Raw genomic sequence first — 56,473 nt, forward strand, 5'->3', positions numbered from 1 at the left:
CAGCGGGGCTGATGTCAGCGGTTCATCGGCGAAGGCCGTTTGAACAGTTCTGAAACCGTGACGGAGTCGCTGTGATGGGTCATCGCTGCGAACTCATGCGTCGGTCTTCATCGGGGATCCATCTCTCTGAACCCGCTTTCTGGTCTCCCCCGCTGATCCGTCGCATTGCTGCGGCGGAGGCGGCGTCAGCCGTCGGTGCCAATAATGTCGTGCAGCTCGAGCGTCCTCGGGTCCACGGTCCGGCGGAAGGCCCGGTTGAAGGCCTTGCGCTTGAGGGCGGTCTCGAGGCACTCGCGCTGCCGGTGCAGCCAGGCGCCTCGTCCGGGCAGGGCCCGGTCGGTGTCCCACACCACCAGCGGCGGTGCAGGCTCGGCGTTCTGGGCTGCGGTGAGTGCGAGCCTTATTGCCTTGTCCTGAGCGACCTCACGGCGACAGCCGATACAGGTACGCACTGGAACCATGACAGTCTACCCCTTCCGGCGGCGTCGAGCAGAAACGTGGGAGTCGGTGCCGGCTCAGGATGCGGCGAGGGTCGCGTCGGAGACGATGTCGATCCGCCAGCCGGTGAGCTTCGCGGCGAGCCGGGCGTTCTGACCCTCCTTGCCGATGGCCAGCGAGAGCTGGTAGTCCGGCACGACCACGCGGGCGCTGCGGGTGGCCTCATCCAGGATGGTCACCGACTTCACCTTCGAGGGTGAGAGCGCGTGGCCGATGAACTCGGCGGCGTCGTCGGAGTGATCGATGATGTCGATCTTCTCGTCGTTGAGCTCGTTCATGACCGCCCGGACGCGGGAGCCCATGGAGCCGATGCAGGCACCCTTGGCGTTGATCCCGGACTGGTGGGCGCGCACCGCGATCTTGGTGCGGTGTCCGGCTTCGCGGGCGATGGCGGTGATCTCCACCGAGCCGTCGGCGATCTCGGGGACCTCGTGTTCGAAGAGCTTCTTCACCAGGCCCGGGTGCGAGCGCGAGAGCGTGATGGAGGGTCCGCGCATGCCACGGTGGACGTCGACGACGAAGGCGCGGATCCGGTGGCCGTGGACGTATTCCTCGCCGGGGACGTGCTCCTGCGGGGGCAGCAGCGCCTCGACGCTGCCCAGGTCGACCTGGACCATGTTGGGGTTGCGCCCCTGCTGGATGGTGCCGGAGATCAGTTCTCCCTCGCGGCCCTTGAACTGTCCCAGGACCTGATCGTCCTCGGCGTCGCGGATCCGCTGCATGATCACCTGGCGCGCCGTGGAGGCGGCCACTCGCCCGAAGTCCCGGGGGGTGTCGTCGAACTCACCGATGAAGGTGCCGTCCTCGTCCTGCTCCTTGGCCCACACCGTGACATGACCCGTGGACTGATCGATCTCAGCCCGGGCGTGCTGCAGTGCGCCGGGCGATTTGTGGTAAGCCAGCACCAGCGCCTGTTCGATGGCGGGGATCAGCCGCTGCAGCGGGATCTCGCGCTCTTTGACAAGCATGCGCAGTGCGCTCATATCGATATCCACTTGTGCCTCCGGTTAAGCCAGTATCTACTGCGTGTGGGAAAACTCTACCTGCACTCGTGCGTGGGTGATCGCCGCGAAAGCGATCTCCGCCGGTTCACCGTACTTCACCGGCATCCCCTTCTTGGGGGCAGGCTTCTGCTCGACCACCGAGATCGCGTGCTCGCTGACGCCCTGCAGCCGGGCCAGGATCGGGCTGTGACCGGCCTGGGTGATCTCCAGCAGCCGGCCCAGATTCCGCTCGAAATGCCGCGGCTCGGTGAGCGGGCGGGTGGCCCCGGGAGTGGAGACCTCCAGGTCGTAGGTGTCGAGCTCGGGAAGGACGTCGTCCTCGTCGAAGCGGGCCGAGATGGCCTGGGAGAGCTCGGCGATGGTGTCCAGGTCCACCTGTTCGGTGCCGCTGAGCAGGTCCACCGAGACCTTCAGGGTGGTGCTGGGCCCGTTGGCGGCAAGCTCGATCTCTTCGAGGTGGAGCCCCTGCGCGGTGATCGCAGGCGTGATCAGCTCGGCGATCTTCGCGGCGCGGGCGTCCTTGAAGCGCGGATCTCCGGTGGGGCGTGGGGCGGTGGCCATGACGGTCCTATCGGTGGTGGTCTTCGATGCGTCTCCATTGTGCCTGAACCTGCCCCTCCCGTTTTACCGGGGCTTGCGTGATCGACCGGCCCGACGGTTGTCCCGGTAAAACACGTCAGCGCCGGTAGAGCGCCCCGACAGGGGGATTCCTGTGGCGCTGAGCAGGCGTTGGAGGCGGATGGGGTCCGTCAGATCGGCCCAGGTGAAACGCACCACCTTGAGCCCGAGCGCGCGCAGCCCGTCCTCGCGATGCTTCTCCGCGACCACGACCTGCCCGGGGCTGGATCCAGACAGCATCCCCGACCTGAGGTACTTCTTCAGCCCATCGAACTCCCCCACGACGCCTGGACCTTCCCAGTAGAAGTCAGTCCTACAGGTGGAACCATCGGGAAGCAGGATGCTTCGCTGCAGCTCCGGCGCCGCGAACCCAAGTTCGGCGATGCGCACCCGGGCCCAGGACTCCCCCACAGACTCAGCGCCCGCGTCGGCGAACTCCCAGGCCGCCGCCCAGCGGGTCCGACCCCTCGCCGACGCGACCAGGCGGAGCCAGGGTTCGACGGCGGGGAGCGTGCCGCCGGGCTCAGCCGGAGCGCCGAAACGGCCGGCGCGGCAGGCATCAAGCACCGCGACTGCTTCGGCGAAGCTCATCCGCGGCACGGTATCGGCGAGCACGAGTCCCAGCGGCTCCAACCGAATCCGCATCCCAGCAGTGATGGATGGATCGAAGCCTTCCGGGACGGGAAACTCCTGGTGAATCAGGGCTGATTCGTAAGCCTGCGTCCATCTCTGCCCGAGGCCTCCGCGCAGTTGGTCCCGGAAGGCGCGCGGGTATTGGTGGTGGCGAGTCCCGATCGAGCTCAGCGCTGCGCGACTTCGAGGGCCTCCGTCGTGCGCTTCGGACTGCGCCCTAAGCAGCCGTTCCACTGCAGCGGCGGAGGCCCGGCCGGTCAATGGTGGTGCCGGATGGAGGCCGGTGGCGTCGTTGCGCGCCGTGCGCACTGTGACCGCGTCCGGAGGCCGCAGCAGATTGAAGCCATGCATGGCCAGTGCAGTGGTCCTGCAGAAATGGGTGTGCGGCACCGGCAGGGCCACCGCGGCGGCTGCGATCAGATGGCGATCCCAGGGAGCCGTCTGCAGCCAGCTTGCGGGATTGATGTAGATACCTCGGCGGAGGCGCAGCAGCGCTCCGGCGTCCACCAGGGCACTGAGTCTGCGACCGATGTCATCGACCTCAAGCCACTGACCCGCACCGAGGATCGTTGTAGATCCGGAAGAGTCCCAGAGGTCCTTGGCGCGCAGGAGCCTTGGGGGGGATGACTGGGTTGGGCACGGCCGCGGGGTCTGTCGCGAAGTCCTCTGATTCGTCATGACAGAACCCTGACCCGCACGCTCGGCGAGCAGGACCAGATCCGCCCGGCTGTGGACAACCCCTCCACCCCACCTTTTACCGGGGCTTGCGTGAGAAACCGAGGGGACCGTCTCGCAGGTGATCCACGCAAGGGGAGGTAAAATGCCTAGGGGGTGAGCGCCCCTTAGACTTGGGCCGGTAGAAGATCCCTCACCGGAAACGAGTTCACCTGTGCCGCTCCGCCTGTCTCACCTGTTCCTCCGCACGCTGCGCGACAACCCGGCCGACGCCGAGGTCGCCAGCCACCAGCTGCTGGTCCGCGCCGGCTACATCCGCCGCGCCGCGCCGGGCGTCTACACCTGGCTGCCGCTGGGCCTGAGCGTGCTGCGGAAGATCGAGGCGATCGTCCGCGAGGAGATGGACCGGATCGGGGCCCAGGAGGTGCACTTCCCGGCCCTGCTGCCCAAGGAGCCCTACGAGGCGACCGGCCGATGGGACGACTACGGCGACGGGATCTTCCGGCTCAAGGACCGCAAGGACGCGGACTACCTGCTCGCCCCCACCCACGAGGAGGTCTTCACCCTGCTGGTGAAGGACCTCTACAGCTCCTATAAGGACCTGCCGCTCTCGATCTACCAGATCCAGAACAAGTACCGCGACGAGGCGCGGCCCCGGGCCGGGCTGCTCCGCGGCCGCGAATTCATCATGAAGGACTCCTACTCCTTCGCGCTGACCGAGGAGGACCAGGCCGCGGCCTACGCCGCCCACCGCGAGGCGTACCTGCGCATCTTCGACCGGCTCGGCCTGCCCGTGGTCCCGGTCAACGCGCAGTCCGGTGCGATGGGCGGCTCGGCCTCCGAGGAGTTCCTGTTCCCCTGTGACATCGGCGAGGACACCTTCGTGGAGTCCGACGGCGGGTTCCGCGCCAACGTCGAGGCCGTCACGACACCGGCTCCCGAACCGCTGGACCACTCCGAGCTTCCGGCAGCTGAGGTCCACCACACCCCCGGCACCGACACCATCGCCACCCTGGTCGACGCCGCGAACACCCACCAGCCCCGGGCTGACCGCGCATGGACCGCAGCCGACACGCTCAAAAACGTCGTCGTCGCCGCGGTGCTGCCCGACGGCACCCGCCGGATCGTGGTGCTCGGCGTGCCCGGCAACCGCGAGGTCGACCTCAAGCGCGCCGAGGCCACCATCGGCAGCCTGATCGGTGTCGGCGGCGAGGTCGCCCTGGAGGCTGCGAACGAGGCGGACCTGAAGAAGAACCCCGGACTCGTGCGCGGCTATATCGGCCCCGGCAACTCGCTGGACGCCCCGGTGCTCGGGGAAGCCGGCAGCACCGGCATCAGCTACCTGGTGGATCCCCGCGTGGTGTCCGGCACCAGCTGGATCACCGGCGCCAACGAGACCGATCAGCACGTGTTCGGCCTCGTGGCCGGGCGTGACTTCGGCTGGGACGGCGTCATCGAGTCCGTGGTCGTCGAGGCCGGCGACCCGGCCCCGGACGGCTCCGGACCGCTGCGCACCCGTCGCGGCATCGAGATGGGCCACATCTTCCACCTGGGCACCCGCTACGCCGAGGCGCTGGGCCTGCAGGTCCTCGACGTCAACGGCAAGCTCGCCACCGTGACCATGGGCTCCTACGGCTTCGGCGTCACCCGCGCGCTGGCCGCGATCGCCGAGGCCACCCACGATGACAAGGGCCTGATCTGGCCGCGAGCCATAGCCCCGGCCGACGTGCACCTGGTCGCGACGGGCAAGGGCGACGAGGTCTACGCCGCGGCCGAGGCGCTGATCAGCGAGCTCGAAGCCGCTGGCCTGACCGCGATCTACGATGACCGCCCCAAGGTCTCCCCCGGTGTGAAGTTCGGCGACGCCGAGCTGCTCGGGGTCCCGATGCTGGTGACCGTGGGCCGCGGCCTGAAGAACGGCACCATCGAGCTCAAGGATCGCCGCTCCGGCGAGTCCTCTGAGGTCCCGGTGGCCGACGCCGCAGCGGCGGTGCTCGAACACGTCAAGGGACTCCGCTGAACGAGGCCCTCGAGGCGGTCACCGATGTGATCATCGGCGGCGGCCTCGAGATCACCTGGGTGACCCTGCTGCTGCTGATCGCGGCGGGCTTCGCCGCAGGGTGGGTGGACGCCGTCGTCGGCGGCGGCGGGCTGCTCCAGCTGCCGGCGCTGCTCATGGTCCCGGGGATCACCCCGGTCCAGGCGCTGGCCACCAATAAGCTCGGATCGATCTTCGGCACGACGACGTCGGCGATCACCTACGCGCGACGGGTCAAGCCCTCGATGACCACGGCGCTGCCGATGGCGGCGGCAGCCCTGCTGGCCAGCTACGGCGGTGCGGTGGTCGCCGCCTCGCTCCCGGAGCGGATCATCCTGCCGCTGATCCTGCTCGCACTGATCGGCGTGGGTGTGTTCACCGCCGTGAAACCGCAGGTCGGTCAGCTGGAGAAGCTGCGCTACGCAGGAATGGGGCACCTGGCCCGCGCGGTGACGATCGGACTGATCATCGGCTTCTACGACGGCGTGCTCGGCCCGGGCACCGGCACCTTCCTGGTCATCGCCCTGGTCACCGTGCTGGGCTACAACTTCTTGAACTCCTCGGCGCAGGCCAAGGTGGTCAACGTCGCCACCAACCTGGGGGCGCTGCTCTACTTCTTCCCCTCCGGACATGTGCTCCTCGGCCTCGGGCTGGTGCTCGGTGCGGCGAACATGGCCGGCGGCTATCTCGGTGCCCGGATGGCCATCGCGAAGGGCTCGAAGTTCATCCGGATGGTGTTCCTGGCGGTGGTCTTCGCCCTGGTCCTCAAGCTCGGCTATGACGTGACGGTCGACTTCTTCGGCTGATCCTCAGGCGTCGGCCTCAGTCAAGGCTTTCGATGAGGTCGGCCGCCTCGGTCTGGAGCTCTTCGGCGGCGACCTCCGCCTCGTCCCCGTCGAGGGCCTCGCTCAACGGGGCAGTCACCGTGACGATGTGCGAGCCGCTGCGCAGGGTGACCGCGACGGCGTCCTCCCGGTCGCCGTCGGACGTGATCCGCGATGAGGTGCCGAGCGCGTCGTCGGCGGTGGAGGAGACGTCGATGAGGTCCACCGAGGTGGAGGTCTCCACCGAGTCCTCCCCGCCGCGGCTGGCGGTGTAGGAGTCACAGGACTCGAGTCCGTCCTGCTCCGCCGCAAGATGGGCATCGGCGGCGCGCCAGTCCCGGAAGCTCAGGATCAGAGCCTGGCGCTGCGACGGCAGGTCGACGGTGACCGGCTCCGGCTCCTCATCGTCGCTGCCTTCAGAGTCGCCGCCGTCGGCGTCGCTGTTCTGGGAGTCGCCGTTCCCGGAGTCGCCACCCTCGGCGTCGCTGTTCTCGGCATCGCTGCCTTCGGAGTCCTCTTCCTCGGTGCTGGCCAGCTGGACATGCGCCTGGCCGTCGAGGGCTCCGGCTTCCGGATCGCCCTCGGGCGCCTCGGCAGAACCCTCAGCGCCGTCGTCAGAACCACCCCCCGAACTACCCTCGGCATCCTCCGCCCCGCCCTCTGAGAGCCCGTCCGCGTAGGCGACAAGCGCTCCCGCCGGCACCGGCACGGCCGAGCGCACCACGAACTGCTTGCACTCCGGCGGGTCGACCACCAGTCGCTGCAGCTCGGTCTCGATGTCGCGCAGTCCCGCCCAGTAGTCGGTGGTGTCGCTCAGCGCGGCGTCCGGGTACCGGGAGGCGAGCTGCTCGCGCATCTCATCGTGGGTCAGCTGGTTGCCGGAGGGCTCCGGGACCTGCTGCTGGACACCCTGGTTGCTGGTGCCGGGCTCGGCCGCCGGGGTCCCCGCCTGATCTGCCGTAGAGGTCTCACAGCCGGTGAGCACCAGCATCCCGAGAAGCCCGAGCGCGGCCCCGGCGGTGGAGCGGCGGCGCAGCCGTGCAGCAGAAATGGAGGGGAAGGAAGTCATCTAGAACAGTATGGTCGCGAAGGTCCCCACCTGGGTGAATCCAACACGCTCGTAGGTCCGAATCGCCGCCGTGTTGTAGCTGTTCACGTAGAGGCTCACCGTGGGTGCCAGCTTGAGTCCGTGCTCGACGACGGCGGCCATCCCAGGCCCGGCGAGACCGAGTCCGCGGTGGCTGGGCCGCACCCAGACGCCCTGGACCTGGACCACCTCGGGACTGACCGCCCCGAACTCGGCCTTGAACACGATCTCAGAGGACTCCGGGTCCACCGCGATGATCGAATGGCCGGCATTGATGAGGCCGCGCACGCGCTCTCGGTACTGGCTCGCACCCTGGGCGTAGGGCGAGAATCCCAGCTCTTCGGTGAACATGGCCGCACTGGCCTGCTCCACCCGAGGGAAGTCCCCGGACGTCGAGAGCCGAGCCCCGGGCAGCGGCTCCACCGTTGAGGGCTCGGTGATCGACATCAGCGGCTGATCGGGCCGGACATCTCGGGCCCCGGTCCAGCCGGTGGCGTCGAAGAGCTCCAGCGACGCCTCGGCGCCGCCGTAGATCGAGGCCACCCTGCGGCGCATCGCGCCGACCACCAGCCCGAAGAGCTCACCCTGGGCCGCGCTGGCGGCCACAGGGATGATGTTGCTTCCGGTCCAGCAGGCGGCGAGCAGACCGTTCTCGCCGTCGATCCCGAGCACCACGGCGCCGTTGCGGCCCTTGCCGGGCCCGGCGGACCGGCGCGCCCGCACGGTCGCCGTGACCGAGACGTTCGCCACCGGGTCGGTGGCGAGCAGCTTCTCGAGCGCGGGGGTGTCCCCGTGTCCGAGCACACGGACCTCTCCACGGGTGGCGCGGTGCACGCGGGCGGCTGCGGCGTCAGCTGACGGAGACCACAGGGGCACTCGCTGCCTGAGCATCTCCATCGGATTCGCGTTCCATTTCTTCGGCCAGCCGGTTGGCTTCTTCGATCAGGGTCTCGACGATCTGGTCCTCGGGCACGGTCTTGATGACCTCGCCCTTGACGAAGATCTGTCCCTTGCCGTTGCCGGAGGCCACGCCGAGGTCCGCGTCGCGGGCCTCGCCGGGTCCGTTGACCACGCAGCCCATGACGGCCACGCGCAGCGGCACCGTCATGCCTTCGAGTCCGGCAGTGACATCGTCGGCGAGGGTGTAGACGTCGACCTGGGCGCGTCCGCAGGAGGGGCAGGAGACGATCTCGAGCTTGCGCGGGCGCAGGTTCAGCGACTCCAGCAGCTGGTTGCCCACCTTGACCTCTTCGGCCGGCGGGGCGGAGAGCGAGACGCGGATGGTGTCGCCGATGCCCTGGGCGAGCAGCGCACCGAAGGCCACGGAGGACTTGATCGTGCCCTGGAAGGCGGGTCCGGCCTCGGTGACGCCCAGGTGCAGGGGCCAGTCGCCGCGCTCGGCGAGCATCTGGTAGGCCTGGACCATGATCACCGGGTCATTGTGCTTGACCGAGATCTTGAAGTCGTGGAAGCCGTGTTCTTCGAACAGCGAGGCCTCCCAGACGGCGGACTCGACCAGCGCCTCGGGCGTGGCCTTGCCGTATTTGTCCATGACCCGCTTGTCCAGCGATCCGGCGTTGACGCCGATGCGGATCGAGACGCCGGCGTCGCTGGCGGCCTTGGCGATCTCGCCGACCTTGTCGTCGAACTGGCGGATGTTGCCGGGGTTCACACGCACGGCGCCGCAGCCGGCCTCGATGGCCGCGAACACATACTTCGGCTGGAAGTGGATGTCGGCGATGACCGGGATCTGCGACTTCATCGCGATGATCTTCAGCGCCTCGGCGTCCTTGTCCGTGGGGCAGGCCACGCGGACGATGTCACAGCCGGAGGCGGTCAGCTCCGCGATCTGCTGCAGAGTGCCGTTGATGTCGTGGGTCTTGGTGGTCGTCATCGACTGGACCGAGACCCGATGATCACTGCCCACGCCAACGGAACCGACATGGAAGTTGCGCGTCTTCCGGCGCGGCGCCAGCACTGGCGGCGGAGCGGAGGGCATTCCGAGGTTGATCGCGGGCACAGACTCTCCTGGTGGATCTTGGCGTTGACGTCGATCAGACGTCAGTTTCTGGTACGTCCTCTTCGGACATCGGCGGGGGTTCCCCCCCCCTCCCATGGTACCGCTCGGCGCGGAGCCAGCTACTCGAAGAGACGGATCGGGTTCACGATGTCCGCATAGATCAACAACACGCCCATGACCAACAACATTCCGGCGACCACGTAGGTCAGCGGCAGCAGCTTGGAGATGTCGAAGGGCCCTGGATCCGGACGCCCCAGCAGCTTGGCGAGTCGACGGCGCAGACTCTCGTACAGCGCACCGGCGACGTGGCCGCCGTCGAGCGGCAGCAGCGGGATCAGGTTGAAGACCATCAGCGCCACGTTGACCCCTGCGACCAGGGAGATCAGTGAGGCGAAGCGGGACTCCAGCGGGATCTCCTCCTGCGCGGAGAGCTCCCCGGCGATCCGGCCCACACCGACCACGGAGAGCGGCCCGTCCGGGTCCCGCTCGGCGGAGGTGAAGGTGGACACCGCGACGTCGTAGAGCCGCACCGGCAGGTTCGCGACGACGGCGCCCACCGCCTTGGACTGCTCCCACACCACCGGCCCGGCCTCCCAGAAGGGCTCCTGGACCATCTCCTGGTCGGCGCCCATTCCGATGAAGCCCACCGGTTCGGTGATGAGCGCGCCGTCGTCGTCGCGCTGGGCCCGGCCCAGCCCGTCGGAGATCGGGCGCTCGGTGAGGATCGGGGTCAGCGTGGTGGTGGTCTCGGTGCCGGCGCGGACGTAGGTGACCTCGCTGGATTCATCGGCCGATTCCCTGATCAGCGCGGTCAGCTCGTCCCAGGTGTCCACCGACTCTCCGTTGAAGGCGAGGATCTGATCTCCGGGGCGCAGGCCGGCCTCGTAGGCGGGGCCGGCGGGGTCGGCGTCGGTGCACTCGCTCTGCCCGGCGTCGGCCGCGTCGGCGGAGACCACGCATTCGAAGACCTCGGCCACGGTGGTGTTGGGCTGCGCGGTGCCGTGGAAGGAGATGATCCCGGCGGTCAGCGCCAGGGCGATCAGCCCGTTCATGGCGGGGCCGCCGAGCATGATGATGATCCGCTTCCAGGTGGGCAGCCGGTAGAACATCCGCTCCTCGTCCCCGGGCCGCAGGTCCTCCGCCGCGACCTCGCGGGCCTCGGTGGAGAGCTGCTGGAAGATCCCGGTGGACTGCGAGCGCACGGTCTTGGTCGGGACCGAGCCCGGCGCCGAGACCGACGCGGCGGCGGGCGCGCCGTACTGCGCACCGACCTCGCGCAGGTAGGGATCCTGACGCGCCGCATCCTCGCGGGCCGCATCCTCGGCCGTGCGGTCCTCGCCGGGGTGGTTCTGCTCAGATGGGTGGTTCAGGGTCCCGGTCTCATCCGGGGGCGGATACATCCCGATCATCGCGACATAGCCGCCCAGCGGGATCGCCTTGACCCCGTACTCGGTCTCGCCGCGGCGGCGCGACCACAGGGTGGGGCCGAAGCCGACCATGTACTGGGTGACGCGGACCTTGAAGAGCTTGGCGGGCAGCAGGTGCCCGATCTCGTGCAGCGCGATGGACAGCGCGATGCCCAGCGCGACGATCGCGATGCCGGCGATCATCAGCAGCGCGATCATGCGCGCACCTGGACCTTCGCCGCGGCGATCCGCTCATCGGCGGCGGCCCGGGCCCAGCGTTCTGCGCCGAGCACCTCCTCCAGCGAAGGCGCGGTGGGACTGCTGGCGGGGTGGTAGCGCTCCAGCACCGCCTCGACCGTGGCCACGATGCCCGGGAAGCCGAGCCGCCCCTGATGGAAGGCTTCCACGGCTTGTTCGTTGGCGGCGTTGTAGACCGCCATGTGTGTCGGCGAGGCGGCGCAGGCCTGCTTGGCCAGGGCCACCGCAGGGAACGCGTGCTCATCCAGGGGCTCGAAGTCCCACTGCATCGCCTTGCTCCAGTCGATGGGCGCGTCGATCTGCTCGAGACGCTCGGGCCAGGAGAGTCCCAGGGCGATCGGGATGAGCATCCGCGGGTGACCGGCCTGCGCGATGGTGGAGCCGTCCTGGAACTGGACCATGGAATGGATCCACTGCTGCGGGTGCACCACGGTCTGGATGTCCGCCAGCTCGATGTCGAAGAGCAGATGCGCCTCGATCACCTCCAGCGCCTTGTTCACCATGGTGGCGGAGTTGGTGGTGACCACCCGGCCCATCGCGTAGTTCGGGTGCTTCAGCGCCTGGGCGGGGGTGACCTCGGCGAGCGCGGCGGCGTCCCAGCCGCGGAAGGGTCCGCCGGAGGCGGTGACCACCAAGCTGGAGACCTCGGATGCGCCGCTGAGCTGGGAGTTCCCATCCACCGGCACGGAGCAGAGTCCGCGTTGGTGCCGTCCGGAGCTCAGCGCCTGGGCCAGTGCCGAGTGCTCCGAGTCGACCGGGACCAGCTGTCCCGGGCGCTGCAGCGCTTCGGCCACGAGCGCGCCGCCGACCACCAGGGATTCCTTGTTCGCCAGCGCCAGGGTGGCGCCGGAGCGCAGCGCGGCGAGGGTCGGGCGCAGACCGATGGACCCGGTCATCCCGTTGAGCACGACGTCGGCCCCGGACTCTGCGGCGATCTGCTCGGCGGCCTGATCCCCGGTCAGGATCTCGGGGCGGGGATGAGCGCCGGAGGCGCCGGACGTGCCGGGGGCCTCGGAGGAGCCTGATCCGCCGGCGGAGAGCGCGGCGCGCAGCTCGCTGGCCGCGGCGTCGTCGGCGATTCCGACCAGGCGCGCGCCGGTGGCGTTGGCCTGCTCCGCCAGCAGGGCCGCGTTGGACCCGGCCGCCAGGCCGACGACCTCGAACCGGTCCGGATGCGCGGCGATGACCCGCAGCGCCTGGGTTCCGATGGAACCGGTGGAACCGAGAATCGCCACGCGGCGCTGAGGGGAAGCCATAGCCACCATTATGGCGCACCGAGGTCGCCCGTGATGGGCGTGCACAGTACGCTGGGTGCACAGCAGTTGCAGACCCATGCGGCCACAAGCCGATGAAGGAGCCTCACCGATGATCACACTGCGCGCAGTGGAGACCGAGGACCTGGACCAGTTCTTCGTGTTCCAGCAGGATGCCGACGCCGCCCATATGGCCGCATTCGCCTCGACCAACCCGAAAGACCGCAGCGTCTTCGACCATCATTGGGGCGAGCTGCTGAACTCCGATGACATCATCGTGCGCACCATCGAGAGCGACGGTCAGGCCGTGGGCTCGATCGCGGCCTTCGAGGACGAGAAGAGCCGGGAGATCACCTTCTGGATCGAGAAGCGCTTCTGGGGCCAGGGCATCACCACCGAGGCCGTGCAGAAGTTCCTCACCGAGTTCCCTGAGCGCCCGGTCACCGCCCGCGTGGTCGTGGACAACCTCGGCACGCTCAAGATCCTGGAGTCCCTGGGCTTCACCGAGACCGGTGAAGAGTCCAGCTTCTCCAACGTCCGCGCCAAGGTGGTCCAGGAGAAGATCCTGCAGCTGGGCTGAACCGCCCCAGCCCCCTGTCCTCCCCCAGGACGCTCGCGCCGGCCGCTCGGCGCGCTGCCGAGGAGAGCGCCGGTGCGCAATCGTCACGAATACGACACCTCCACTGCCGCGCCGACTGACCTGCGCCTATGATGTGTGCACCGCCGTCCACGATGGAGCATCGACGTCACGAGGGGTCCCAGCGTATGCAGGCCACACCTGCTCACACAGCCATTGGTCGAGACCGGCAGCGCGCCAAGATCTTCAGCGCGATCTATGGCGCCTCGGTGGGCCGGAGCGTGGTCTGTCTGCTCGAGGGCACCATCGGCTCCGGCAAATCCACCCTCGCAGCGGAAGCACGTGCCCGAGCCGCGGCCGCCGGACTGACAATGATCTCAGTCGATGACCTCTCCCTGGGCGGCGGAGTCTTCGTCGCGTTCAAGGAGCATGGCCCCGGACCGTTCTGCCTCGTCGTCGACGACCTCCACCGCGCGAAGAGTGCAGACCGTGCCGCCCTCGAACAGCTCATCGACCGAGGGCCGCTGTCGATGAACGCCGGCCCGGCCGTGCTGATCTTGGCCGCTGCTTCGCCCTCCTCGGACGCCTTGACTCGAAGGCTGGCGCGGATGGCTGGACGCTCAGGCACTCGAATCACCTTGGACGGACTGAAACGAGCCGACCTGGCGAAGCTCCTGGAGGTGCACGGATTCAGCCCCTCGGATGAGCTGCTGACAGACATCCAGTCCCGTTCCTCCGGCAACCCGGGCATCGCGCTGCTCCTGGCCCGGAAGGGCCTCACGTCCACCGTCACCGACCGCTCCTCCGCGTCGCGGGAGTTCCTTCGACCAGAGATCGAGCAGATGGCTCCGAGCCTTCGCACCTTCCTCGAGGTCCTGGCGCTCGATCCAGGACAGGCTTGTGCAGAGCAGGCCGCCGCGGTCGCGGTGGAAGCGCTCGCGGAGACAGACCCCACGATTGAGCCTCTCCCCACAGAGGTGCTCATCGACGCGCTGAATCCGATCCTCACCGGCAACGGCCACGAGGTCCGACTCGATGATCGTGCCTGGAGGGATACCGCAGTGGCGCTGATCGAGCCGGCTCGACGGCGAAGGCTCCACCGGCTACTGGCGGAGCGCACCACGGGTCTCGCGCGCGCCGGGCATCTCAGCGCGGCGTCTCTCGAGGGTGATCCCGACTTGGCAGAGGAGCTCGAGCGGCAGAGCCATGAGGCCCTTGAAGCGGGTGACTACTCCTCCAGCGCCTCCTATATGGCGCTCGCCATGAAGCTCAGCCGCGGAGAAGACCGCCGCAGACGCCTGATCTCAGCAGGGCTGATCATCGGAGTCTCCGAGAACCCGCCGGGAATACTGGAGCTGTCGGCGGAGATCGGACTGATCGGAAGCGTCCCGCTGACGGCATTCTTCCAGGCCGGCGTAGCGTTCTTCACCGGCAGGCTCGGAGAGGCCCGCAGCCTGCTCCATGAACAGCTGCGCAGCCCGCGAGGTGACCAGGAACTCGATGACCTGACTCGGTGGCGCATGCTGATAGTGCTCGCCAGCGTAGAGATCGCCGCTGGCGACGAGCACGCGGCCAAGGATGCCGTGGATGAGGCGCACAGCCTCGAGGTGGAACTGTCCACCGAGATCGATGCGGTCATGAGTCGCGTGCTGACCATGCATGAGATCTACGCATTGTGGAACACCGGATCCGTCGACGAAGCCATCAGCAAGCTCGACGTCTTCCTGATCGAAGCGGCTGGCACGGCTGAGTACACCGACGCGTTGTATCTCCGTGGACGGGTGCATTTCTACGCCGGCCACACCACAGCCGCGCTGGATGACCTCCAGCGCGCGGAGACGCATCGCCACAAGAAGGTAGTTCCCGCAGCCGCGCAGCGCGGGATGGCGGACCAGGCCATGATCGAATTCCACCTCGGCAGGTGGTCGGATGCGATTCTGCGCGCCGAGCGCGTGATCGAGATGGCCCGGACCACCCACGACTGGCGAGGCCTGGCCAGTTCCCACTCAGTGCTCGCGATGGTCGCCGTCGCCCACGCCGACGAGACTGCCGCCGCTGAGCACCTCGACTGGCTGGCTCACCACGTCACCACATCCAGCGCGTTTGCCCTCTACGACGTGATGACCGCGCGGGTCTGGACCGCCCGGATGGCGGGGGACCATGAACGTGCCCTCGAGCTGGTGTCCGCCTTCCGCCGCACCCGGCTCAGGTCATGGTCGGACGAGGTCGGGCTGATCGGTTGGCGGGCGCTGGAGATCGGCGCGCTGCTTGATCTCAAGAACCCAGGACCCGGCGCTGTCGCCGAGGCGGAGCGTCTGCTGGCGACCTTCTCGCAGAAGGTGGCCCTGCGGCCGGGACTCCCGCTCCCCTTCGGCCACCCGCAGGCGCTGCAGGGAAAGCTGGCGGCGCGGCGGGGTGAGCTCGACGCCGCCGTGGATCGCTACCGCGCAGCGATCTGGCTGGCAGCCGAGTTCCCACATATGCGGGCTCGAGTCCACCACGCCGTGGGCATGGTCCATCGCGAACGCGGCGATCACACTCGAGCAGACGAGCAGTTCGAGGCGGCGCGGAACATCTTCGCGCAGCTCGGTGCGGCACCAGAGCTCACCGAGGTCAAGAGCCGACTCCTCTCGGTCGCCGGTCGCTATGCCTCGCTGACCCCGCGCGAACGAGACATGGCATATCTCGTCTCGCAGGGGCGCACCAATCGTGAGATCGCCGAGACGCTGTTCGTCTCGGTGAAGACCGTGGAATACCACGTCTCCAATCTCCTGCCGAAGCTCGGCATGTCCTCACGCAGGGAGCTCTGGACGGCCGCGGCCTTGGCATCTCAGCGGATGAGCCCTCCGGAACGCTCACCCGGGTTCGCCCCCGGCGTTCACCTCTGATCTCGAGACGTCCGAGGTGTCGCCCGTCGTCGCGCTCGGCCCGCCGCTTCGCCTGCAGGGAGTCTCGCCGGGAAGAGACGGGCCGCGGGTCCGCGCGGTGCCGAGAGAAGGACCGCCGCGTAACCACCCCGAATACTGGCAGCTTTCGCCCCCGTCATGACTGACCTGCCCCTATGATGTGTGCAACGCCGTTCACGGTGGAGTATCGAACGTGACGAGGGGTCCCAGCGTATGCGCGCCACACCGGCTGACACAGTGATCGGGCGCGACCCCGAGCGCGCCCAGGTCCTGCGCGCGATCTACAGCACCCTTGCCGGCCGCAGCGCCGTGTGCCTGCTCGAAGGCACCATCGGGTCCGGGAAGTCGACCCTGGCCGCCGAGGCCCGTGCGCGGGCGACCTCCGCGGGCCTCACCGCGGTCCCGATCGCCGAGCTCGACACGGTCCGCGGGGTCTGCGACGCGCTGCAGCGGCATGGCCCGGGCCCCTACTGTGTGATGGCCGATGACGTCCCCCACGCCGACGTCGAGGCCCAGTGTGCCCTGGAGCATCTGATCTCTCACGGTTCGCTCACCGGCGATGCCGGTCCAGCGGTGCTGATCATGGCGACCACCTCCCCCACCACGGATCCGCTGACCCGTCGGCTCGCGAAGCTGGCCGGCCAGACCGGGACCCGGATCACTCTGCGTGGACTCTCCCTGGCCGAGCTCGACACGCTGCTGCGCATGAAAGGCCACGCCCTGGACGAGGAGATGCTCGCCGCGACTCATTCACACGCTGCGGGGAACCCCGGAATCGCGCTGCGCCTGGCCGACGCCGAACTCGACTCCTCGGCGATGCACCACAGCAGGCTCCCTCTGGACTATCTGCGTCCCGAACTCGAGCTGATGGCGCCGTCCCTGCGGACCTTTCTGGAGGTCCTCGCCCTGGACGGCGGCGATTCGCGGCCGGATAAGGCCGCTGAAGTGGCCGCGCGGGCACTCGCGCCCGAGACCTCCGAAGGGGCTGAACCGATCGACGCAGCTGCGCTGGTCGACGCGCTCAGCGCGATGATCACCGGCAACGGCAGGGAGGTGCGGCTGACCGATGAGGCGTGGCGCCTGGCGACCACGGCTCTGATCGAACCGGCGCGTCAACGGCGGCTGCATGAGCTCTTCGCCGAACGCACCAGCGGCCTCCCGCAGGCCAGACATCTGGTCGCGGCCTGTCCGGACGGGAATCCCGAGCTCGGCGAGCGCTTCGAGGCCGCGGGCCTGGAGGCGTTGGAGCTGGGCGACTATCGGAGAAGTGCGGAGTATCTGGCGCTGTCCATGCGGGTCAGCCGCGGCCCCGAGCAGAGCCGTCGGATGGTCTCGGCCTGCCTCGCCATGGGGATCTCGGAGAGCCCGACCGGGGTCATCGAGCTCTTCGCGGACATCGACCTGCTCGAGGACCCGGCCATGATGTTCTTCTTCCACGCCGGACTGGCCTTCTTCACCGGCCAGCTCACTGAAGCACGGCGACTGCTGCTGAGCCTGCTGCGTGACCCCCAGCCAGAGCTGAGCTTCGACGACCTCTCTCGCTGGCGGATGCTGATCCTGCTCTGCACGGTGGAGATCGCTTCGGCCGATGAGCAGGCCGCCCAGGCTGCGGTCGCCGAGCTCCGGGCCCTGGACGTCGAACCAGCGACCCCCATCGACCGAGTGCTGAGCCGAGTGCTGAACATGCACGAGATCTACGCGCTGTGGAACTCCGGAGCGATCGAGGAGTCCATCGATCGCCTCGATGCCTTCCTGATCGCGGCCGCCGGCACCGCGGAGCACACCGACGCGCTCTACTTCCGCGCCCGGGGGCACTATTACGCGGGGCACCCCGCCTCGGCGCTCGATGATCTCGAGCGCGCAGAGCATGACCGGCACCACCGGGTGGTGCCGGCCGCGGCGCAGCGTGGAATGGCCGAACAGGCGATGATCGAGTTCCAGCTGGGCCGGTGGACCGACGCGATCCTGCGCGCGGAGCGGGTGATCGCGATGGCGAGCACCAGTCACGACTGGCGCGGACTGGCAACTTCCCATGCGGTGCTGGCCATGGTCGCCGTCGCCCACGCCGATGAGACCGCCGCCGCCGAACATACCGATTGGCTCAGTCACCACGTCACGACCTCCAGCGCCCTGCCGCTCTATAACGTCATGATCGCCATGGCCTGGACCGCACGGATGTCCGGGGACCAGGAACGGGCCCTGGACGTGATCGCCGAGTATCGACGCGGCCGGCTGAGCACGTGGTCGGAGAACGTGGGCCTGATCGGCTGGCGCGCCCTGGAGATCGAGGCGCTGCTGGACCTGCCGAATCCCGGACGAGCCCGGTTGGCGGAGGCGGAGCGGCTGCTGGAGGCGTTCTCGGGAAAGGTCGCGATGCGGCCCGCCCTCCCGCTGCCCTTCGGTCACCCGCAGGCGCTGCGGGCCAAGCTGGCCGCCCTGCGCGGGGACCTCACGAGCGCCGCGGCGGACTACCAGGCGGCGATCTGGCTCGCCGTCGAGTTCCCGCACACCAGGGCCCGTCTGCACCACAGCCTCGGCGTGATCCTTCGCGAACGCGGCGAGCATCTCGACGCCGACGAACACCTCGAGGCGGCGCGGAACATCTTCGCACAGCTCGGCGCGGCGCCGGAGCTCACCGAGGTCAAGAGCCGGCTGCTCTCGGTGGCAGGGCGCTACGCCTCGCTGACCCCGCGGGAACGCGACATCGCCCATATGATCTCCCAGGGTCGGACCAACAACGAGATCTCTGCGAGCCTGTTCGTCTCGAAGAAGACCGTGGAGTACCACGTGTCGAACCTGCTGTCGAAGCTGGGGCTGGGCTCTCGGCGTGAACTCTGGACCGCCGCGGCGGTGGCCTCCCAGCGCGTCAGCCCGCCGACGCAGACCCCGGGATTCGCGCCAGGCGTCCGCGCCGTCTAGACCCGTCTACCGGAGCACCGTGGGATCTGGGTCCTCCTCCGCGGGATCCTCCAAGGCCGAGCGCAGTGCTTTCATCCCGTAGTACATCCGCGTCCGCAGGGTCGCGACCGGGACTCCGGTCTGCGCGGCGAGCTCCTGGTATCCCAGACCGTCGAGCTTCACCGCCGCGATCACCTCGCGGTGCTCGAGCGTGAGGGTGGCCAGGGCGGCGTAGACGGTCAGCCGCTCCGCGATGAGCAGGTCCTCGGTCATCGGCTCGCTCGCCGACTCGATCTTCTGCGCGTCCGAGGGCACGGGGCGTCGGGCCCGGGCGCGCAGGGAATCGATGATGATGTTTCGCTCGATGGCGAACAGCCAGGTCCGCACGGAGCCGCGCGAGCTGCTGTACCGCTCCCGACTGCGCCAGGCGCGGATGAAGACCTCCTGGACACAGTCCTCTGCTTCGCTCCGGTCCCCCAACCCGTTGCGCGCGAACCAGAAGAGCGCGGCTCCATGGTCGGTGAATGCTCCCTGGACGTCGAACGGTGTCTCTTCATCTGGCTGCACGAGTCTCGTACCCTCTCGGAGTGGTGCCGACGTGGAATCACGTGCGGGTCGAGCACCGGCCCTGGGCGGGACGGGAGAAGCCGTCGAGAGTGAAGCAGCTGACGGTACGAGCGAGGTGACAGACATGGCATACATCCCGAGGCTCAGGCAGGTGGACCTGCAGAGGGACTGGTCCGCCGGTGAACGGCCCGGCGGACCCTGGTGCTGTATAGAGACTAAAGTCGACACCTTGCTGGACGCCCTAGGGCATGACCCTAGGCTCCGGCCGGCTCAGCGGCAGCGGTGGATCAGTCGAGGTCCTCCGCCACATCCTCTGCGGTCAGCGGCACCCAGGGCGAGCTGTCCGGGTTTCCCTGAGCGGCGTCCGGGCTGTCACCCTCGGTCCACCACTTCGCCTCATAGGGAGTCCCCTCCGAGAGCACCCGGTCGCCCTTCTCATAGGAGGTCGAGCCCTTCCACGTCGGGTAGGTGCCCTTCTCCACGGTGAAGACCGGCATCGGGGTCTCCCCGGGGAGGACCGGGCCGATCAGTTCCCACGGGGTGTCCCACGCCTCGAGAACCGGGTTGTCCGGGAGATCCCCGCGGGTCCACCACTTCGCCTCGTAGACGTTGCGATGCCAGACGATCTTGGTTCCCTCCAGGTACGACGCCTCTTCGTCCCAGATCGGATAGGGGCTGGTCTCGGGATCGTCGTCCTGCGGGGCCGCCGCCGCCGCCGCGTCGGGCTCCGTGGTGGCCGATGCCGCCTGTGCGGCATGACCGATGTAGCTCTGGCTGAGCACCTCGGAGAAGCGCACATCGCCTTGGTCGACCCCGCTGCAGGCGTCGGACACCCGGGAGGTGTCCGGGTAGTTCGACCCACAGGTCGCGTCCCGGTTCAGCGACCACATCGACATGCGACCGATCCCGTTCTCCACGGCGAACTCGTTGAAGCGCTGCGCATCATCGACGGTGAAGACCTCGTCCACCACGTCGTTCTGTCCGATCATCGGGGTCGCGCCGAGCTTGCCCCAGAGCACCGAGCTGCGCAGCGGAATTCCGGCCTGTTCGTAGATGATGCCGAGCTGGCGGTGGGTCGAGCGCATCGCAGCCGCGGAGGCGTCGAACATCGACCGCGACTCGCGAGCCTGACCGTAGTTCATCGTCATCAGGTTCACTCCGGCGAGGTCGGCGCCGGACTCCAGCATCGCGCTGACCACCTCCCGTCCGTCGACCGTGAGCCCGCTGGGGATCACCGGCAGCGTGAGCCACACCGCGAGCGGCCTGCCTTCGGCACCGAGCTGCTGCTGCAGCAGCGCCACCGCCTCTGCCCGCAGCGCGTTGCTCTTGGCATCCTCGAGCGCAGGGCCTTCGATGTCCAGATCGATGGTGTCGAGGTCGTAGCGCTCGATCACCTGCAGGTACGCCTCGGCGAGCTCCTCCGCTGAGTCGCAGACCGTCGCGAGCTCCTGGTTGATCGCCCCGCCGAAGGACACGACGACGCCGGCGCCCTGTTCACGCAGCCGCTGGATACGCCGGTCCAGATCGAGCTGCGCGCCGGCCTCGTCGAGGCCGTAGTAGGTCCCCCAACTGGGTGTGCAGCTGCCGTCCTCATCGGCCACGATGAAAGAGAGCACGACGTCGGGCACGTGCCCCTCGGCGTCGGCCGAGCCTTCCTCGAAGGCGTAGCTCGGGGTCGCGGTGACGTCGACATATCCGGCGAACCAATGAGGTGCCGGTTCCTGGGTGGCGCGAGCCTCATACATGCGTGCTCCTAGGACTCCGGCCACTGCGGTGGCCAGCACGATGAGGACGGCGAGGGTGACCCGCCATCGGGACAGTCTTACCGTGGTGCTCATGCCGCGGCCTCCTGGGCGTTGTGCGATTCGACCGCCGGGGGCATCCTCAATGACAGGGGCTGATAGGTGAGCTTGTGACTCATCAAGGGGTGCAGCACCGCCAGGGAAGCTGATCCTCCGGAGCTGCGCGTGGTCTGCGTCCCGTCGATCCGCGGCCCGCGATGGGCCGACCAGGTGCCCAGGGTCCCTTCATCGAGCACCAGTCGCCAGTCCAGCTGAGGGGTCTGGGATACGTCGGGGGCGGTCTTCTTCACACGTCGTCGGGGTCGCTTGGCGGGTGTGGTCTGCTCCACGTAGAACCAGCCACGGACCGCCACGGCGACATCCATCAGCGCGTTCCAGGGACCGATGTAGGCGATGAACGCCCAGGCGCCCCAGAAGGCGTTGAAGGCCGCGAAGGCCGCGTTGCCCCAGTTCTGCTGGGCGAGATCACGCCAGAGGGTCAGCAGCGAGAACGCCACGATCAGCACCGGCGCCAGCGCGTAGAGCCACGGGGCCGCAGTGCGGTTCCGGACCTTCGGGGTGCGGGCGAACGGGATCTTCTCCCCGGTCAGCGCCTGCTGCAGGGATTTGATCACGCCCGCCAGGTTGACCGGCAGCAGGATCAGGTTGAAGCCGTAGATCCGGAAGATGTCGGAGAACCGGTAGCCGCATTCGCGGAGGTCTGCCCCCATGGTCAGGAAGTACGGGACCGCGGCGAGAAGGATCAGCGGGCTGAGCAGCCGGGAGTCATAGGGGTAGGCGAGCAGGAAGATCAGCCCGAGCGAGGCCCAGGCGATCGAGGCCATGTAGTTCAGCCGCAGCAGCACTTCGCCCAGCTGGATCTGCTCCCCGCGGCGGCGCCTGGCGCGCAGCTCACGCACCAGCTTCGGCAGGATCAGCAGCCCACCGTTGGCCCAGCGGCGACGCTGGACCACCAGCGATCCGAAGTCTGGCGGTGTGGCGCTGTAGGAGAGCCGCTCCGGATAGTTCAGCAGCGTCCAGCCGTGAGCGCCGAGGTCGATGCTGGACTCCGTGTCCTCGATGACGGTGCGGTCCTGCACGAAACGCTTGACCAGGACCCCGTTCTCCCAGCTGGTCTCCGCGATGTCTTGGAGCGCCGCAGTGCGGATCACGGCATTGGCTCCCACCCAGAAGGTCGCTCCGGCGTAGCTCATCCCCTGGTGCAGCAGATGCTGGATGTCGGTGGTCGCCCCGGCGAGACGCTCGATCCGGGTGCTGGCCCCGCGGAAGGAGGAGTAAGGGGTCTGGGTGACCGCGATCCGCTCGTTGCCCGGCTGCTCCAGCAGGTGGACCAGACGCAGGCAGTACTCCGGCAGCAGCAGCGAATCAGCGTCGAGGGTGAGCACGAACTCGGCGGCGGGAACACTGAGGTCGGGGACCTCCCCGGGGTTGACCGGACGCAGCGCGGTCCCGGCGAAGCTCAGCTCCGCCTTGTAGTCGCCGCCGAGGAGCCCGAGGTAGGCGTTGAGGTTCATCGCCTTGTTCGCCTCATGGGAGAGGTTCGTATAGGTCTTGCGCTCGAAGCTGCTGAGCCGGGCGTTGAAGATCCAGGCGAGTCGGCGATGCATCTGCAGCATGCGCTCGGCACTCGGGAGCTCCTGGGACGTCGCGGCCATGACCAGAGCGTCGGCGGTGGCATCGAGCTCGGTGGCGAGACTCCCGAGCACCTCGGTGCAGAAGAAGTCGTCCACGTGATCCGCACGAGCCTCCCCCGCCACCATCTTGCGCAGCCAGCTTCCACCCGAGGAGTAGTGCCCGGCCAGGGTCAGCACCTGCAACGAGTTCACCTTCCGGCCCTGCGCAAGACCCATCTCGTAGGTCACCAGCGCATCAGACATCCTGGTCCCGGGGCGTTTCAGCGCGGCCTCGATCTCAGCCGCCAGGGCTCGGGTCTGCTCCAGTGCGGGACTCTGCGAGCCGGGGGCGTCGTCGATGAGCAGCACCACGTGAATCTCCGGATACTCCTGCAGGGCGGCCGACCAGAGGGTCTGACGCACCACACCGGGCTCCTCGGCGTAGGAGGGCACCAGCACGACCATCGGGGAGTCGTCCGCAGACCGCTGCGAGACGGCGCTCTGCCGGCTGAAGTGGGCGTCGAGCTCGACCCGGGAGGCGCGCCGGTGGGACCGGAAGCGCAGCAGCGCGCCGTGGCGGGCCACCAGGTACATCAGGGCGGAGAAGGTCAGCATCGTCACCACCAGCAGGTACCCCACGGTCTCCATGGTGAAGCGGAAGTTCTGCGAGCCGTACTCCAGGAACTGCCAGAGCACGGTGCTGATGACGTAGCCGACCCAGGCCAGCACGGTGGCGAGGATCGCCAGCCGGCTGAGCACGATCCGGCGCAGGCTCGGTCGGGGATGCACCACCGGCAGCGGTTCGGTGCGGCGTTCGGCACCGAGCTGACGTCGTCGTCGGGGGGTCGAGTCGGCGGGGGGAAGGACGGCGGTCAGCGCGGAGCTGGGTGAGACTGGCATGGTGTGGCATCCCGGTGATCGGGCAGGTGGTCCTGCTAGGGGGCAGGTCCGCCGGTGAACGGGCCGGCGGACCCTGGTGCGAGATAGAGACTATTGTCTATACCCCCGGGGGCACCCTGGGGTGGCACCCTAGGCTTTCGTCGCGGAGCGGACAGCCGTCCGAATTGGTTGCCTGAGGAAAACTCCTGCTCGGTGTATCCTCAGGCCCATGACTGTGAGCCATGCAACACCTGCCTTCCCAGAAGACGCCTCCACCGACTCCACCCGCTCCGCCGAGCCGCATCACGCCTCCGCCCGTCCCAGCGGACTGCGCTGGGGCATCCTCGCCACCGGGTTCATCGCCGGACAGTTCACCTCCGATGCCCTGCTCGCTGGGCTCGACGTGCGTGCCGTGGGCTCCCGCTCAGCGGAGTCCGCGCAGCGCTTCGCCGCGACCTACGGCATCCCCCGCGCCCACGGCTCCTACGAGGCGCTCGTGGCGGACCCCGAGGTCGACATCGTCTACGTGGCCACCCCGCACCCGATGCACCGCGAGACCGCGGGCATGGCCCTGCAGGCGGGCAAGCATGTGCTGGTGGAGAAGCCGTTCACGCTCAACCGGGCAGAGGCCGTGGAGCTGCGCGACATCGCCGCCCGTCACGGCCTGCTGGTCATGGAGGCCATGTGGACCCGCTACCTGCCGCATATGCGCCGGATCCGCGAGATCATCGCGGCCGGCGGCATCGGCGAGGTGCGCACCGTCTTCGCCGACCACACCCAGTCCATGCCCACCGATCCCGAGCACCGGATCAATTCACTGAGCCTCGGCGGCGGCGCACTGCTGGACCTGGGCGTCTACCCGATCTCCTTCGCCTGGGACATCCTCGGAGAACCGATCAGCATCCAGGCCGCCGCGCACTTCGGTGCCACCGGAGCAGACACCGAGGTCGCCACCGTGATGACCCACCTCTCCGGCGCTCTCTCGACGACGACGACCTCATCGCGCGCCAAGGGTCCCAACATCGCCCATATCGTGGGCACCGAGGGCCGGATCGACATCGACGGAGTCTGGTACACCTCCGCGGACTTCGATCACCGCGCCACGGACGGCACGCTGCTGGAGCGCTACGAGTCGCCCCGGGAGGGCGTGGGCATGCAGCATCAGGCGCTCGCAGCCGAGGACTACGTGACGCGAGGGGTGCTCACGGGTGAGCGGCTGAGCGTGGACGATTCGGTGCGGATCATGGGCACCCTGGATGAGATCCGCGCCCAGATCGGGCTGCGCTATCCCGGAGAACCCCGGCTGCGCTGAGGTCCGGGGTGCTGGCGTGCGGCCTCAGCGGCCAGGCCGCAGCGCCGCGACCTCGGGGGTGTGCAGCCGCTCCATGACCGCATCGGCGTGGCTCGGCGGCTGCTCGGACCCGAACCGGCTCACCAGCACGGTCACGGCGAACGCCAGCGGGACGCACCACAGCGCCGGGGAGACCAGCAGCTGCAGCGGGCCGTCCTGCACCGGACCCTCCCCCAGAACCAGGCCCAGCACCTGCGCGGCCAGCGAGCTCACCGCGCCCACCGCCATGCCCCAGAACGCGCCCTGGGCGGTGAGCCCGCGCCACCAGACTCCCAGCAGCATCACCGGTGCCAGCGCGGCGGCGGTGAAGGTGAAGACCATCGCCACCGCCCCGGCGAGCGCCAGCTCCGAGGTCGCAGATCCGACCACCAGCGGGACCGCGATCGCCAGCAGCGCGCCGAGCCGGAACCCGCGCACCGTTCCGGAGAAGAACTCCTGGGAGAGCACCCCGGAGACCGAGACCACCAGCCCCGAGGTGGTCGAGAGGAACGCCGCAAAGGCTCCCCCGGCGATCAGCGCGGTGAGCACGTCGCTGGCGAGACCGTCGAAGACCGCGGAGGGCAGCCGCAGGATCGCGGTGTCGTGGCTGAGTCCGCCGGTGCCCGCCAGCGCACCGGCCGCCGTCGTCGTGCCCCAGACCATCCTCGCGACGACCCCGAGCACCACCGGCAGCAGGTAGAACAGCATCAGCAGGCCCAGCAGGAAGGTGATCGTGCGGCGGGCGGCGACGCCGTCCGGGTTGGTGTAGAACCGGACCAGCACGTGTGGCAGCCCGAGGGTGCCCATCATCAGCGCCACGAGCACCGAGAGGCTGCGGGAGAACTCACCCCACTGATCTCCGGAACCGTCCAGTGCGGCCAGACCCGCGGACCAGGCGCCGTTGAACTCGGGCAGCTCCAGCCGATCCCAGAACCCGACCTGGAGCAGGATGAACACGGTGGGCACCAGCAGCGCGGTGAGCTTGATCCAGTATTGGACCGCCTGGGCCAGGGTCACCGAGCGCATTCCACCGGTGAGCACCACGAAGAGCACCACCAGGGCGACCAGCATCGGACCCACCCAGCCGGGCGCACCCCCGGTGGCGGAGAGCGCGATCGACGCGCCGTGCAGCTGCGGGACGATGTAGAGCCAGCCCGCGGCGACCACGACGATCACCGTCATGCGGCGCATCGTCGCGGAGCGGAAGCGCAGCACCACGAAGTCCGGGATCGTGTAGGCCCCGGAGCGGCGAAGCGGGGCGGCCATGAAGAGCAGCACGATCAGGAACCCGGCGGTGTAGCCGACGGGGAACCACAGCCCGTAGGTCCCGTGGGCGAGGATCAGGCCTGCGACGCCCAGGAAGCTGGCGGCGGAGAGGAACTCCCCGGCGATGGCGGAGGCGTTCATCCACGGCGGGACGCGCCGTGAGGCCACGAAGAAGTCCCCGGTGCTGCGCGAGAACCCCGGGCTGCCCAGCAGCAGGGTGACTGCGCACACCAGCGCGACGGCGGCCAGGACGGTGAGCTGCTCGCCGGTCATCGTGGAGCCTGCGGGGCGGGGCTGCGCAGGTCGAGTCCGAGGACCTCGGCCCAGAGCCGTTCGTTGGCCTCGGCGCGACGGCGGTAGTACCAGGCCAGGCCGAGCAGCACGGGGAAGAACCCGACGCCAGGCACGGCCCAGGACAGCGGCACGCCCCAGAGCGTGATCGCGCCGAGACCGGTGGTGACCAGCAGCAGGCTGGTCAGCACCACAGCGGTGAAGAAGCCGACGCCGAGGAGCAGCGCGAGCCGCAGCTGGGCGCGGATCAGGCTGCGCACCGCCTGGGCCCGCTGATCGGAGTCGGCTCCGGCGCTGCGGGCATGATCGGCGGCCTGTCCCCGGGTCAGCAGCGCCTCGGCGACCGTGGGGATCGCCTGCGGTCCGCGCACTGCGGTCCACGGCGTCGTCCCCGGCCCAGGCGCCGAGCCGGCCGTCCCTCGAGGTGTCACTGCGTCGGGGTCTGGTGCGGGGTGAGCACCGGGGTCGCGCATCAGCGACCCAGCTCCAGGCGTTCGCGCACCTGAGGCATCAGACGTCGGCTGACCTCGAGCTCGGCGCCGGGGACCTCGATGAGCATGCGACCCTGCCGGCGGGTCACCCGCTGCACGTGGAGCACGTTGACCAGGGAAGACCGGTGGGTGCGGATGAAACCGTGCTCCTGCCACGCCTCCGCGAGCTCGGCCAGCGGGCTGCGCAGCAGGTAGGTTCCGGCCTGGGTGTGGAGCCGGGCGTAGTCCCCGTGCGCCTGGACCCAGCGGATGTCGTGCAGATTCACCAGCACCGTGGAGTCGCCTTGGAGCACCGAGACCCGGACCGCTTCGGGTCGATCCTGGGTGGCGGCGTCCCGCGCGGCCGACGCTCGGCGCAGCGCCTCCGCCAGCCGTTCCGCGCGCACCGGTTTGAGCAGGTAGTCCCGTGCTTCGAGCTCGAAGGCCTCCACGGCGGGATGAGCATCGGCGGTCACGAAGATCACCTGCGGCCCAGACTCGTCCTGGGGTTCGGCGGCCGGGAGATCCCGCAGCCGGCGCGCCAGGGCAAGGCCGCTCATCCCAGGCATATGGATGTCGAGCAGCACCACATCGATGCGTCGCCGTTGGAGCACCTGTTCGGCGCTGCGCGCGTCGGGCGCGGTGAAGACCTCGCCTGCCTGAGGCTCGGAGCCCAGCAGCCACGTCATCTGGGACAGCGCCAGCGGCTCGTCGTCGACCACCAGGATGCTCAGACCCTGCGGATTCACGGTCGCGTCCATCACGATTCCTCCTGGTGCTGGTGTGGCTGATCGGGCTGGTGTGGCTGATCGGGCTGGAATGGATCCGGCTGGAACTTCGGGACCCGCATCGAGACCTTCATCCCCGCCCCCGGAGCGGTCTCGACCATCAGTCCGGCCGCGGCGCCGTAGGCCTGACGCAGCCGCAGATCTACGTTGCGCACGCCGATGTGAGCGTTCCCGGCCTCCCCGTGGAGCACCTGGTGCATCACCTGCGGATCGGCACCGTGCCCGTCGTCCTCCACGCTGATCTCGGCATGGGTGGCGGTGTCGGCGGCGCGCAGCCAGACCGTGCCGGACCCGGTGTCGGAGTCCATGCCGTGTCGTACCGCATTCTCCACCAGGGGCTGGACCGCGAGGAAGGGGATCCGCACGCCGAGCACCTCCGGAGCGATCTGCAGCCTCACCTGGATCCGATCCCCGAAGCGCGCCTTCTCCAGGAGCACATAGCTCTCGACGGCGGCGAGCTCCTCGCGCAGCGTGGTGAACTCCCCCTCGGCGCGCAGGCTGTATCGGGTGAAGTCGGCGAAGTCGAGCACCAGTTCCCGCGCCCGGACCGGGTCGGTGGGGATCGTCGCGGCGATGGCGTTGAGGCTGTTGTAGATGAAGTGCGGGGAGATCTGAGCGCGCAGCGAGCGCAGCTCGGCCTCCACCAGCTGACGCCGCAGCTCCGCCTCCACCGGGGCCTGACTCAGCTGCGCGCGGACCTCGGGGCTGATCACCGCCTCCCGCGCGGAGGCTTCGCCGGCGTCGTCGTCGTGGGTGCGGTAGAGCAGGACGGCAGCCAGCACCACCCCGGCCACCAAGGCCAGGGCGAGCACCAGGGGGCCGAGCTCTGCCAGGAAATCCATCGTGCTCATCCTATGAGGGCGGGACCCGGTCTGTTGCACAGCTCACCCTCTCCGGCGCAGTGGCCGCGAGATGACCACTCATCGCTAATCAAGTGCCGCTCGTCGCACAGAACCGCCAAGAGGGCAACAGTGACCCGGATCACAATGCACTCTGGAGATACACGACCATGACCGAGGCCCGCTTCTGCGTGCCGACCTACTTTGAAGGAGTCGCCATGACACAAGTCAATGCCCCCCACGCGGGGCCCGTTGACTACCAGGAGGTGCAGGCGCGCGAAGACTTCCAGGAGCTTCGCAGGACGCACCGCAGCTTCGTCTTCCCGATGACCGCGTTCTTCCTCATCTGGTACATCGCCTTCGTGATCGCCGCCGCGTTCTTCCCCGACTTCATGGCCATTTCGGTCTGGGGAAACATCAACCTCGGCCTGGTGCTGGGACTCGCGCAGTTCGTCACCACTTTCTTGATCACCGGGCTCTATGTCTGGTTCAGCAACTCGAAGATGGACCCGAAATCCACGGCGATCCGACTCGAGCTCGAAGCCCGCGGCGCGGGCCTTCCTGAGGAGGACAAGCACTGATGAACTCCCTGTTCAACGCATCCAGCATCGATGCAGGCCTGGCGCCGCTGGCGACCGCGGCCGCCGAGGCGGGCTCCGACGTCGGCAGCCCGCTGGCGAACATCGCCATCTTCCTGGTCTTCGTGGGCGTCACGCTGTTCTTCGTGATCCGCGCGTCGAAGAACACCAGCACCGCCGCCGACTACTACGCCGGCGGCCGGTCCTTCTCCGGCACGCAGAACGGCACCGCGATCGCCGGTGACTACCTCTCTGCAGCGTCCTTCCTCGGCATCGTCGGCGCCATCGCGATCTACGGCTACGACGGCTTCCTGTACTCCATCGGCTTCCTGGTGGCCTGGCTGATCGCCCTGCTGCTGGTCGCCGAGCTGATGCGCAACACCGGCAAGTTCACCATGGCCGACGTGCTCAGCTTCCGGCTGCGCCAGCAGCCGGTCCGCATCGCCGCCGCCATCTCCACCCTCGCGGTCTGCCTGTTCTACCTGCTCGCCCAGATGGCAGGTGCCGGCGCGCTGGTCTCGCTGCTGCTGGGCATCGACAGCGGGATCGGCCAGTCGCTGATCATCGCGGTCGTCGGCGCGCTGATGATCTTCTACGTCTTCATCGGCGGCATGAAGGGCACCACCTGGGTCCAGATCATCAAGGCCACCCTGCTGATCGCCGGCTCCGCCGTCATGACCATCTGGGTCCTGGCGCTCTACGGCTTCAACTTCTCCGAGCTGCTCGGCGCGGCCGTGGAGAACACCGGCGAGGAGGCACTCCTCGAGCCCGGCCTGCAGTACGGGGCGGACCTGTTCACCAAGCTGGACTTCATGTCCCTGGGCATCGCCCTGGTCCTGGGCACCGCCGCCCTGCCGCACGTGCTGATCCGGTTCTACACGGTTCCCACCGCCAAGGACGCCCGCAAGTCCGTGGTCGTGGCCATCGCCCTGATCGGCGCGTTCTACCTGTTCACCCTGGTGCTGGGCTACGGCGCAGCAGCACTGCTGGACACCGAGACGATCCTGGCAGCACCCGGCGGGCAGAACTCCGCGGCACCGCTGCTGGCCTATGAGCTCGGCGGCACACTCCTGCTGGGCTTCATCGCCGCCGTCGCCTTCGCCACCATCCTCGCGGTGGTCGCCGGACTGACCATCACGGCCTCGGCCTCCTTCGCCCACGACGTCTACGCCCAGGTCATCAAGAAGGGCAAGATCGACTCCGCCGGCGAGGTCAAGGCGGCGAAGATGACCGTGATCGTGGTCGGCATCCTCGCGATCCTGGGCGGCATCGGCGCCCAGGGGCAGAACGTCGCCTTCCTGGTGGCGCTGGCCTTCGCGGTCGCCGCTTCGGCGAACCTGCCGACGATCCTGTACTCGCTGTTCTGGAAGCGGTTCACCACCCGTGGCGCGCTGTGGTCCATGTACGGCGGACTCGGCTCGGCGCTGCTGCTGATCGCCTTCTCCCCCGTGGTCTGGGGCCGCGACACCTCGTTCTTCCCTGAGATCGATCTGGCGCTGTACCCGCTGACCAACCCCGGTCTGGTCTCGATCCCACTGGCGTTCCTGCTGGGCTGGATCGGGTCACTGACCTCGAAGGTCTCCGAGGATCCTGCCAAGCAGGCCGAGATGGAGATCCGGTCCCTGACCGGCGTGGGTGCAGAGAAGGCCACCGAGCACTAGGCCTTCGCCCCACCCCGTTTCGTTGAGGGGCGGATTCTACGAGTACTTGAGGCCGACATCGGCTTGAGATACTCGTAGAATCCGCCCCTCAACTGTGTGTGGTGGGTCTTTCCGGGCGCCAGCCCTGCTGGAGCAGCGCGCGGGCCGGTGCTGGCTCGGGTTCCTGCGGCAGTCCCGTGCCGGAGCAGACCCCGTGGGCGAGCTGGCGCAGCAGGTCGTTCGCCCGCTCGGGTGGGGCTGTGGGCGTCAGCTGTGGAGATGCCGCAAGGGACCGGTCACTGGGGAAAACGCTGGGACACCGATCCCACACACGTGGAGGGGCTGAATCAGCCGACGGAGGCCATGATCTCGGTCATCTTGTCCAGGAACGCATCCACCTGGGCCTCGTCGTAGCCGTTGTGGCCGTGGGCGCCGCTGAAGGTGATGGTGCGGACCTCGTCCACGCTCATCGGGTTCTCGCCGTCGAGATACTGCTCGAGCTGGCGGCAGAGCTCGTCGACCTGTTCCTTGCGGTAGCCGTTGGTGGCGGAGTGTGCGGGCTCGCGGAAACGCTTGCCGTCGGGGCGGGAGAGCCGGCCGCGCAGCGGCTCGGCGCGCTCGGCGAGCATCTCGTACCAGGCGTCCTCGCCGTGGGCATCGATGTACTTGTCCCGCTCGGCGCCCGCGAAGGCGTCCTCGAGCCGGTCCAGCGCACCGTCGACCTCGGCCGGGTCGTAGCCGCCTCCGGTCATGGAGAAGCTGACGTCACGGATCTCTGAGAGGGCCATGCCCTCGCCGGAGTCATAGGCCACGCGGGCCCGTCCCATGAACTCGTCAACCTCATCGCGGTTGTACCCCTGCTCCTGATCGTTCAGGAGCGTGAACAGTGCCGTCTCGTTCGCCATGCTCACAATCCTAGTGGCACTCCGCCGGCATCGACGTTAAGCGCCACGACGACAAAGAACGCGGTGGGCATCGCGAAGACCAGCGAGTCCAGCCGGTCCATCACTCCGCCGTGACCAGGCAGGAGCCGGGACATGTCCTTGATGCCGAGCTCGCGCTTGACCATCGACTCGGAGAAGTCGCCCGCCGTGGAGGCGATCACCACCGCGACGGCGAGCAGCGCGCCCACGTAGAGCGGCTCCTCGAAGATGAGCCAGGACGTCAGCACACCCACCCCGGTGGCGCCGAGCAGCGAGCCGCCGAAGCCCTCCCAGGACTTCTTGGGGCTGATCTTCGGCGCCATCGGGTGCTTGCCGAAGAACACCCCGAAGAGGTAGCCGAAGGTGTCGTTGGAGACCACCAGCAGCACCACGACGACGAGGCGCCAGTCGCCCTGGTCGAGATTGAGCAGCAGCACCGCGAAGGACATCATGAACGGCACCCAGCAGGCCACGAAGATCGAGGACAGGATGGACCGTCCCGGATCCCGGACCTTCCAGAGCGCGGCGGCGACGACGATGGCCAGCGCGGTGGCCATCAGCGCCAGCGTCAGTGCCTCCACCCCGCCGAAGTAGGCGGCGGTGGGCATGGCGACGGCGCCGAGGAACAGCGGAATCTTCGGCAGCCGCAGCTGATGTCCGGTGGGGGCCACGCGCGTCTCGAGCGCGCGGGCCACCTCCCAGACACCCATCGACAGCAGGATCGTCCAGACGAAGATCAGCATCAGCTCGAAGAAGAAGATCCCGAGCAGTGCGGGTACCAGCAGGACGATGCCGGTGATGATGGCTGCGGGCAGATTCCTCCCAGCTTTGCCCGACATCAGACCTCGAGCAGCTCAGCTTCCTTGCGCTTGCTCATCTCGTCGATCTTCTCGACGTAGGACTTGGTGAGGCTCTCGAGCTCCTTGGTGCCCCGCTCGCCGTCGTCCTTGCCGACGTCGCCGTCCTTGATGGCCTTCTCGATGAGGTCCTTGGACTTGCGCCGGGTGTTGCGCACCGACACCTTATGGTCCTCACCCTTGGACTTGATCAGCTTCACGTACTCCTTGCGGCGCTCCTCGGTGAGGTCCGGGACCGTGATCCGGATCTGCTTGCCGTCGTTGGAGGGATTGGCGCCGATCTCCGAGTCCGAGAGCGCCCGCTCGATGTCGCGCATCGCGGAGATGTCGAAGGGGGTGATCAGGATGGTCTTGGCGTCCGGGGTGGAGAAGGAGGCCAGCTGCTGCAGCGGGGTGGCGGAGCCGTAGTAGTCGACCAGCACGCGCGAGTACATCGCCGGGTTGGCCCGTCCGGTGCGCACGGTGCTGAAGTCGATCTGGGTGGCCTCGATGGCTCGCTCGAACTGCTCCTTGGCGTCTGCCAGGGTCTCATCAATCACGGGGGTCTCCTTATGGGATGACGTTGAGGATGGAATAGAGGTTCAGTCTAGTGGGGGCCACCAGGTCAGGGGGTGACCAGCGTGCCGATCTCTTCGCCGAGCAGGGCACGGGTCACGTTGCCCTCCCCCTCCATGCCGAACACGCGCATGTTGAGGTCGTTGTCGTTGCACATGGTCATCGCGGTCTGATCCATCACCCGGATGTTCCTGCGCAGCGCGTCGCCGTAGGTCAGGTGATCGAGCTTCTGCGCGTCTGGGGTGGTCTTCGGATCGGCGGTGTAGACCCCGTCCACCCCGGACTTGGCCATCAGCACCATATCGGAGCGGGTCTCGAGGGCGCGCTGGGCACAGACGGTGTCGGTGGAGAAGTAGGGCATGCCCGCGCCGGCGCCGAAGACGACGACCCGGTCCTTCTCCATGTGCCGCACCGCGCGCAGCGGGATGTAGGACTCCGCGACCTGCCCCATGGTGATGGCGGTCTGCACGCGGGTGGGCTGGCCGGCCTGCTCCAGGAAGTCCTGCAGCGCCAGGGCGTTCATCACGGTGCCCAGCATGCCGATGTAGTCGGCGCGGGCCCGGTCCATGCCGGCCCGGGAGAGCTCGGCGCCGCGGAAGAAGTTGCCGCCGCCGACGACGACCGAGACCTCCACCTGGCCCTTGACCGCCGCGATCTGCTCAGCGATCCCGCGGACCGTGGCCGGATCGACTCCCACTGCGCCTCCGCCGAAGACCTCTCCGGAGAGCTTCAGGAGGACTCGGCGGCGGTGTGACGGTGTCTCTGCGGTCATGGGTGTCCTCCAGGGGATCGTGGGGCGGTGTGAGGCGGGCGGTTGAGGTGCTGCGCCGCTGCTGCCTGCTCGTCTTCTCGGGTGTGGGCACAGAAAAGGGGGTGACCACCTCGTGTGAAGTGGTCACCCCCTTGACGTCTGAATTGATGAGCTGCGACCAGTCTAGTGGTCAGCCGCACGTCGCTTCAGCTGCGTTGAGTCTCAGGCTCCGACGCGGAAGCGAGCCAGACCCTTGGCGGACGTGCCGGCGGACTCGAGGACCTGGGTGACGGTCTTCTTCGGGTCCTTGGCGAACGGCTGGTCGACCAGCACGTTGTCCTTGAAGTACGCGTTGGTGCGTCCTTCGATGATCTTGGTCATCGCCTGCTCGGGCTTGTTCTCGGCCCGGGCGGTCTCCTCCGCGATGCGGCGCTCGTCGGCCACGGTCTCGGCGGGGACCTCGTCGCGGGTCAGGAACTGCGGGGACAGCGCGGCGGCGTGCACCGCGATGTCGTGAGCAGCCTCTTTGGCCTGGTCCGAATCAGCGTCGACGGCGAAGAGCACGCCGACCTGTGCCGGGAGGTCCTTGGAGGTCTTGTGCAGGTAGGCGTCCACGAAGGCACCCTCTACCGTGGCAAGACGACGCACGACGACCTTCTCGCCGAGGATCGCACCCTCTTCGGTGACGAAGTCGACGAGCTTCTTGCCCTCGACGTCGGCCTCCAGGAGTGCCTCCACGGTGCTCACGTCGTGGGCGACAGCGGTCTCGAGGACCTTGTCGGCCAGCGCGACGAACTTCGCGGACTTGGCCACGAAGTCGGTCTCGGCGTTGATCTCGACCAGGAAGCCCTTGGTGCCGTTGACGACCTTGGCGGTGACCAGGCCCTCAGCGGCGGAGCGCCCTTCGCGCTTGGCGGCACCCTTGAGTCCGCGGATCCGGATGGCCTCGAGGGCCTTCTCGGTATCGCCGTCGGTCTCGTCGAGAGCCTTCTTCACGTCCATCATGCCGGCGCCGGTGCGCTCACGCAGGGCCTTGATGTCTGCAGCGGTGTAGTTCGCCATAGAAAAGCAGTTCCTCTCTTTACTTGGCTTCTTCAGCCGAAGCTTCGGTGGACTCGGTGGACTCAGCAGCAGGTGCCTCGGCGGCCGGCGCGGACTGCTCAGCCTTGGCGGGCTCGGCGGCCTCGCCTGACTGCTCGGTCTTCGCGGAGGACTCGGTGGCGTGCTGCTCGAGGAGCTCGCGCTCCCACTCGGCCATCGGCTCTGCAGCCGTGCCGGAGCCGCCGCCGCGCTTGGATTCGCGAGCCATGAGGCCATCGGCCACTGCGTCGGCGATCACGCGGGTCAGCAGGTCCACGGACCGGATGGCGTCGTCGTTGCCCGGGATCGGGTAGTTGACGTCATCGGGATCGCAGTTGGTGTCGAGGATGGCGATCACGGGGATGCCCAGCTTCTTGGCCTCGTCGACCGCAAGGTGCTCCTTGTTGGTGTCGACGATCCAGACTGCGGAAGGAGTCTTGGTGAGGTTGCGGATACCACCGAGGTTGGACTGCAGCTTGGTGAGCTCGCGGCGCATCAGCAGCAGTTCCTTCTTGGTGTGCCCGGAGCCTGCGACGTCGTCGAAGTCGATCTCCTCGAGCTCCTTCATGCGCTGGACGCGCTTGGAGACCGTCTGGAAGTTGGTCAGCATTCCGCCGAGCCAACGGTGGTTGACGTAGGGCTGGCCGACGCGGGTCGCCTGCTCGGCGATGGCTTCCTGACCCTGCTTCTTGGTGCCGACGAAGAGGACGGAGCCGCCGTGGGCGACGGTCTGCTTCACGAACTCGTAGGCGTTGTCGATGTAGGACAGCGACTGCTGGAGGTCAACGATGTAGATACCGTTGCGCTCGGTGAAGATGAAGCGCTTCATCTTCGGGTTCCAGCGGCGAGTCTGGTGTCCGAAGTGGACGCCGGAGTCGAGCAGCTGGCGCATGGTGACGACAGGCATGGTATTTCCTTTCAATGCCGGGCTTGGAACATGGAGGACACGCCTCATGCAGCTCCGGCTGGGTTTCTCGGTTGGACAATGGCCCGGTTCTCTCGGGCTCCTGGCAGAAGAGGGAGGGGACTCGCGTTCTCCCCGCACAGCTGTTCCACTCTGATGAACAGCATGCGGACCGATGAGAATCGCCCCGATCTCTCGGGCAGCTCCTGCGCGTAGTCAGCTGGATTCAGGCGCGCCTGGGCACGAAGAAGTCAGCTGCTGGGGTTCAGCTTAGCCTCTCGGCGGCGTTTTCCCCAACCGTCACAGGGAACCGGTGAAGGCCTGGATGCTCCACACTTCAGCGGGTTCACGGGGATCGGGGTTCGCCGGGGGTGGAGGCTGGGTCCATGGAGCCGGGCAGCTGGGGATTCGGACGACTCAGGGCCGCGGCGCTGGGTCTCGCGCTGCTGCTCGTTGTGGGGGTGCTGACTCCCGCCTCGGCCGGGCCCGCCCCGCCGGAAGTCCACTCCATGGCGCTGGATTCGCCAGCACCCACCCGGGCGCTCTGGCAGCCGCCGGTGGTCGCCGAGGAGCTGCGGCCGTTCGCCAGGCCACCGTCACTCTGGGGTGCCGGTCACCGCGGAGTGGATCTCGGACCTCTGGGGGACGCTTCGAGCATCCGGGCTCCGGCCGACGGGGAGGTCAGCTTCGTCGGCGTCGTCGTGGACCGCCCCGTGCTCTCCATCCGGCACGGCGACGGCTATCTCAGCTCCTTCGAACCCGTGGAGAGCAGCCTGGAGGTCGGGGACCGGGTCAGTGCCGGGGATCCGGTGGGAACGCTGGCCCAAGGCACCGGACACTGCGCCACACCCTGCCTGCACTGGGGCGTGCGGCTCTACGGGGAGTACATCAATCCGCTCACACTCACCGGCGAGGTCGAACCCTCGGTGCTGCTGCCCCTGGAGACCGGTGCAGGCCCCGTCCCGATCCGAGGTGGAAGCCCGAATCCCGGAACTAGTAGGATCTTGCCCCCGATGACCGCCCCTGACCGGACAAGACCAAGAGGAGCACGCGTGGCCCGACGTTCCGCGCAGCAGAGGACCAACCGCAGCCAGCACGATCCCGGGAACGGATCCGGGCGCAGAAGCACATCTGCGCCGAGCACCAGACGGGTCCGGACCCTGGTGCAGCGGCCGGAGTTCCTCACCGATGTGCTGCAGATCCTCAAGACCGTGATCGCGGGCACCGGGGCCTGGTGGGTCTCGACCTCCGTTTTGGAATCCGAGCTGGCATTCCTGGCACCGTGGACGGCGCTGCTCACCGTCCACGCCACCGTCCACCGCTCGCTTTCCCGCGGCATCCAGACCACCATCGCGTCCAGCCTCGGCGTCGGCCTGTCCTTCCTCATCGGGTACTTCCTGGGCGTCAGCCTGTGGACCTTCGCCCTGGCGCTGCTGGTCGGAGTGGTCGCGGCGCGGATCTCCTGGATCCGGGATGAGGGAATCGCGATCGCCACCACCGCGATCTTCGTGCTGGGCAGCGGCTTCGACGATCAGACGGGACTGCTGGATGACCGCATCATCGAAGTCGCCGTCGGGGTTGCCGCTGGCCTCCTGGTGAACCTGCTGATCGTGCCGCCGCTGCGGGACAAGCAGGCCAGCCGCTACGTGGACAGCATCAACGAACGGATGGGCAGCGTGTTGGTGAACATCTCCCAGGAGTTCTCCGACTCCTGGGACACCGATCAGGCGGAAGCCTGGTTCCAGGAGACCGAGTCGATGACCCGGGAGCTGAACTCCGCCTGGACCGTGGTGCGCTTCGCCCGTGAGTCTCGGCGCGCCAACCCGCGCGCCCGGCAGGGGATGCAGAGCCTGCGGGCGAGCAGCTGGAACTCCGAGGAGGCAAGCTACGAAGAGATCCTCGAACGAGTCGACGAGGGAATCTCCCACCTGCGGCACCTGACTCGCACCCTGCGCGAGGCGACCTACGTCGAGGGCGAATGGAACGAGAGCTTCCGTGAACAATGGGCACAGATCGTCGGAGACGCCGGCCGGGCGATCGCGGACCCGGATGCGGACGTCGCCTCCATGCACGAGAACCTCAGCGCGCTCTCCCGGGAGATGGCAGAGGACACCGGACTGCCCGGAACGTCCTGGCCGCTGTATGGCTCACTGATCTCCAGCGTGCGGCACATCGTCGTCGTCGTCGACGACGTCGCTTCGGCCCGTCAGGCTCGCGAAGCAACCTCCGAGAACCCGGCCACCGGCTCAGAGTGACCACCGCCGCGCAGCTGAACAGCCGAACCCGTGGGCCGCTGGGCCGCGGCGAGCGGATCAGCCCGCGAGACCCCGCAGGGATCAGCCGCGCATGGCCGACCCATGCCCGGCGAGCCGCTCCCCCAGCGCGACCAGCGCCGCGGCCGAGTCCTGCCAGGAGAACTCGAGGCTCCGGGCCCGGGCCGCAGCGGAGGCGCGGGCAAACGTGGCGGGGTCCTCAAGCCGGCGCACCGCCTGAGCGAACGCGTCTGGATCCTGACCGGGAACCACCTGGGCGCCTGACTCCGCGACGGCCGCTCCCCCGATCTCGGTGAAGATCGGCAGGTCTGAGAGGACACAGGGCGTGCCGTGCGCCATCGCCTCTACCACCGGCAGGCCGTAGCCCTCCGCCGCCGAGAGCGTGACCAGGGCACTCGCGCGCCGCAGGAGGGTTCGATACTCGGCATCGGAGATCCCGCGATGGAAGACCAGCTGCTCGGGATCACGCGCCAGGGCGCGAAGCTGAGCCTCGCGGGAGGCTGGGATCGGGCTGCAGAGGTGCAGGGTGTACTCCGGGAGCCGGTTCAGCCCGGCGATCAGAGCCTCGACGTTCTTGTACCCCATGAAGGAGCCCATATAGACGAGCTCCTTCGTCGGCGCAGCACCTGGCTCGCGGGGTCTTTCGACCACCGGCGGTGCATTGGAGATCAGCTCCACCGGACGGCGGGTCAGCCCATGGGCGCGGATCAGCCCGCGGGTGGTCTCGGAGACCGTGGCGACGGCGTCGGCCTGGTTCAAGACCAGCCGTTGAGGCAGGTAGGACAGGTGGTAGGCCCGCCAGCCCAGGCGCACCAGGGGCGGGAGGTCCCGTGGCGGGGTGCGGTGGGCGTAATAGATGAGGTCGTGCAGGGTGAGGATCAGCGGGTAGGTCCGCCCGCGGCCGCCCATCGTCTGCATCGGGGAGAACACGACGTCGGGACGGTGCGGGTTGATCTGCCGGGCGACCCAGGGTTCGCGGGCGGAGGTCGGTGAGGAGACCTGCAGGTGCGGCAGGTCCGGGAGCAGGTTCAGCTGCTCCGGATCGCTGATCAGCATGGTGACTTCGGCCTGTTCGGCGGCCGCCTCGACGAGGGAGGCGGTGAATCGGGAGATGCCGTCATGGACCTGGGTCCGGGTGTACCGGCAGTCGAAGAAGAGCTTCAGCACAAGCCGATTCTGGCACAGCCGCTGGTGAGAGGGCACAGCGGACACCTCTGGCATGATGAGTGTCATGAGCGAGTCGAGCTTCACCGGTGTCAGCCCGGATGTCCAGGGCCACGGCCAGTCTCCCGAGACGTCTCGCCAGTACTGGACGGAGTCCGCCGACACCGGGGCGCTGCGCAAGGTCCCGCTCCCGTCGCCCGGACCCGGTGAGCTGCTGATCGAGACCCTGCACAGCGGCATCTCCCGCGGCACCGAGTCCCTGGTCCACCGCGGCGAGGTGCCTGCCAACATCACCGAGATCATGCAGGCCCCCTTCCAGCTCGGCGAGCTGCCCTTCCCGGTCTCCCACGGCTACCTCAATGTCGGGGTGGTCCGGCAAGGCAGCGAGGGGCTGATCGGGCAGACGGTCTTCACCCTGGCGGGTCACCGGGAACATGTCGTGGTGCCCAAGGCCGCCGCCCATGTGCTGCCCGAGGGCTGTCCTCCGCAGCGGGCGCTGCTCGCCGGGATCGGTGAGGTGGGACTCAACGGACTCTGGGAGGGACCCGTCATGGTCGGTGACCGGGTCGCCGTCGTCGGAGGGGGTCTGATCGGGCTGACCACCGCGCTGCTGGCCTCCACCATGGCGCTGCAGCGGCTGCAGGTCGTAGAGATCGACGCCGAGCGGCGCGGCTTCATCGAATCCCTGGGCCTGGACGCCGTCACCCCCGAGGACGCGGGACTCGACAACGACGTGGTCCTGCACAGCTCGGCCAGCTCCGCCGGGCTCGCCACCGCGCTGCGCCTGGCCGGCGACGACGCCGTGGTGGTGGAGCAGTCCTGGTACGGCACCGGAGACCAGCAGATCCCGCTGGGCGCCGACTTCCACGCCCGCCGACTGCGCATCGCCGCCACCCAGGTCGGTCAGGTGCCCGGCCCCCGGCGGATGCGGCGCACCCGCGGCCAGCGCCTCGCGACGGCGCTGGCGATGCTCGACTCCCGGTTCGACCTGCTGATCAGCGGGCACTCGCCGCTGGCCGAACTGCCGGCCGTGATGCAGGACGTCGCGTCCGGCGCACCCTGGACCCGGGAACAGATCCTGCACGTGATCGATCACCCGCTGGCGGCGCACCACGCCTTCGGGTGATCCGTGCCGCGAGAACCCCTTAACCCCACCACCCGAGGAGAGCCATGAGCCGCTTCCGCCTGACCGTCGATGACCACATCATGATCGCGCACAGCCTGCAGGACCCGTTCTTCGGACCGGCGCAGAACCTGCACGGCGCCACGCTGAGCATCCAGGCCAGCTTCTTCCGCGAGGGCCTGAACGAGTACGGCGTGGTCCTGGACATCGGAGCCGCCACCGAGCTGCTCGCCGCCACGCTGGAGCCGCTGCGGTACAAGAACCTCGACGAGGTGCCCGAGCTGGCCGGGAAGTTCACCACCACCGAGGTGATCATCGACCACATCGCGCAGAAGCTGGCCGCCGGGCTGCCTACCGATCACGGGCTCACCGCTCTGGAGGTCGAGGCCGAGGAGCACCCGCGCGCTCGAGCCTCCGTGCACGTTCAGCTCTGACCGGAGAGGCTCGGTAGTATGTCCGAGTGTCCTCGCAAAGCGACATTTCTGCGGCGCGAGGACCCGAGGGGCGTTAGCTCAGTTGGTTAGAGCAGAGGACTCATAATCCTTTTGTCCTGGGTTCAAGTCCCAGACGCCCTACCCTCGCAACACCAGGCCGTGCCGGATCGGCCGTCTGGCCAGGCACCCTAGACTCCGCCACACATTCCGGCCGGACACCGCTGTGAACTAGGGTCAGGTCATGGGACGTCTACCAGTGATATCTGCCGGAATCCTCGCCTCACTGCTGCTGGTGAGCTGTGCAGATTCCACGGAGGGTCAGACCGGCGGTGGTGAAGACGCCGCCTCCGACGCCAGCGCCGACACCACGGCCGACGCCAGCGCTGACGCGACGGACACCGGCGAAGCCGGTGAGACGGGTGAATCCGGCAGTGCGACCGAGGACGCCGCAGGATCCGAGCCCGCAGACGAACCGTCGGACTCCCCGGAGAGCCCCGACCCAGATGGCGCGCCGTTCACCATCACCGAACAGGGCAGCTATGCCGCCCCCTGGGCGCTGGAGTTCCTGCCCGGCACCGAGCAGATGCTCATCACCAGCCGGTACGGGGAGCTCTTCCTGCGCAGCACCACCGAGGCAGACGCCGCCGAGGACATCAGCGTGGCCGGCCTGCCGGAGGACATCGTCGTCGACGGGCAGGGCGGGCTGGGCGACGTCGTCGCCGCCCCTGACTTCGAGGAGAGCCAGCGCGTCTATCTGAGCTGGATCAACTCCTCGGAGGCAGGCACCGGCGCCGTCGTCGGGCACGCCACCCTGGTGGACTCCGGGGACAGTGCGGCGCTGAAGGACCTCACGGTGATCTGGGAGCAGGACCCGAAGACCTCCGGGTCCGGGCACTTCTCGCACCGCCTGGCGTTCAGCCCGGACGGGGAACACCTCTATGTCACCTCTGGTGACCGGCAGCAGCTGGACCCGGCACAGGATCTCTCCAGCGGTCTGGGCAAGGTCATGCGCCTGACCCCCGAGGGCGATCCGGCCCCGGAGAACCCCTTTGCCGAGGACGGGGATGTCACCGAGGAGATCTGGACCTACGGCCACCGGAACCCGCTGGGCATCGACTTCGACGCCGACGGGCAGCTCTGGGTCTCCGAGATGGGCCCCGAGGGCGGCGATGAGCTGAACCTGCTCGAAGCGGGTGAGAATTACGGCTGGCCCGAGGCCTCCAACGGCTCCCAGTACGGCGGGGCCGAGATCCCCGATCACATCGAGGGCGACGGCTTCGCGCCCCCTGCCGCCTGGTGGACCCCCTCGATCTCGCCCGGCAGCCTGATGATCTACCAGGGTGAGATGTTCCAAGGCTGGGCCGGCAGCGCCTTTCTGGGCGCCCTGTCCGGAGAAGCGCTGGTCCGGGTGGAGCTCGACGGAGACCAGGCCGGAGCAGAGGAGATCTGGGAGATGGGGGCGCGGATCCGCGATGTGGAGCAGGCCCCAGACGGAAGCATCTGGATCATCGAGGACGGCGACTCCGCGGAGCTGCTGCGACTGACCCCTCCGGAGTGACCCGCTGAATGACGCCGCCGGAATGACCCCTCCGACAGCGCCTTGACCAGAAGCGGCGTGTCCAGCGGCGCATCCCGTTACGGGGTGTGCCGGCTCTCGATCCAGTCGGCGCCGCGGTAGAGCTTCTCGAAGGCGTTCATCGTGGCGTTGAGGCTGTGCCGGCCCGCCCGCTCACGGCTGCGCTCGCCCATCTGGATCCGCTGCTCCGGGCTCACCGCGAACAGCTGTTCCAGCCGAGCTGCCAGGTGCGCGGAGTTGCCGGGCTCGAAGAGGTAGCCGTTGACCCCGTCCTCGACCAGGTGCGGCAGCGCGAGAGCGTCGGCGAGGACCACGGGGAGCCCGGCGGACATCGCCTCCAGGGAGACCAGCGACTGCAGCTCCGCAGTTCCGGGCTGGCAGAACACGTCGGCCTCGAGGTAGGCCAGCCGCAGCGCATCCTCATCGACATGCCCGCGCATGCGGACCCGGTCGCCGAGTCCCAGCTCCTGGATCTGCGCAGCGAGAAGAACGCGCTGCTCTCCGTCGCCGACGATGTCGAGCCCGATCCCCAGCGCCGGATCAGTCTTGGCGATGGCCTCGATGAGCACGTCCACGTTCTTCTCCACGGCGAGACGACCGACGAACAGCACCGTCGGGCGCTCGGGACGGGCCAGGACCTCACCGGGGCGCACCCGGTAGTTCTCGACGTCGATCCCATTGGAGAGCGGAAGCACCTTCTCGAATCCCGCGCGTTCCATCATGGTCCGCGCCGCGAGCGGGGTCGGAGTGGTGACCACCGCGGCCTTGCCCATCAGCTTGCCCATGTCGCGCCAGGAGTTCTTCGCCACGATCCGGCGGAACCAGGCGGGGAACGGCAGGAACGGGTCGAGGTTCTCCGGCATGAAGTGGTTGGTGGCGATGGTGCGCAGGCCCCGCTCGGCGGCGGCATCGATGGCGGCCTTGCCGATCATGTAGTGGCACTGCACGTGCACGACGTCGGGCTGCAGCTCGTCCATCAGCCGCCCCATCGCGGGCTCCACCAGCCAGGGCAGGCAGAGCCGAATGTATTCGTGAGTGGGCGCCTTGAAGGACCGGAACCGGTGCACCGTCGCTTCGTCGGTGTGTTCCACCATGTCAGGACCGCGGCTGGTCCGTGCGGCGGCGATGTGCACCTCGTGACCGCGGGCGGCCATGTTCTTCGCGAGCCGGTGGCTGAAGACCGCTGCGCCGTTGACGTCGGGAGGATAGGTGTCTGCTGCGATCAGGATGCGCAGCTTGCCCGTCGTGTGCTCACCGCGGTTCTCCGTGGACTGCTCGGTCGACTTCTCGGCTGGCTCCTCGTGGGGCGCCTCGCCGGGCACAACGTTGACCATCAGGGTGTCGATTCCTCCTCGATGCCCGGATGGGCCTGTTCGCGGCGCAGCCGCTCCGCCTTGCGACGGGCCTTGATGAAGTAGTCAGCAGAAGCAATGATATGCATCCCGGCACCCAGCGCCAGGAGGACGAAGGCGATCTCGGGTACCAGGCTCTCGCACAGCATCTCGGTGGACCCCAGCAGCGCCAGCGGAAGCCCGATCAGCAGGAACGCGGTGCGCAGCTTCCCCAGCACGGTGACCTTCAGCGGCGGAGGCCCTTTGAAGAGCACGTAGGTGTTCACCGAGAGGATCAGGTCGGGAATCACCACGGCGAGGACCACCCAGACCGGCACCACGCCGAAGGTCGCAAGCGTCGCGGAGACGATGATCAGCGAGAGCCGATCGGCCAGCGGATCCAGCCACTGACCCACCGTAGACATCTGATCGAAGCGTCTCGCGATGTACCCGTCGATCCAGTCAGTGCTGGAGAGACCGACCAGCACCCAGAAGGCAGCCATGTACTGGTTCTGCGCGACCAGGACCACGAACACCGGGATCAGAAGGAACCGCAGCACGGTCACGATGTTCGGCGCGGTCCAGAAGGTCTTCCGGACGGTGTACTCGAAACCGTCCTGGGTTCCGGCACCGATCAGTCTCACCGGGGCAGTTTATTTCTTCACAAGCTCGCGGAGGAAGACTGCACCGGCGGCGGCCGAACCGGCGACGACGGCGAGCGGCTTCCACCGCGCCGCCACGAACTCTCCGGCGGCATGTGCGCCCGACTCCTGGTCGGAGGCGGCGGGAACGCCGTCGATCTTGGGCTCCTGGGAGGTGAGGCGCACCGGCGCACCGGCGGCGCCTCGCGTCTTCCCCGTGACGGGGGCCTGGTCACCCGGGCGAGGCGTCTCGGGTCCGGACGTGACGGTCTTCGGCTTGGAGCCGCCACGAGCCTTGGAGCTGAGCCGGTCGGCCAGGTCCTTGACGTTCTCGGCCTTCTCCTTGGCGCTCTCGGCGATGAGCCGGGTGCCGGAGGTGATCTGGTCCTGCAGCGACGCCAGGTGATCGCGGCGCAGGCCGGTGCGGCGCAGCAGCTCGCTGTAGGTGGGAGGGGTCGGTGAGCCGGCGCCGGGGACCTTGGCGTCCTTCTTGGCCTGCTCGGCGGCCTGACGCTTGGACTCTTCCTTCTGCCGACGCTTCTCGGAATCGGCCTGGTCCAGGCTCGCCGGGTCGAAGCGGGTGCCCTCGCGAGCCACACCGAGATCGAGGCGGAAGCCGCGGATGGCGTCCTCAGGCAGCAGCGGCATCGTCTTCTTGAGCTTCAGCAGCCCGATCAGCGCGAAGATCAGCGCGATGATCAGGAAGATGCCGGCCACGATCAGCGCGGCGGCCCAGGGCTGGAAGACCAGCGAGAGGGCGGCGACGGCGGCGATGATGAGCGCGACCACGAGGAAGGCGAGGAAGACCACGCCGACCACCATGAGCCCGACCGCGATGCCTGCGGCGACGCCCTTGGACTTCATCTGGGCGACGGCCAGCTGGATCTCGTCGTTGATCTGCTTGGGGCCGAGTCGCAGTACGACCTTGATCACATCGAGCAGCGACGTGCGGGGCGCCGTGCCCTTTGTGCGGCCGGTTCCTGGCTGAGACAAGACTGCGCCTCCATATAAGTGATGGTGCTCAAGGGTGGGTGTTCAGTTCACTACAAACTACCACCTATACGATTGACAACATGGCTGACCAGTACGATTTCGAAGAGCTCTACGCCAACACCTACACCGACGCTGATCAGCGCGCCTACGAGTCGCAGCCCGCCTCGGAGAAACGTTTTGCGATCGCCTGGCTCCTGACACTTCTGCTGGGTCCCACGGGGGCCCATCGCTGGTATCTGAACCGGCCCGTCTCGGCGGTCCTCATGATGGTGGCGAGCATCGCCGCAGTCGTGCTGATGGTCGCTGACCAGACGAACCTCGGGCTGCTGTGTGTGACCGTGGTCTTCGCCTGGACTCTGCTGGACATGATCATGCTGCTCGCCGGACAGATGCGCGACACCCACGACCTGCGCCTGGCCGGGCACCGCGAACGGGCCGGCCTGTTCTCCGCGATCACCGTGGTGCTGCTGGCACTCGCCCTGATGGTCGCGCTGATCATCGGCACCAGTTCAGGAGTGGCGGGCTGAGCCCGATCCGAGCCTGACTGCTCAGTCCTCGATCTGCCCCACCGGGGTGCGCTTCTCGGCCTGGAACTGATCCTCGATCCGCCCATGCGCCCAATAGGCCGAGAGTGACATCGCCTTGCGATCAAGGCCCTTCTGATCCACCAGCATGCGCCGGATCCGCTTCATCTGGGCGCGCTCGCCATGCACGAAGACCTGCACGTCTCCCTCCGGGATGGTGAGCTCCTCGAGGTACTCCGCGAGCATCGTGGTCTCGGGGCTGAAGTCGGCCTCACGATGCAGCCACACCAGGTCCATGCCGGCCGGGACGTCCAACGGCTGACGCTCCGCGGCATCCCGGACCTCGACGACGGCGACGCCGCGAGCATCCTGCGCCATCGACTCGAGCGCCGAGGCGATCGCTGGCAGCGCCGCCTCGTCACCGGCGAGCAGGTGCCAGGCGGCGTCCCCGCGCGGGGCGTAGCCGCTGCCGGGTCCGAAGAAGCTGATCAGGTCGCCCACCTCGGCGCCCTTCGCCCACACTCCGGCACGGCCGACGTCTCCATGGACCACGAAGTCCACCCAGATCTGCGCATTGAGGTGGTCGACATGCCGGATCGTGTAGGTCCGCGTCACGGGCATCTGCTCGGTGCTCAGCTGCTCGCGCAGGGCGTCCATGTCATAGGGGCGGCTGAGGTCCACGCCCTCCGGCAGCTGGGCCGACTCCACACCCTGGGGCAGGAAGAGCAGCTTGATGTATTGATCCGTGGCGGGCGACTCCCCCACGGACTTGAACTCGATCGCTGCAAACCCAGGCCCGCCCAGGATGAGGCGCACCATGTGCGGGCTGAGCTGCTTCTTGGCTTCCACGGTGAGGACGTGCTGGACGCGCGTTTTCTTTGACTTGGACACCCCGGCACTCTAATCGAACCGACCCCGGCGGCGGAGGTGAACCTCAGTTGAACGCCGCTGTATTGCGACAGAAGTCCGTGCCCAAATCTCAGGGCCACCATTTCAGGGGCAATCTCCGGCGAAAGTTGAGTGCATCGTGCTCAAGTTTGGAATATACTGGGCTCAGGTTCCGTTGGAACCATCGCCGCAAGGCACCAACCCTGTCCCATAGAGCAATGAGTACAAGGAGCTGATTGCTGTGATCAACAACTCTCTGACCCGGCTGGACCCCTTCACTCTCCTCGACGACGTCTTCCGGACCGTCCGAGCCCCCTCGATGGACGTGGCGCAGCGTCAGGCCGGCTTCGTGCCCGCCGTGGACGCCCACCGCGAGGGTGAGGACCTGGTCCTGCGCGCCGACCTCCCTGGCATCGACCCGGACAAGGACGTCGCGGTGGAGCTGACCGGCCGCACCCTGACCGTCTCCGGTGAGCGCCGCAGTGAGACCGAGGCCGAGGGCCTCCGCGAGGTGCGCTACGGATCCTTCTCCCGGACCATCACGCTGCCGGGCGAGGTCTCCAGCGACGCGATCTCCGCGACCTACGAGTCCGGCGTACTCACGGTCCGCGTGACCGGGGTCTACGCCACCGAGCAGCCGCGCAAGATCCAGATCTCCTCCACCGAGCGCGAGAAGAAGATCGAGTCCTGATCCTCCCGCTTCTCATCGAGGGGCGGATTCTCCGAGCAGCTTGGCCCGATTCCGGGGTCAGACAACCGGAGAATCCGCTCCTCACCGCTGGTGCTGCAGGTACTCGGCACTGGGTTCGATCTGCTCGATGATGTCGATCAGGACGCGGTCGGGCCCGTTGATGATGAAGTGCCGCTGGCCGAAGTCCTCGCTGCGCAGCGAGAGCACGATGTCCAGGTCGCCGCGGGACGCCAGCTGCGCATGGACCGCGTCGACGTCGTCGACCTCGATGTTGAGCAGCAGACCCTGGGCCGTGGTTCGGTGGCCCTCCGGAATCGTCGGGTGATCCCAGGCCAGGATCGCGAGCTCGAAGCGCTCCCGCCGAAGGCTGACATACCAGTCCGAGTCGTAGACCGGCTCGAAGCCCAGCACGTCGCGGTAGAAGGTGGATGCGGCGGCGACATCTCGGGACATCACCACTGGATAGAAGCTGGACCAGCCCATGAGCGAACTCCTTTACGTACTATGTGTATGTAACAGAGTCAGATTACATACACGATGTACGTAAAAGAAGGTTCCATGCCTCGCGCCAGTGCCGCCGCAGCCGCGCAGACCGCCGAAGAGATTCTCCGCTCCGCGATCCGGCTGCTGGCTGAACGCGGCTTCGCGGAGGTCTCCATCGATGAGGTCGCCCGAGACGCCGGGGTGACTCGCGGCGCGGTCTACCACCACTACGCCAATCGCCTCGGACTCTTCACCGCCGTGGCGGGGGCGCTGCAGGCCGCGGTCGCCCGATCGGTGGTCTCCGCGGCGGAGTCCGCCGGGGACGCCCCGGAGCAGCAGCTGCGCGCGGGCTGTCATGCCTTCCTGGACGCGATCACCTCGGCCTCCACGGCACGGACGCTGCTGGTCGATGCACCCTCGGTCATCGGCTGGTCCATCTGGCGGGCGCAGGATGCGCAGAACTCCGCGGCCGAGCTTCGGCTCGCGCTGGCCGAGGTCGGCGTCGAGGCCGAGCTGGTGGACCCGACGACGGCGCAGCTCTCCGGGGCGATGAACGACGCCGCGCTCTGGATCAGCGAGCAGCCCGATCGTGCCGCGGCTCGGGAAGCGGCACACCGGGTGTTGGACCGATTGATCGACGCGATCCTCCCCCGCACTCCCCGTTGAGCGGCGGATTCTGCGGGCATCTCACGGGCAGATCGGCCCAGACTCGTCGCAGAATCAGCCACTCGATGAGAAGGCCGAGGCGCTAGAAGACGATCGTGGTGCTGCCGTTGCGGATGACGCGGTCTTCGCAGTGCCACTTCACCGCGCGGGAGAGCACGGCGCGTTCGACGTCGGCCCCGAACCTGGTGAGCTGGGCGACGTCGTCGCTGTGGGAGACCCGGATGACGTCCTGTTCGATGATCGGACCCTCGTCGAGATCCTTCGTCACGTAGTGCGCGGTGGCACCGATGAGCTTCACGCCGCGATCAGCGGCCTTCTGGTAGGGGCCGGCGCCGATGAACGCGGGCAGGAAGCTGTGGTGGATGTTGATCACCGGAGCGCCGACCTGATCGAGGAAGTCTTCGGAGATGATCTGCATGTACCGGGCGAGCACGATCATGTCGACGTTGCCCTGCAGCAGCTCCAGGTGCCGGGCCTCTGCCGCGGCCTTGTCCCCGTTGACCACCGGCACGTGGAAGTACGGGATCCCGAAGGGACGCACATCCTCGGCGAGGTCGGCGTGGTTGGAGATGACCATGACGATGTCCATCGGGATCTCACCGCGGCGGTGCCGCCAGAGCAGGTCCAGCAGGCAGTGGTCGGTCTTGGACGCGAAGATCGCGACCCGCTTGGGCTGATCTGCCTCGGAGAGGGAGTAGTCCATGGAGAAGCGCTCAGCCAGCTTGGTCTGGATCGCCTGCTCCACCGCAGGCTTCGCCGCGGCGAGCCCCGGCAGGTGGAACACGGTGCGCTGGAAGAAGCGACCGTCCTCCACGCCGGTGGAGTACTGGTCGAGGCTGATGATGTTCCCGCCGACCTCGGCGATGAGCTCCGAGACGGCCGCCACGATCCCCGGCTGGTCCGGGCAGGAGATGATCAGCCGGGCGATGTCGTGGGTCTTCGTCTCAGTGGCGCGCATCAAGTCTCCGAATCAGGTTCTCCAGGTCAGTGCGGCGGAACAGCGTCGCACGAAAAACACTATGGCATGAAGAACGCCCCCGCCCGTGAGGGCGAGGGCGGATCTGCTCCCCCAGTTGGATTCGAACCAACAACCGCTCGATTAACAGTCGAGTGCTCTGCCGTTGAGCTATGGAGGATTGCGACTAAAAAAGTCTAGCAGGGGTTCCCGGCCGCTGGGAAATCGCTGTGAAATCATAGCCACGTGACGCCTATCTCACTCGACGCCCCAGCAGCTGCCCCCGAGCCTCGGTTCCATGCTCTCACGGTCTTCACCGGGTCCGCGTCCGGGGCCGACCTCGATTACACCGAGGAGGTCCGTCGGCTCGGCAGCGCGCTGGCCGGGGCTCAGATCAGCGTGGTCTACGGCGGCGGGAAGGTCGGCCTGATGGGGCAGATCGCCGACGCGGCGCTGGAGGCCGGCGGCGAGGTCCACGGGGTCATCCCCGAGGTGCTGATGGGACGCGAGGTCGGACACCACGGACTGACCTCCCTGGAGATCGTGCCCGATATGCACACCCGGAAGTCCCGGATGGCGGACCTCGGCAACGGATTCATCGCGCTGTCCGGCGGGATGGGGACGCTCGAGGAGTTCTTCGAGGTGTGGACCTGGCAGTACCTGGGTCTGCACAGCAAGCCCGTGGGGCTCTACAACGTGAAGGGATTCTGGGAGCCGTTGCTGGACATGGTGGACCACATGGTCGATGAGGGCTTCATGTCGGCCTGGCGCCGCGAGGCGCTGGTGATCAGCGCCGACCCGCAGGATCTGATCTCGAAGCTGCGCTCCTGGACGCCTCCCCTCGGACGCTGAGCGCAGCCCGCGAGACTCAGCCCTCGGTCTGGGTCTCCCCCGCGCTGACCTGGGTGTCGAGCCCAGTGTCGACCTCAGTGTCCAGACCAGTCTCACGCTCCGGGTCCAACCAGCGACCCAGCACCACGGTGTCCTGGTCGGTGTAGCCCAGTGCCCGGTAGAAGTCCTGGACCTGGGCGTTCTCCTGCCGGACCATGAGCATCAGCTTGGGCACCCCGCGCTGACGCAGCCAGCCCTCGGCCCCGGCGAGCAGCTGTTTGCCGAGCCCCTGGCCCTGCTGGCGCTCGTCGACGGCGAGGTAGTAGATCCATCCGCGGTGGCCGTCCTGGCCGACCATCACGGTGCCGGCCAGCTCCCCCGCGGCATCGATCGCCGCGAGCACCGTGGACTCGTCTCCGGTGAGGGCCCGCCGGCAGTCCTCATGCGGGTCGTTCCAGGGGCGGGTGAGACCGGCTCGGTGCCAGAGCTCGACGGCGGCGTCGAGAAGCTCCGCCGGCAGCTCGGTGACGCGCAAGACGGCTACTTCTGCACCGGGCGGATGGAGATGCTCTCCACCATCGAGGCGTCCTCCATGTCCACCACGGTGCGCGCCGCTTCGGCGATGGCCTGGGGAGAGATGTAGATGCCGCCGTCGTAGCTCTCGTTGCCCATGGACTGCTGGAGCGCGACCTGCATGTCGGTGTCGACCCGGCCGGGGTGGATCGAGGTGACCTTGACCTGGCCGCGCTCCTCCTCCCGGAGTGCGTCGGTGAGCGCGCGCAGCGCGAACTTCGTCCCGGAGTACATCGAGCTGCCCGGGCCGGCCGTGAAGCCGGCGCCGGAGTTGATGCTCAGCACCTGCCCGTTCGCCTCGCGCAGCAGCGGCAGTGCGGCGCGGGTCAGCTCCGCGACGGCGAAGACGTTGACCGTGAACATCTCCTGGAACTGAGCCGGGGAGGTCTCTGCGACCGGATTCATCCAGGCCAGCCCGGCGGAGTGGACGACCACGTCCAGTCGGCTGAGCGCAACCGCCTGCAGCGCGGGGGCGATGGCGTCGAGATCGGTCAGGTCGACCAGGAACGGCTCTGCGCTGGGCAGGGTCTGCACCACGGCGTCCACGGTCTCGGGGTTCGTTCCGCCGACCAGGATGTGATGATCGCGGCCCAGTTCGGCGGCGATGGCCTTGCCGATCCCGCGGGAGGCGCCGGTGATCAGGGCCACTGGACGGGTGGTGGAGGTCTGTTGTTCGGTCATGACCTCAGCCTAGAGGATCTGCTCAGCCGCCCAACAGCCAGCGGTGCAGCGCGGTGTGGCAGTCCCGCACCGCCTGCGCGGTGACGTGTTCGTCGTCGGAGTGCGCCAGCAGCGGGTCGCCAGGACCGAAGTTCACCGCGGGGACTCCCCTGGCCGAGAAACGCGCGACATCGGTCCAGCCATATTTGGGCATCGGCTCCCCGCCGACCGCGGCGATGAACGCCTTCGCCGCCGGGTGATCGAGCCCGGGACGCGCTGCCGCGGAGCTGTCGGTGACCCGCAGCTTCTCCTCACCGATCCCGGCCGCGGCGAGGACCTCGCGGACATGGGCGTGGGCCTGCTCCTCGGTCTTGTCCGGGGCGAAGCGGTAGTTGATCTCCACCACGGTGGAATCCGGGATGACATTTCCGGCCACCCCGCCGCGGATCCGCACGGCGTTGAGCCCCTCGCGGTACTCCAGACCTTCCACCGTGATGGTCTGCGGCGCGTAGTCGCTGAGCACCCGGAGCAGCCCGGCGGTGCCGTGGATCGCGTTCTGCCCCATCCAGGCGCGCCCGGAGTGCGCGGCGACCCCGGGGATGGTCACCTCGAAGCGGCAGGTGCCGTTGCAGCCGCCCTCCACCACCCCGTGGGTGGGTTCCAGCAGCACCGCGAAGTCACCGTCGAGCAGCTCGGGCACGGTGCGCATCACCCGGCCGAGCCCGGACTTGCTGGCCTCGACCTCCTCGTGGTCGTAGAAGACCCAGGTGATGTCCCGGTCCAGGGAGCCGCCCGCGGCCAGGTGCGCGGCGACGTCCTCGGCCAGCTTCAGCTGCACCGCCACGCCGCCCTTCATGTCGGTGGCGCCGCGGCCGTAGAGCACGTCGTGCCCCTCGGCCTGCTCCCAGCGCGGCGGGACGGTGCCGCGGGAGCCGGGTGTGGTCGGCAGCGGCACCGTGTCCAGGTGCCCGGCGAGGATGATCCGCTCCGACGCCCCGGTCTCGGTGCGCGCGATGATGGTGTCGCCGTCGCGGTGCAGGCTCAGGCCACCCAGATTCTGCAGCGCCGACTCCACGGCGTCGGCGAGGGCCGCCTCATTCCCGGAGACGGATTCGCAGACGATGATCGCCTCGGTGAGCGCGGCGACGTCGCCGGAGAGCATTCCACGGATATCCATCCGTCCAGCCTAGGCGAACGTCCCCGCACCCGGGACCCGCAGAGCCGGGCTCCTGGGCGCTTCGCGCAGAAAAAGTAGGATGGTGCCATGAGCACTGAGAATCGAACCGCATCCGGCCATGGCCTCGCCACGGTGACCACCGACGGCACCGTCCTGGACACCTGGTTCCCGCGCCCCGTGATGGCCCCCCTGTCCGAGAACGACGACGACGAGCTGCTCGCCGACCTGCAGGCCGCCACCGGCGAGGATCCCGACCGTGGGGTGAGCACCCAGGTGGTCTCCGTGGAGTCTGACCTGGACTCCGAGGCCAGCTCAGCCTCCGACGTGTGGCTGCGCCTGCACCTGCTCTCGCACCGGCTGGTCAAGCCGCGCAGCATCAACCTCGACGGCATCTTCGGGCACCTGGCCAACGTGGTGTGGACCAACTTCGGCCCCTGCGCCGTGGCCGGCTTCGAGACCACCCGGCTGAAGCTGCGCGCCCGCGGTCACGTCAGCGTGCACTCGATCGACAAGTTCCCCCGCCTGGTCGACTACGTGACCCCCTCCGGCGTGCGCATCGGCGACGCGGACCGGGTCCGCCTGGGCGCACACCTGGCCGAGGGCACCACTGTGATGCACGAAGGCTTCGTGAACTTCAACGCCGGCACCCTGGGCACCTCCATGGTGGAAGGCCGGATCTCCGCCGGGGTCGTGGTCGGCGACGGCACCGACATCGGCGGCGGCGCGTCCATCATGGGCACCCTCTCCGGCGGCGGCAGGGAGAAGATCACCCTGGGCGAGCGCGTTCTGCTCGGCGCGAACTCCGGTGTGGGCATCTCGGTGGGCGACGACTGCGTCATCGAGGCGGGACTCTACGTCACCGCCGGCACCAAGGTCTCGGTGCTCGCCGATGACCGCACTGTGATGGACACCGTGAAGGCCTCCGCACTCTCCGGCGTGCCGAACCTGCTCTTCCGCCGCGACTCCGTCACCGGCGCGGTCCAGGCAGTCCCCCGCAAGGGCCAGAAGGTCGAGCTCAACGCAGCCCTGCACCGCAACTGAGCCTCCGCGTCGCGGCCGCCGCGCCGCCGCCGAGCCGCACCCGAGCAGGAACTGAACCGAGAGGTCTTCGATGAGCCCGCGCGCTGATCGCCCCATCACCGTCACCCGCACCGTTTACCGACGCCGGCGACGGGTCAAGGCCGTGGTGGCCATCACCGTGGTCGCGGCCGCCGTCGGGGCGACCGGCTACGGAGCCTGGCAGTTCATCGAGGAGAACGAGTATCTCCTCGATGAACGCTGCTCGGTCACGGTGGGCGAGGTCGAACATCGCCTCACCCCCGCGCAGGCCTATTCGGCCGCGCACCTCGCCGCGGCGGCCGCGGAGCGCGACCTGCCGGTTCAGGCCGCCACCGACGCGATCGCGATCTCGCTGCAGGAGACGAGCCTGGACAATCGCGCCGACCCGGTGGAGGAAGACACCGAAGACGTCGAGGACGGATCAGGGGACGCAGAGTCAGGCGAGGACGCAGAGGCTGCGGAGGATCAGGCCCCGGCGTCGCCGGTGCTCTTCGCCGACGGCGGCCCGCAGTGGGACGCCGTGAATGCGACCAGCTCCACCCCGACCACCGCGGAGGACTTCTACGCCCGGTTGATCGACAGCCGCGACGGCGAGGGCGAGGGTGACCTGGAATGGTCCCCGGACCTGGGACTCGAGGAGGTCGCCGAGGCACTGGGCCGGCCGCAGAACCCGACGTTCTACCCGCAGCATGAGGAGCTCGCGCGAGCCTTCGCCCGGCCGCTGACCGGCCTGCAGCCCATGGTGATGACATGCCAGCTCAGTCAGATCGAGGTGCCTGGCCCTGATGCGGAGGGCCTGCAGAACGAGTTGGAACGCTCGCTCTCCGGGATGCTCGGAGCCGACGCCGCTGCCGTGGAAGGCACCGGCGAGTCCGCCGTGGTCCGGGTCTCGGTGAGCGACGTCGACGACGAGGCCGGGGCCACCGAGTCGGGCTCCGCGGAGGACGCGGACGCCGCAGAAGACGACGCGGAAGCTGCCGCGACCGAGCACACCGAGCCGGAGTGGCTGGTGGCGCAGTGGGCGGTGGCCTCCGCAGAGACCTACGGGGTGCAGTCGGTCCACGCCGGCGCCTATGAGTGGCACCGCGATTCGGGCCAGTGGGAGCGCGTGGAGACCGTCAGCGACGACGCCGTGGTCATCGGATTCTCCCGCCGCTGAGCTTCACGGGCGCGCTGACCCCTCACATGCATTGAGCGGCGGATTCTGCGACTGTCTGAAGCCGATCAGGCCTCGAGATGGTCGCAGAATCCGCCGCTCAACGAAGATGGCTGACGTGCGGGAGGGTCAGACTCCCGGGTAGTTCCGCTCGGGCTCGCCGATGTAGATCTGGCGGGGCCGCCCGATCTTGGTGGAGGGATCCTCGATCATCTCGCGCCACTGCGCAATCCAGCCGGGAAGCCGGCCCAGCGCGAAGAGCACGGTGAACATCTTCTCCGGGAAGCCCATGGCCTTATAGATCAGGCCGGTGTAGAAGTCCACGTTCGGGTAGAGCTTGCGCTCGATGAAGTAGTCGTCCTCCAGCGCCTTCTGCTCCAGGCGCTGGGCGATGTCGAAGAGCTCGTCGTCGCCGCCGAGCTTGGCCAGCAGGTCATCGGCGAGGCCCTTGACCACGCGGGCGCGCGGGTCGTAGTTCTTGTAGACCCGGTGGCCGAAGCCCATGAGCCGGACGCCGTCCTCCTTGTTCTTGACCTTCTCCATAAAGGCCTCCGGGCTGACGTCGCCGGACTGGATCTGGCGCAGCATGCCCAGCACCGCTTCGTTGGCGCCGCCGTGAGCGGGGCCGTAGAGGGCGTTGATGCCGGCGGAGACCGAGGCGAAGAGGTTCGCCTGCGAGGAGCCGACCAGGCGCACGGTGGAGGTGGAGCAGTTCTGCTCGTGGTCCGCGTGCAGGATCAGCAGCGTGTCCAGGGCCTTGACGATGTCCGGGTCCAGCTCGAACTGCTCGGCAGGCACGCCGAAGCAGCCGCGCAGCAGGTTCTCGACCAGGGTCAGGTTGTTGTCCGGGTAGAGCATCGGCTGACCGATGGACTTCTTGTACGCGTAGGCCGCGATCGTGGGGACCTTCGCGAGCATCCGGTAGGTGGAGCGCTCCACGTGGTCCTTGTTGAAGGGATCCAGCGAGTCCGGGTAGTACGTGGACAGCGCGGAGACCGCCGAGGAGAGGACCGGCATCGGGTGGGCGTCGCGCGGGAAGCCGCCGAAGAAGTCGCGCAGCTCTTCGTGGAGCAGGGTGTGCCGACGGGTGACGTCGTCGAAGTCGGTGAGCTGCTGCTGGGTGGGCAGCTCGCCGTAGATGAGCAGGTAGGAGACCTCGAGGAAGCTGGACTTCTCCGCCAGCTGCTCGATGGGGTAGCCGCGGTAGCGCAGGATGCCTTCATCGCCATCGATGTAGGTGATCGCCGACTGCGCGTTTGCAGTGTTCATGAAGCCGGGGTCATAGGTGACAGCGCCGGTGGTCTTCAGCAGGGGTGCGATACCGAGACCGACATTGCCCTCCACGGACGAATGCACGGGTAGTTCCAGATCTCCCCCCTGATAATTCAGGCGGGCAGAAGACTGCTCAGTCATGGGTCTCCTTATCAGACACACTAGGGGGATATCA

The 56,473-nt window shown here is 68.1% G+C and carries 51 protein-coding genes and 2 tRNA genes; 19 read left to right on the forward strand and 34 right to left on the reverse strand.

The annotated features are described in order from the left end of the window. Positions 1–185: 185 nt before the first annotated feature. The 4 genes from BCL67_RS08150 to BCL67_RS08165 form a co-directional block, all read right to left on the reverse strand. Positions 186–461, reverse strand: a complete 276-nt coding sequence (locus BCL67_RS08150) for a YlxR family protein (RefSeq protein WP_106122945.1) — start codon at positions 459–461, stop codon at positions 186–188. A 54-nt stretch (positions 462–515) separates the two neighbouring features. Then, on the reverse strand, positions 516–1,493 hold the full coding sequence (nusA, locus tag BCL67_RS08155; protein WP_106122946.1) for a transcription termination factor NusA: 978 nt from the start codon (positions 1,491–1,493) through the stop codon (positions 516–518). A 24-nt stretch (positions 1,494–1,517) separates the two neighbouring features. Next, positions 1,518–2,063: a ribosome maturation factor RimP gene (gene rimP, locus BCL67_RS08160; protein WP_106122947.1), complete on the reverse strand. Its 546-nt coding sequence runs from the start codon at positions 2,061–2,063 to the stop codon at positions 1,518–1,520. 63 nt (positions 2,064–2,126) lie between these two features. Next, entirely contained in the window at positions 2,127–3,260 is a 1,134-nt protein-coding gene (locus BCL67_RS08165; protein WP_106122948.1) for a hypothetical protein, read from the reverse strand. Between the two features lie 382 nt (positions 3,261–3,642). On the opposite strand from BCL67_RS08165, the gene BCL67_RS08170 reads away from it, so the two are divergent. After that, a complete protein-coding gene (locus BCL67_RS08170; RefSeq protein WP_106122949.1) occupies positions 3,643–5,448 on the forward strand; it encodes a proline--tRNA ligase in 1,806 nt (601 codons plus the stop codon). Positions 5,449–5,477: 29 nt separating this feature from the next. Next, complete coding sequence (locus BCL67_RS08175) at positions 5,478–6,272, forward strand: TSUP family transporter (RefSeq protein WP_106123007.1); 795 nt, start codon at positions 5,478–5,480, stop codon at positions 6,270–6,272. A gap of 16 nt (positions 6,273–6,288) precedes the next feature. Here BCL67_RS08175 and BCL67_RS08180 read toward each other — a convergent pair whose 3' ends face one another. The 5 genes from BCL67_RS08180 to dxr form a co-directional block, all read right to left on the reverse strand. Continuing rightward, positions 6,289–7,359 (reverse strand): hypothetical protein, encoded by a 1,071-nt coding sequence (locus BCL67_RS08180; protein WP_106122950.1) that lies wholly within the window; start codon positions 7,357–7,359, stop codon positions 6,289–6,291. Next, a complete protein-coding gene (locus BCL67_RS08185; RefSeq protein WP_258174895.1) occupies positions 7,360–8,253 on the reverse strand; it encodes a GNAT family N-acetyltransferase in 894 nt (297 codons plus the stop codon). Next, complete coding sequence (ispG, locus tag BCL67_RS08190) at positions 8,228–9,376, reverse strand: flavodoxin-dependent (E)-4-hydroxy-3-methylbut-2-enyl-diphosphate synthase (protein WP_369797177.1); 1,149 nt, start codon at positions 9,374–9,376, stop codon at positions 8,228–8,230. The genes BCL67_RS08185 and ispG overlap by 26 nt, the downstream gene beginning before the upstream one ends. 140 nt (positions 9,377–9,516) lie before the next feature. After that, the gene (locus BCL67_RS08195) at positions 9,517–11,022 is read right to left on the reverse strand and encodes a M50 family metallopeptidase (RefSeq protein WP_106122951.1); all 1,506 of its coding nucleotides are present in this window, start codon (positions 11,020–11,022) and stop codon (positions 9,517–9,519) included. After that, positions 11,019–12,317, reverse strand: a complete 1,299-nt coding sequence (gene dxr / locus BCL67_RS08200) for a 1-deoxy-D-xylulose-5-phosphate reductoisomerase (RefSeq protein WP_181255941.1) — start codon at positions 12,315–12,317, stop codon at positions 11,019–11,021. Before dxr ends, BCL67_RS08195 begins: the two co-directional genes overlap by 4 nt. Before the next feature lie 109 nt (positions 12,318–12,426). Between dxr and BCL67_RS08205 the strand changes: the two genes are divergently transcribed. The 3 genes from BCL67_RS08205 to BCL67_RS08215 all read left to right on the forward strand — a co-directional run bounded on the left by BCL67_RS08205 (position 12,427) and on the right by BCL67_RS08215 (position 18,716). After that, entirely contained in the window at positions 12,427–12,894 is a 468-nt protein-coding gene (locus BCL67_RS08205) for a GNAT family N-acetyltransferase (protein ID WP_106122953.1), read from the forward strand. Positions 12,895–13,079: 185 nt separating this feature from the next. Further along, a complete protein-coding gene (locus BCL67_RS08210; RefSeq protein WP_181255942.1) occupies positions 13,080–15,779 on the forward strand; it encodes a LuxR C-terminal-related transcriptional regulator in 2,700 nt (899 codons plus the stop codon). A 231-nt stretch (positions 15,780–16,010) separates the two neighbouring features. Further along, positions 16,011–18,716, forward strand: a complete 2,706-nt coding sequence (locus BCL67_RS08215) for a LuxR family transcriptional regulator (RefSeq protein ID WP_106122955.1) — start codon at positions 16,011–16,013, stop codon at positions 18,714–18,716. Between the two features lie 6 nt (positions 18,717–18,722). On the opposite strand, the gene BCL67_RS08220 is transcribed toward BCL67_RS08215, so the two are convergent. The 3 genes from BCL67_RS08220 to BCL67_RS08230 all read right to left on the reverse strand — a co-directional run bounded on the left by BCL67_RS08220 (position 18,723) and on the right by BCL67_RS08230 (position 23,577). Further along, a complete protein-coding gene (locus BCL67_RS08220; protein ID WP_181255943.1) occupies positions 18,723–19,262 on the reverse strand; it encodes a sigma-70 family RNA polymerase sigma factor in 540 nt (179 codons plus the stop codon). 287 nt (positions 19,263–19,549) lie between these two features. Further along, a complete protein-coding gene (locus BCL67_RS08225; protein WP_106122957.1) occupies positions 19,550–21,100 on the reverse strand; it encodes a chitinase in 1,551 nt (516 codons plus the stop codon). After that, a complete protein-coding gene (locus BCL67_RS08230; RefSeq protein WP_106122958.1) occupies positions 21,097–23,577 on the reverse strand; it encodes a glycosyltransferase family 2 protein in 2,481 nt (826 codons plus the stop codon). The genes BCL67_RS08225 and BCL67_RS08230 overlap by 4 nt, the downstream gene beginning before the upstream one ends. A gap of 208 nt (positions 23,578–23,785) precedes the next feature. On the opposite strand from BCL67_RS08230, the gene BCL67_RS08235 reads away from it, so the two are divergent. Then, positions 23,786–24,868, forward strand: a complete 1,083-nt coding sequence (locus tag BCL67_RS08235) for a Gfo/Idh/MocA family protein (protein WP_106122959.1) — start codon at positions 23,786–23,788, stop codon at positions 24,866–24,868. Positions 24,869–24,892: 24 nt separating this feature from the next. Here BCL67_RS08235 and BCL67_RS08240 read toward each other — a convergent pair whose 3' ends face one another. From BCL67_RS08240 to BCL67_RS08255, 4 genes are all read right to left on the reverse strand, one after another. Continuing rightward, a complete protein-coding gene (locus BCL67_RS08240) occupies positions 24,893–26,425 on the reverse strand; it encodes a sodium/solute symporter (protein WP_106122960.1) in 1,533 nt (510 codons plus the stop codon). Then, positions 26,422–26,814: a hypothetical protein gene (locus BCL67_RS08245; RefSeq protein WP_106122961.1), complete on the reverse strand. Its 393-nt coding sequence runs from the start codon at positions 26,812–26,814 to the stop codon at positions 26,422–26,424. The genes BCL67_RS08240 and BCL67_RS08245 overlap by 4 nt, the downstream gene beginning before the upstream one ends. Before the next feature lie 101 nt (positions 26,815–26,915). After that, positions 26,916–27,674: a LytR/AlgR family response regulator transcription factor gene (locus BCL67_RS08250; protein ID WP_106122962.1), complete on the reverse strand. Its 759-nt coding sequence runs from the start codon at positions 27,672–27,674 to the stop codon at positions 26,916–26,918. After that, entirely contained in the window at positions 27,674–28,543 is an 870-nt protein-coding gene (locus tag BCL67_RS08255) for a sensor histidine kinase (RefSeq protein ID WP_374955637.1), read from the reverse strand. The genes BCL67_RS08250 and BCL67_RS08255 overlap by 1 nt, the downstream gene beginning before the upstream one ends. Positions 28,544–28,758: 215 nt before the next feature. Here BCL67_RS08255 and BCL67_RS08260 point away from each other — a divergent pair, with 215 nt between their 5' ends. Then, positions 28,759–29,121: a DUF485 domain-containing protein gene (locus tag BCL67_RS08260; protein ID WP_106123009.1), complete on the forward strand. Its 363-nt coding sequence runs from the start codon at positions 28,759–28,761 to the stop codon at positions 29,119–29,121. Further along, positions 29,121–30,779 (forward strand): solute symporter family protein, encoded by a 1,659-nt coding sequence (locus BCL67_RS08265; RefSeq protein ID WP_106122964.1) that lies wholly within the window; start codon positions 29,121–29,123, stop codon positions 30,777–30,779. Before BCL67_RS08260 ends, BCL67_RS08265 begins: the two co-directional genes overlap by 1 nt. Before the next feature lie 326 nt (positions 30,780–31,105). On the opposite strand, the gene BCL67_RS08270 is transcribed toward BCL67_RS08265, so the two are convergent. The 6 genes from BCL67_RS08270 to rpsB all read right to left on the reverse strand — a co-directional run bounded on the left by BCL67_RS08270 (position 31,106) and on the right by rpsB (position 35,831). Beyond that, on the reverse strand, positions 31,106–31,663 hold the full coding sequence (locus tag BCL67_RS08270) for a DivIVA domain-containing protein (protein ID WP_106122965.1): 558 nt from the start codon (positions 31,661–31,663) through the stop codon (positions 31,106–31,108). Positions 31,664–31,665: 2 nt separating this feature from the next. Next, positions 31,666–32,520, reverse strand: coding sequence for a phosphatidate cytidylyltransferase (locus BCL67_RS08275; RefSeq protein ID WP_106122966.1), 855 nt, complete (start codon positions 32,518–32,520; stop codon positions 31,666–31,668). Further along, a complete protein-coding gene (frr, locus tag BCL67_RS08280; protein WP_106122967.1) occupies positions 32,520–33,077 on the reverse strand; it encodes a ribosome recycling factor in 558 nt (185 codons plus the stop codon). Before frr ends, BCL67_RS08275 begins: the two co-directional genes overlap by 1 nt. Before the next feature lie 65 nt (positions 33,078–33,142). Beyond that, positions 33,143–33,865 (reverse strand): UMP kinase, encoded by a 723-nt coding sequence (pyrH, locus tag BCL67_RS08285; protein WP_106122968.1) that lies wholly within the window; start codon positions 33,863–33,865, stop codon positions 33,143–33,145. 201 nt (positions 33,866–34,066) lie between these two features. Continuing rightward, positions 34,067–34,906: a translation elongation factor Ts gene (tsf, locus tag BCL67_RS08290; RefSeq protein ID WP_106122969.1), complete on the reverse strand. Its 840-nt coding sequence runs from the start codon at positions 34,904–34,906 to the stop codon at positions 34,067–34,069. A gap of 19 nt (positions 34,907–34,925) precedes the next feature. Next, positions 34,926–35,831, reverse strand: coding sequence for a 30S ribosomal protein S2 (gene rpsB, locus BCL67_RS08295; protein WP_106122970.1), 906 nt, complete (start codon positions 35,829–35,831; stop codon positions 34,926–34,928). Positions 35,832–36,214: 383 nt separating this feature from the next. Here rpsB and BCL67_RS08305 point away from each other — a divergent pair, with 383 nt between their 5' ends. Then, on the forward strand, positions 36,215–38,083 hold the full coding sequence (locus tag BCL67_RS08305; RefSeq protein ID WP_258174897.1) for a peptidoglycan DD-metalloendopeptidase family protein: 1,869 nt from the start codon (positions 36,215–36,217) through the stop codon (positions 38,081–38,083). A gap of 81 nt (positions 38,084–38,164) precedes the next feature. Here BCL67_RS08305 and BCL67_RS08310 read toward each other — a convergent pair whose 3' ends face one another. After that, the gene (locus BCL67_RS08310; protein WP_106123011.1) at positions 38,165–39,265 is read right to left on the reverse strand and encodes a glycosyltransferase; all 1,101 of its coding nucleotides are present in this window, start codon (positions 39,263–39,265) and stop codon (positions 38,165–38,167) included. A 67-nt stretch (positions 39,266–39,332) separates the two neighbouring features. On the opposite strand from BCL67_RS08310, the gene BCL67_RS08315 reads away from it, so the two are divergent. The 4 genes from BCL67_RS08315 to BCL67_RS08330 all read left to right on the forward strand — a co-directional run bounded on the left by BCL67_RS08315 (position 39,333) and on the right by BCL67_RS08330 (position 42,380). After that, a complete protein-coding gene (locus tag BCL67_RS08315; RefSeq protein ID WP_106122971.1) occupies positions 39,333–40,391 on the forward strand; it encodes a zinc-dependent alcohol dehydrogenase in 1,059 nt (352 codons plus the stop codon). Positions 40,392–40,435: 44 nt separating this feature from the next. Further along, positions 40,436–40,822 carry a 6-pyruvoyl trahydropterin synthase family protein gene (locus BCL67_RS08320; protein WP_106122972.1) on the forward strand — a complete coding sequence of 129 codons (387 nt, stop codon included), beginning with the start codon at positions 40,436–40,438 and terminating at the stop codon, positions 40,820–40,822. 67 nt (positions 40,823–40,889) lie between these two features. Next, positions 40,890–40,963: transfer RNA gene (locus BCL67_RS08325), tRNA-Ile, on the forward strand. A gap of 100 nt (positions 40,964–41,063) precedes the next feature. Next, positions 41,064–42,380: a PQQ-dependent sugar dehydrogenase gene (locus BCL67_RS08330; RefSeq protein WP_106122973.1), complete on the forward strand. Its 1,317-nt coding sequence runs from the start codon at positions 41,064–41,066 to the stop codon at positions 42,378–42,380. 77 nt (positions 42,381–42,457) lie between these two features. Here the strand turns inward: BCL67_RS08330 and BCL67_RS08335 are convergent, their stop codons facing one another. From BCL67_RS08335 to BCL67_RS08345, 3 genes are read right to left on the reverse strand one after another with little or no spacing between them, the layout of a single operon-like run. Next, on the reverse strand, positions 42,458–43,732 hold the full coding sequence (locus BCL67_RS08335) for a glycosyltransferase (protein WP_106122974.1): 1,275 nt from the start codon (positions 43,730–43,732) through the stop codon (positions 42,458–42,460). Beyond that, a complete protein-coding gene (locus tag BCL67_RS08340; protein WP_106122975.1) occupies positions 43,732–44,373 on the reverse strand; it encodes a CDP-alcohol phosphatidyltransferase family protein in 642 nt (213 codons plus the stop codon). Before BCL67_RS08340 ends, BCL67_RS08335 begins: the two co-directional genes overlap by 1 nt. A gap of 9 nt (positions 44,374–44,382) precedes the next feature. Next, complete coding sequence (locus tag BCL67_RS08345) at positions 44,383–45,363, reverse strand: phage holin family protein (protein ID WP_106122976.1); 981 nt, start codon at positions 45,361–45,363, stop codon at positions 44,383–44,385. Between the two features lie 80 nt (positions 45,364–45,443). Between BCL67_RS08345 and BCL67_RS08350 the strand changes: the two genes are divergently transcribed. Next, positions 45,444–45,890, forward strand: a complete 447-nt coding sequence (locus tag BCL67_RS08350) for an NINE protein (RefSeq protein ID WP_106122977.1) — start codon at positions 45,444–45,446, stop codon at positions 45,888–45,890. A 21-nt stretch (positions 45,891–45,911) separates the two neighbouring features. Here BCL67_RS08350 and BCL67_RS08355 read toward each other — a convergent pair whose 3' ends face one another. Beyond that, positions 45,912–46,778: a siderophore-interacting protein gene (locus tag BCL67_RS08355; protein WP_258174899.1), complete on the reverse strand. Its 867-nt coding sequence runs from the start codon at positions 46,776–46,778 to the stop codon at positions 45,912–45,914. Between the two features lie 238 nt (positions 46,779–47,016). Here BCL67_RS08355 and BCL67_RS08360 point away from each other — a divergent pair, with 238 nt between their 5' ends. Further along, a complete protein-coding gene (locus BCL67_RS08360) occupies positions 47,017–47,466 on the forward strand; it encodes an Hsp20/alpha crystallin family protein (RefSeq protein WP_219886455.1) in 450 nt (149 codons plus the stop codon). A gap of 81 nt (positions 47,467–47,547) precedes the next feature. Here the strand turns inward: BCL67_RS08360 and BCL67_RS08365 are convergent, their stop codons facing one another. After that, positions 47,548–47,949 (reverse strand): VOC family protein, encoded by a 402-nt coding sequence (locus BCL67_RS08365; RefSeq protein ID WP_106122978.1) that lies wholly within the window; start codon positions 47,947–47,949, stop codon positions 47,548–47,550. Positions 47,950–48,024: 75 nt separating this feature from the next. Between BCL67_RS08365 and BCL67_RS08370 the strand changes: the two genes are divergently transcribed. Then, positions 48,025–48,615, forward strand: a complete 591-nt coding sequence (locus BCL67_RS08370) for a TetR/AcrR family transcriptional regulator (protein WP_106122979.1) — start codon at positions 48,025–48,027, stop codon at positions 48,613–48,615. A gap of 82 nt (positions 48,616–48,697) precedes the next feature. Here BCL67_RS08370 and purU read toward each other — a convergent pair whose 3' ends face one another. After that, positions 48,698–49,573: a formyltetrahydrofolate deformylase gene (purU, locus tag BCL67_RS08375; protein ID WP_106122980.1), complete on the reverse strand. Its 876-nt coding sequence runs from the start codon at positions 49,571–49,573 to the stop codon at positions 48,698–48,700. Positions 49,574–49,679: 106 nt separating this feature from the next. Beyond that, a tRNA-Asn gene (locus BCL67_RS08380) sits at positions 49,680–49,751 on the reverse strand. 65 nt (positions 49,752–49,816) lie between these two features. Here BCL67_RS08380 and BCL67_RS08385 point away from each other — a divergent pair. After that, complete coding sequence (locus tag BCL67_RS08385; RefSeq protein WP_258174901.1) at positions 49,817–50,422, forward strand: LOG family protein; 606 nt, start codon at positions 49,817–49,819, stop codon at positions 50,420–50,422. A gap of 16 nt (positions 50,423–50,438) precedes the next feature. Here BCL67_RS08385 and BCL67_RS08390 read toward each other — a convergent pair whose 3' ends face one another. The 3 genes from BCL67_RS08390 to dapE are packed head-to-tail and all read right to left on the reverse strand — an operon-like array spanning position 50,439 to position 52,811. Continuing rightward, positions 50,439–50,936 (reverse strand): GNAT family acetyltransferase, encoded by a 498-nt coding sequence (locus tag BCL67_RS08390; protein WP_106122981.1) that lies wholly within the window; start codon positions 50,934–50,936, stop codon positions 50,439–50,441. 5 nt (positions 50,937–50,941) lie between these two features. Beyond that, complete coding sequence (locus BCL67_RS08395; RefSeq protein ID WP_106122982.1) at positions 50,942–51,655, reverse strand: SDR family oxidoreductase; 714 nt, start codon at positions 51,653–51,655, stop codon at positions 50,942–50,944. 22 nt (positions 51,656–51,677) lie between these two features. Next, positions 51,678–52,811, reverse strand: a complete 1,134-nt coding sequence (gene dapE / locus BCL67_RS08400; RefSeq protein WP_106122983.1) for a succinyl-diaminopimelate desuccinylase — start codon at positions 52,809–52,811, stop codon at positions 51,678–51,680. 87 nt (positions 52,812–52,898) lie between these two features. On the opposite strand from dapE, the gene dapD reads away from it, so the two are divergent. Then, positions 52,899–53,852 carry a 2,3,4,5-tetrahydropyridine-2,6-dicarboxylate N-succinyltransferase gene (gene dapD / locus BCL67_RS08405; RefSeq protein ID WP_106122984.1) on the forward strand — a complete coding sequence of 318 codons (954 nt, stop codon included), beginning with the start codon at positions 52,899–52,901 and terminating at the stop codon, positions 53,850–53,852. Positions 53,853–53,922: 70 nt separating this feature from the next. Further along, entirely contained in the window at positions 53,923–55,029 is a 1,107-nt protein-coding gene (locus BCL67_RS08410) for a hypothetical protein (protein ID WP_106122985.1), read from the forward strand. Between the two features lie 126 nt (positions 55,030–55,155). Here the strand turns inward: BCL67_RS08410 and BCL67_RS08415 are convergent, their stop codons facing one another. Continuing rightward, positions 55,156–56,439: a citrate synthase gene (locus tag BCL67_RS08415; protein ID WP_106122986.1), complete on the reverse strand. Its 1,284-nt coding sequence runs from the start codon at positions 56,437–56,439 to the stop codon at positions 55,156–55,158. Positions 56,440–56,473: the final 34 nt, after the last annotated feature.

Origin of the sequence: Nesterenkonia sandarakina (assembly GCF_003003175.1) — a bacterium.
GTDB lineage: Bacteria > Actinomycetota > Actinomycetes > Actinomycetales > Micrococcaceae > Nesterenkonia > Nesterenkonia sandarakina_A.

Bases quoted from the DNA above. Each gene is read 5' to 3' on its own strand.
- BCL67_RS08150 (WP_106122945.1), bottom strand. From the start codon at position 461: ATGGTTCCAGTGCGTACCTGTATCGGCTGTCGCCGTGAGGTCGCTCAG.
- BCL67_RS08195 (WP_106122951.1), bottom strand. From the start codon at position 11,022: ATGATCGCGCTGCTGATGATCGCCGGCATCGCGATCGTCGCGCTGGGC.
- tsf (WP_106122969.1), bottom strand. From the start codon at position 34,906: ATGGCGAACTACACCGCTGCAGACATCAAGGCCCTGCGTGAGCGCACC.
- BCL67_RS08275 (WP_106122966.1), bottom strand. From the start codon at position 32,520: ATGTCGGGCAAAGCTGGGAGGAATCTGCCCGCAGCCATCATCACCGGC.
- BCL67_RS08365 (WP_106122978.1), bottom strand. From the start codon at position 47,949: ATGGGCTGGTCCAGCTTCTATCCAGTGGTGATGTCCCGAGATGTCGCC.
- BCL67_RS08330 (WP_106122973.1), top strand. From the start codon at position 41,064: ATGGGACGTCTACCAGTGATATCTGCCGGAATCCTCGCCTCACTGCTG.
- pyrH (WP_106122968.1), bottom strand. From the start codon at position 33,865: ATGACCGCAGAGACACCGTCACACCGCCGCCGAGTCCTCCTGAAGCTC.
- BCL67_RS08395 (WP_106122982.1), bottom strand. From the start codon at position 51,655: ATGACCGAACAACAGACCTCCACCACCCGTCCAGTGGCCCTGATCACC.
- BCL67_RS08210 (WP_181255942.1), top strand. From the start codon at position 13,080: ATGCAGGCCACACCTGCTCACACAGCCATTGGTCGAGACCGGCAGCGC.
- BCL67_RS08180 (WP_106122950.1), bottom strand. From the start codon at position 7,359: ATGACTTCCTTCCCCTCCATTTCTGCTGCACGGCTGCGCCGCCGCTCC.
- BCL67_RS08235 (WP_106122959.1), top strand. From the start codon at position 23,786: ATGACTGTGAGCCATGCAACACCTGCCTTCCCAGAAGACGCCTCCACC.
- rpsB (WP_106122970.1), bottom strand. From the start codon at position 35,831: ATGCCTGTCGTCACCATGCGCCAGCTGCTCGACTCCGGCGTCCACTTC.
- BCL67_RS08250 (WP_106122962.1), bottom strand. From the start codon at position 27,674: ATGGACGCGACCGTGAATCCGCAGGGTCTGAGCATCCTGGTGGTCGAC.
- rimP (WP_106122947.1), bottom strand. From the start codon at position 2,063: ATGGCCACCGCCCCACGCCCCACCGGAGATCCGCGCTTCAAGGACGCC.
- BCL67_RS08335 (WP_106122974.1), bottom strand. From the start codon at position 43,732: ATGGTCAACGTTGTGCCCGGCGAGGCGCCCCACGAGGAGCCAGCCGAG.
- purU (WP_106122980.1), bottom strand. From the start codon at position 49,573: ATGCGCGCCACTGAGACGAAGACCCACGACATCGCCCGGCTGATCATC.
- dxr (WP_181255941.1), bottom strand. From the start codon at position 12,317: ATGGCTTCCCCTCAGCGCCGCGTGGCGATTCTCGGTTCCACCGGTTCC.
- BCL67_RS08225 (WP_106122957.1), bottom strand. From the start codon at position 21,100: ATGAGCACCACGGTAAGACTGTCCCGATGGCGGGTCACCCTCGCCGTC.
- BCL67_RS08270 (WP_106122965.1), bottom strand. From the start codon at position 31,663: ATGGCGAACGAGACGGCACTGTTCACGCTCCTGAACGATCAGGAGCAG.
- BCL67_RS08415 (WP_106122986.1), bottom strand. From the start codon at position 56,439: ATGACTGAGCAGTCTTCTGCCCGCCTGAATTATCAGGGGGGAGATCTG.
- BCL67_RS08230 (WP_106122958.1), bottom strand. From the start codon at position 23,577: ATGCCAGTCTCACCCAGCTCCGCGCTGACCGCCGTCCTTCCCCCCGCC.
- BCL67_RS08410 (WP_106122985.1), top strand. From the start codon at position 53,923: ATGAGCCCGCGCGCTGATCGCCCCATCACCGTCACCCGCACCGTTTAC.
- BCL67_RS08370 (WP_106122979.1), top strand. From the start codon at position 48,025: ATGCCTCGCGCCAGTGCCGCCGCAGCCGCGCAGACCGCCGAAGAGATT.
- BCL67_RS08320 (WP_106122972.1), top strand. From the start codon at position 40,436: ATGAGCCGCTTCCGCCTGACCGTCGATGACCACATCATGATCGCGCAC.
- BCL67_RS08315 (WP_106122971.1), top strand. From the start codon at position 39,333: ATGAGCGAGTCGAGCTTCACCGGTGTCAGCCCGGATGTCCAGGGCCAC.
- BCL67_RS08265 (WP_106122964.1), top strand. From the start codon at position 29,121: ATGAACTCCCTGTTCAACGCATCCAGCATCGATGCAGGCCTGGCGCCG.
- BCL67_RS08205 (WP_106122953.1), top strand. From the start codon at position 12,427: ATGATCACACTGCGCGCAGTGGAGACCGAGGACCTGGACCAGTTCTTC.
- BCL67_RS08305 (WP_258174897.1), top strand. From the start codon at position 36,215: ATGGAGCCGGGCAGCTGGGGATTCGGACGACTCAGGGCCGCGGCGCTG.
- dapE (WP_106122983.1), bottom strand. From the start codon at position 52,811: ATGGATATCCGTGGAATGCTCTCCGGCGACGTCGCCGCGCTCACCGAG.
- BCL67_RS08240 (WP_106122960.1), bottom strand. From the start codon at position 26,425: ATGACCGGCGAGCAGCTCACCGTCCTGGCCGCCGTCGCGCTGGTGTGC.
- dapD (WP_106122984.1), top strand. From the start codon at position 52,899: ATGAGCACTGAGAATCGAACCGCATCCGGCCATGGCCTCGCCACGGTG.
- BCL67_RS08255 (WP_374955637.1), bottom strand. From the start codon at position 28,543: ATGGATTTCCTGGCAGAGCTCGGCCCCCTGGTGCTCGCCCTGGCCTTG.
- ispG (WP_369797177.1), bottom strand. From the start codon at position 9,376: ATGCCCTCCGCTCCGCCGCCAGTGCTGGCGCCGCGCCGGAAGACGCGC.
- BCL67_RS08260 (WP_106123009.1), top strand. From the start codon at position 28,759: ATGACACAAGTCAATGCCCCCCACGCGGGGCCCGTTGACTACCAGGAG.
- BCL67_RS08215 (WP_106122955.1), top strand. From the start codon at position 16,011: ATGCGCGCCACACCGGCTGACACAGTGATCGGGCGCGACCCCGAGCGC.
- BCL67_RS08350 (WP_106122977.1), top strand. From the start codon at position 45,444: ATGGCTGACCAGTACGATTTCGAAGAGCTCTACGCCAACACCTACACC.